Below are 57,671 nucleotides of genomic sequence, written 5' to 3' on the forward strand. Positions count from 1 at the left end.
TGCGGAGTGATATATATATCCCGGAAGATTTGAAGGGAAATGTAGCTATTAGAGTGCACAGAGGGGGGAAGTAGCAGACATTGTTTCCCCCCTCGGAGGGTGAGGGGGAAATAAGCTATCCCAGCAGCGGGCAATTAGGCGGCAAACGGCAGGCCAGCGCATTCGGATGCACTTCAATCCGGAAATGCCGTCCGCTCAGCGGCTCTCCGTCCAGGTTAAAGGTAATATCGTGCGGGGCGGAAATCTCAAACCACGCCGAGCTACCTTCAATCACGTTCGGATTTTTATCCGGGCTCGTCAGGGTCGTTAGCAGCGCTGGAAGCAGGTCTTCACCAGTAAAAATTCGCAGCTCGAGCAGTCCGTCGTTGATCAACGCCTCCGGGCAAAGCTGTTGCCCACCACCGGCCTGGCGGCCGTTGCCGATGCCTATCACCAGTGCGTCCCCCTGCCAGCTAAAGCCATCCCCGCGAATATCGCAGCGATCCGGCTTTAGCATATCCATGCGCATCAGCCCATGAATAAAGTAAGAGACGCCGCCGAGCGCAGCTTTAAGTTTTTCCGGCGTTTCGGTGGTGATGCGTGTGCCAAATCCACCGGTCGCCATGTTAATGAAGTAGGCATCTTCATTCACCTGCACCAGGTCGACACTGGCGGCTTTGCCGAACAGCGCGAGGCGCAGCGCTTTTTCGAAATCCTCAGGAATACCGGCGCTGGTAGCAAAGTCGTTGGCCGTCCCCAGCGGGAGAATGCCTAATGCCGGGCGGCTGTCCGGAGAAAGCTTCGCGAGGCAGGTAGCAATCTCATTGATTGTGCCGTCTCCACCTCCGGCAACTACGGTGTCCACGCCAAGGCTCAGGGCTTCCTTGATGTAGCGTTCCGCGTCTCCTTTTTCCCAGGTCACGCGGATATGCAGCGTGTAACCTTCCTCGCGGAGGGTATGCACGGCTTCACGCAGCAGCGGATGACCGGCACCCTTGCCGTTAAGTATCAAAAATGAAAGCGGGGATGTCTCCATGACTTACCTCAGAAAAATGAGCATTATCAAAGTGTAGAGCAAAGCGGGGGCGGGGGAGTAAGAACTGGCTGAAACAGCAGAAAAAAGAAAGCCTGCGCAAGGGAGATTGCGCAGGCCAAGGAGGTGGTTCCTGGTACAGCTAGCATTTATGGGTTATGTTTTTCAGCTTGCGGATAATAACGTTATCTTGTGTAACCGTATGTGATCGGTTTCTAAGAATGGTCTTAGCGCGAAAAATAACCCTGATTCACTAGTTTGCGTGCGGTTTACGGGTTGTCTGACCAGAGAGATTGCGCATTAGCAGAGCATAATCGAGCGCTATCTCCTGAGGTACAGGCATCCATACGGTATGACCGTCGCCGGGGGCCACGTCAATCGGCTGAGCCTTGCCGTTTTCCAGCGTTTCCAGGGTAAAGGTGATGTTGCCCTGCGGGGTCATCATTTCCAGGCTGTCGCCCAGCAGGAATTTGTTTTTCACCGCTACCGCCGCGAGATCGCCGCGACGTTCGCCGGTAAACTCACCCACAAACTGCTGGCTCTCGGAGATAGAGTGGCCGTACTCGTAATTCTGGTGGCTGTCGTGGGTATGACGACGCAGGAAACCTTCGGTATAGCCACGGTGTGCCAGGCCTTCCAGCGTTTGCAGCAGCGTAGGGTCAAACGGTTTGCCCGCAGCGGCATCATCAATGGCGCGACGATAGACCTGCGCGGTGCGTGCACAGTAGTAGTAGGACTTGGTGCGGCCTTCGATTTTCAGCGAGTGGACGCCCATTTTGGTCAGGCGCTCTACGTGCTCGATGGCGCGTAGATCTTTCGAGTTCATGATGTAGGTGCCGTGCTCGTCTTCAAAGGCGGTCATGTATTCGCCCGGACGTTTGGCTTCTTCCACCATAAACACTTTGTCCGTTGGGGCACCGACGCCCAGCGTAGGCTCAACGTTTTGCACCGGAATAGGCTCGTGCACGTGAACGATATTGCCAATGTCGTCCTCTTTACCTTCCTGAACTTTATATTCCCAGCGGCAGGCGTTGGTGCAGGTTCCCTGGTTAGGATCGCGTTTGTTGATATAGCCGGAGAGCAGGCAGCGGCCTGAATACGCCATACACAGCGCGCCGTGAACGAAGATTTCTAGTTCCATCTCAGGAACTTGTTCGCGGATTTCGGCAATTTCTTCCAGAGAAAGCTCGCGGGAAAGGATCACGCGCGTCAGCCCCATTTGCTTCCAGAACTTCACGGTCGCCCAGTTAACGGCGTTAGCCTGCACGGAAAGGTGAACGTCCATTGCCGGGAAAGCTTCGCGCACCATCATGATAAGCCCTGGGTCGGACATGATCAGCGCGTCCGGGCCCATGTCGATAACCGGCTTGAGGTCGCGAATAAAGGTTTTCAGCTTGGCGTTATGCGGGGCAATGTTCACTACCACGTAGAATTTTTTACCCAACGCATGGGCTTCGTTGATCCCAAGCTGGAGGTTTTCGTGGTTGAATTCATTATTGCGCACGCGCAGCGAGTAGCGAGGCTGGCCCGCGTAAACGGCATCCGCACCGTAGGCGAAAGCGTAACGCATGTTTTTCAGCGTTCCCGCCGGGGAAAGGAGTTCTGGTTTAAACATGAAGTTCTCGGTCTGATATCAGGTCAGAACCGCTCCACCGGGTGAAGCGGCTAAAGTCGAGTGGATTACCACAATTTAAGGGCGGGAATTGTAGCGCCGCAAGACGGGGGAGTAAACCGTCTTGCGGATTCAGGCGATAAGCGGAATACCGACGAAGAGGAGAGACGCGAAGGCAATGTTCTCGGTGTACTCTTTCAGCGCCTCAGTATTTTCTTTGAAGTGGGCTATGAATTTGTCCAGCGCATCGGCTTCGTCTTTTGCCCGCACCTCGAAACCTATTTTTTGAAACCCGCCAGCGGCAAGCTGCTTTTTCTCTTCTGCCCCAAGAGCGGATTTCGGGTAGACATTAAAGGCAATATCTCTGCTATAGAAAACATACTTTTCCACGACGCTCTCCTTGACGGACAGACGCTGGTCAAAGTTGGCCAGCCAGTGCCTTAGCTTAGAGCTTTTTGGCGTTCCTGAGCAGTCTACTAAAAGTGGTAGCCGAGGCGTGCGTTAAATCACCCGCCCGGCGTCCGCCTCCCAGCGATAACCTACCCCGTAAACGGCGCGAATAAACGACTGATCGGTATCCAGCGCTTCAAGCTTGCGGCGCAGGTTTTTAATGTGGCTGTCGATGGTGCGGTCGGTGACCACGCGGTAGTCGTCATACAGATGGTTCAGCAGCATTTCGCGGGAGAATACCTTCCCCGGCTCGTGGGACAGAGTTTTTAGCAGGCGGAACTCGGCGGGGGTGAGATCCAGCAGTTTACCGCGCCAGATAGCCTGGAAACGGCCTTCATCAATCACCAGCGGGCTTTCCTCTGACCCGGAGGAAATGGCCATCTGGCGCTTGCAGCGGCGCAGGATAGTTTTCACGCGGGCGACGACTTCGCGCGGGCTGTAGGGTTTGCAGATATAGTCGTCGGCGCCAATTTCCAGCCCCAGCAAGCGGTCTATCTCTTCAATCTTCGCCGTCACCATCACAATCGGGACCTCCGAAAAGCGGCGAATTTCTTTGCACAGCGTCAGCCCGTCTGTGCCGGGGAGCATTAAATCCAGCAAAATGAGGTCCGGCGGCGTGTGGCGGACATACGGCAGCACCTGGTCGCCGTGGTTCAGCAGAGTAGGGGCATAGCTTGCCGCGCGGAGGTAGTCGATGAGCAACTGCCCAAGCTTAGGTTCATCTTCCACGATCAGGATGCGCGGCGTGTTTTCGTCAATCGGTAGCTCGGTCATAGTGTCCTCGACGTTTCTGTTTCCAGAGGAAGTTCAACGATAATACTAACGCCGCCTAAGCGGGAATGGGAGGCGGTTAGAGTTCCGCCGTGGGCGGTCACGATATTCTGGCAGATAGACAGGCCTAAGCCGGAGCCGCCGCTGGCGCGGTTGCGGGAACCTTCGGCGCGGTAGAATCTGTCAAACAGCTGGCTTAACTGCTCGTCCGAGACGCCGGGCCCGCTGTCGTCAAAGCTCATCACAAACTGCTGATTCACAATTTTGCCGCTGATCACCAGTTGCCCGCCGCTGTCGGTGTAGCGCAGGCTGTTTTCCAGCAGGTTGTTGAACAGCTGCATCAGGCGGTCCCCGTCACCAAAAATCACGGCAGAGTCCGGCAGAGCGAGGCGTATTGTCAGGCCGCGTGAATCAAAGCGGGATCGGAATGCTCCGGCAACAACCTCCAGCAGCGTAATAATATCCAGCGGTTCTTTCTGGTAGGCCAGCGCGCCTTCATCGGACATGGAAAGCTGGTGCAGGTCATCAACGAGCTTGGTCAGGGTGGCTACTTCCATTTGCAGTGAGGTCACTGAGTCCGGCGTAAACTGCCGAACGCCGTCCTGAATCGCTTCCAGTTCACCGCGCAGAACGGCCAGCGGCGTACGCAGTTCGTGAGAAATATCCGCCATGTAAGCCCGACGCATTTTATGGTTTTTTTCCAGAGTGCTGGCGAGCTGGTTAAAGTCCTGTGCCAGCCGGCCCAGCTCATCCTGACTGCCGACCGCGACCCGGGTGGAAAAATCTCCGGCGGCAAGCTTGTGTGTACCCTCAACCAGACGCTTTACCGGGGCCAGAAGGCCACGGGCGAGCAGGAAGGTGGCCGCTGCCGCCAGCAAACTGGAGAGGGCAACGATTATCCAGCTGGTGCGCCGCTGCTGACGGTCAAAGTTAATGTCGGTATTGCGGGTCAGGCGCTCAATGGGGGAAGCAATCACCCAGCCCACGTCCTGGCCATTGACGTTAATCGCTTTGCGCATCCCGTCGTGGGGAAGCTTCTCTCGTGGGCCAACCAGTACCTGAGAGTTTTGATCGACCACCCAAAACTTGGTGCGCCAACCCTGCGGGGGCATGCCGTGTGCTTCATCCCCGTCGCGCTCAAACGAACGTAAAATCTGAAACACAAACCTGTCGTTGTGCCGCAGGAAGCGCCAGTTTCCGTGCAGCGCATATTGTTCACCCAGGGCATCACTCAGCATCTCAATGCGCTGGGTATTACCGCGCTTGATGTAGTCGATGAAGCCGCGTTCAAAGCTTAACCTCACGCCCCAGTGCATGATGGCCAGCACCAGCAGGCAGGTGGAAAAAATGGCGAGGAATAATTTCCCGGTGATCCCGGAGCGCCAGAGTTTCATGTTTCGCTCCTTTTGCGACGGCTAATTACCGCGTTTTCTGAACGGTCATTTGGGACACGGGCAAACAGCAATGCCGGAAGGGCAATCACCAGCGCCATGCAGAAGTAGGTGTACATGAAGATGCTGTGAGCCTGTTCCCCACCCGCCGGAAGCTGCTGGTGGCCAAACATGCCCAGCAGCAGACCGGCGACGGTGACGCCGATACTCATTGAAAGCTGCATGACCATTGAGAGCATGCTGTTGCCGCCGCTGGCGAGGTCATCCGGCAGATCTTTCAGCGTCAGCGTATTCATGGAAGAGAAGCGCATGGAGTTAACCATGCCCTGAACAAACAGCACGACCGGCAGCAGCCAGAACCAGCCCATCAGGGCCGTACCCATAAACATCAGCGTGATCAGCGCCAGGCCGAGCGTGGCGACGACCAGCACGTTGCGATAGCCGAAGCGGTTGACGACCTGCACAACGATACGCTTCATGCCCATGCTGCCAAGTACCATCGGGACCATCATCAGCCCGGCATGGAACGGCGAGAAGCCCAGCCCAATCTGCAGAAACACCGGCGTCATAAACGGCAGCATGCCGCTGCCGATACGCCCGCACAGGCTGCCCAGCAGACCAAGCGAAAAGGTTTTCGTGTTGAACAGATTGAGATTGAACAGCGCATTTTCGTTGTCGCGCGCATGCCACAGGTAAAGCAGAATAGCGATAACGCCGCCGAGGATCAGCAACCCGAGCGTTTCACTGGAAATGCCCAGGCCCTTTTGTCCGTCCAGCGCAATCGTCAGCGCCGCCATGCCGAACGCCAGCATCAGGAAGCCGGAAATATCAAAGCGGCGGGTTTGCATGGTGTAGTTCGGCATCAGCCACAGGGTGGCAATCGCCCCGACGATGCCGACGGGAATATTGATCAGGAAAATCCAGTGCCAGGAGGCGTACTCCACCAGCACGCCGCCGAGCGCGGGGCCAAGCAGTGGGCCAACCTGGCCCGGAATTGTCACGAAGGTCATCGCCGCCATGTACTGCGCACGAGGCACAATTTTCATCACCGTCAGGCGGCCCACCGGCACCATCATTGCGCCGCCAACTCCCTGAACCACGCGGGCCAGAACAAGCTCGTTGAGCGTGGAGGCGTTAGAGCAAAACAGGGAGCCCAGGGTGAAAAGAATAATCGCGGTGAAGAAAATATTGCGTACGCCCACCCTGTCCGCCAGCCAGCCGCTCGCCGGAAGCATGACTGCGACCGTTAACACGTAGGCCACCACCACCGAGTGCATATGCAGCGGGCTTACGCCCAGGCTATGCGCCATCGAGGGGAGGGCGGTGTTAACAATCGTGGTGTCCAGCGCCTGCATAAAGAAGCCAAAAGCGACGATCCATAACTGCCAGCGAACGGCGGTGGGCAAATCAGTCATACGGACAGAGCCTTACTTTCACGGGTTTTGCGGCTAAAGCGCAATCTCAGTCGATCAAAGAACAGGTAAACCACCGGCGTGGTGTAAAGCGTCAACAGCTGGCTCACCACCAGCCCGCCGACGATGGTGATCCCCAGCGGCTGACGCAACTCTGCGCCGTCGCCGCTGGTCAGCACCAGCGGTAACGCCCCAAACAGCGCGGCCAGCGTGGTCATCATAATCGGGCGGAAGCGCAGCAGGCAGGCCTGGAAAATGGCCTCTTCCGGCGTTAAATCGCCCTTACGCTGCGCCTCTATCGCGAAGTCCACCATCATGATGGCGTTCTTCTTCACGATGCCTATCAGCAGCATGATACCGATTAGCGCAATCAGGCTGAAGGGGGCGCTGAAAAGTTCCAGCGCCAGCAGCGCCCCAACGCCTGCGGAAGGCAGCGTCGAGAGGATGGTCAGCGGATGAACGTAGCTTTCATAAAGCATGCCGAGCACGATATACACCGTGGCAATCGCCGCCAGGATTAGGATCACCTGCGAGTTCATGGTTTGCTGGAACACCTGAGCCGTTCCGGCGTAGCTGCCGCGTACGGTGGACGGCACGCCCAGCGAGGTCATCGTCCTGTCGATGGCGGCACTGGCTTCAGAAAGCGATACCCCATCCGGCAGGTTGAACGAGATGGTTGACGCGGCAGACAACCCCTGATGGTTAACCGACAGCGGGGCGTTCGCCGGCTGCCATTTGGCAAAGTAGGAGAGCGGAATCGACTTCCCTTCGCCGTTAATCACGAACATCTGGTTGAGCGAGCTGATGTCCTGGGTGTAGCGCGGGTCGACCTCCATCACCACTTTGTACTGGTTTAATGGCTGATAGATGGTGGAAATTTGGCGCTGACCAAAGGCATTGTTCAACAGATTGTTCGCGTCCGAGACGCTGATCCCCAGACGAGCCATCGTTTCGCGATCGTAAATCAGGTCCATCTCCGAGCCGTTGTCCTGCTGGTCAGAGTTAACATCTGCCAGTTCCGGCAAGGCCGCCAGCGCTTTACTGATTTTTGGCTCCCACTCGCGCAGGGCGCTTAAGTCATCCGACAGCAGGGTGTACTGATAGCTGGCGTTGGCCTGGCGGCCGCCGACCCGAATATCCTGCACCGCCATCAGGTAGAGGTTGGCCCCCGGCTCTTTCGCGAGCTTGCCCCGCAGCCTGTCAATGACCTGCTGGGCGGTTTCGCTGCGTTCGCTCAGCGGCTTGAGCGAGATAAACATCATACCGCTGTTCACCCGGGAACCGCCGGTAAAGCCGGTGACGTTGTCCACCGCCGGATCTTCACGAATGATTTTCATAAAGTCCTGCAGTTTGCCGCGCATCGCCTGGAAAGAGATGCTCTGGTCGGCCTGAATATTGCCCATCAGTCTGCCGGTGTCCTGCTCCGGGAAGAAGGTTTTCGGGATGGCAATATAAAGCCAGACGCTAAGGGCTATCGTACCCAGAAGTACCACGCCCACCAGTCGGGTATGGTTAAGCACCCATTTCAGCGAGCGCGCGTAGCCGCCCTGCATGGCAATCAACAGGCGACCAAATCCACGGTTTTTGTTTCTCTTTTCCGGTGGCCGGTTCTTCAATAGCCAGCCGCACATCATTGGGGTTAACGTGAGTGACACCACCAGCGAAATCCCGATAGCCACCGAAAGCGTGACCGCAAATTCGCGGAATAAACGCCCCGGCAGTCCGCCCATCAGCAGCAGCGGCAGGAAGACGGCGACCAGCGACAGGCTCATGGACAGTACGGTAAAGCCCACTTCCCGCACGCCCTGAAGCGCCGCCTGCATGGGCTTCACGCCCGCTTCGAGGTGGCGGGAAATGTTTTCCAGTACCACGATGGCGTCGTCGACGACAAAACCAGTGGCGATGGTCAGCGCCATCAGCGACAGGTTATTCAGGCTGAAGCCGCACAAATACATTGCGGCAAAGGTCCCGATCAGCGACACCGGCACGGCCACGGCCGGAATAAAGGTCGCTCGCCCTGAGCGAAGGAACAGAAACACCACCAGAATCACCAGCGACACGGAGATCACCAGCGATTGTTCTACCTCGGCCAGCGAGGCTCGAATTGTTGGAGAGCGGTCCTGGGCTACCTGCAGGTCGATGGAAGCTGGAATGGTTTCGCGTAATTCGGGAATTTTGGCGCGAATGCGGTCGACAGTTTCGATGATGTTCGCTTCCTGCGATTTGCGGATCATCAGCAAAATCGCCGGTTTAGCGTTGGTCATCCCGGCGTTACGCACGTCCTGCACGCTGTCGGTGACGTTGGCGACATCCTGCAGCCGCACGGCCGAACCGTTATTGTAATGCACGATAAGCGGCATATAGTTCGCCGCTTTTTTTAGCTCGTCGTTGGTCTGAATTTGCCAGCGGCTGGTGCTGTCTTCTACCGAACCAAGAGGACGGCGAACGTTGGCATTGCTTATTGCAGTCCGGACGGCATCCAGCGATACGCCCTGGTTGAACAGCGCCTGAGGATTGAGGTCCACGCGCACCGCGGGCAGAGAGCTCCCGCCGACGTCCACGTCGCCAACCCCGTCGATTTGTGACACGGTTTGCGCCAGCTGCGTGGAGGCAAAATCATACAGTTCACCCTGCGACAGCGTGTCGGAAGTGAGCGTCAGGATCATGATCGGCGCATCGGACGGGTTGGCTTTACGGTAGGTAGGACGGCCCGGCATCCCGCTTGGCAGCAAGCTTTGAGCGGCGTTGATCGCCGCCTGTACGTCACGTGCGGCGCCGTTGATGTCGCGGTCGAAATTAAACTCCAGAATAATGCGGGTGCTGCCCAGCGAGCTGGACGAGGTCATTTCGTTGACCCCGGCGATGCGGCTAAGAGAACGCTCCAGCGGCGTTGCTACCGACGACGCCATGGTTTCTGGTGACGCACCCGGCAGCGAGGCGCTGATCATGATCACCGGGAAATCGACCTGCGGCAGCGGCGCAACCGGCAGCAGGCGGAAGCCCAGCACGCCGCAGAGCGTAATGGCGACGGTCAATAAAATCGTCGCCACCGGGCGGTAAATGAAGAGGGCAAAGAACTTCACTTACGCCTCCTCATGCTGTCGGCCGAAGCGGCGACGCGTGTAGTGCGACAGGCGGTCAAACAGCAGATAAATCACCGGCGTGGTAAACAGGGTCAGAACCTGGCTGAGCAGCAGGCCACCTACCATGCCAATACCGAGCGGGCGGCGAAGTTCCGCGCCAACGCCGGTTGAAAGCATCAGCGGCAGCGCACCGAGCAGCGCGGCAAGCGTGGTCATCAGAATCGGACGGAAACGCAGTAAACAGGCCTGGTAAATCGCTTCGTAAGGGGCCATGCCCTGTTCGCGCTCGGCGGCCAGGGCGAAGTCGATCATCATGATCGCGTTTTTCTTCACGATACCAATGAGCAGAATGATGCCGATTATCGCGATAACGTCGAGTTCGGCGCCCGCCAGCATCAGCGCCAGCAGCGCGCCAACGCCCGCCGTGGGTAGCGTCGACAGGATAGTGATGGGGTGAATAAAGCTTTCATACAGCACGCCAAGCACGATATACATCGCCACGACTGAGGCAACAATCAGCCAGATGGTACTGCCTAATGCGGCCTGGAAGGCGAGGGTGCTGCCCTGGAACTGCGTCGTGATATCAGACGGCATTGCCAGCGCTTTTTCCGCCGAGGTAATGGCGTTCACCGCGTCGCCCAGCGATTGCCCTTCCGGCACGTTAAAGGAGAAAGTGGTGGACGGGAACTGATCGAGATGGTTGATCGACAGCGGGGCAAACCGCTGCTCTACCTTCGCAATCGCACTTAACGGAATGCTGCCGCCGGTGCTGCTGGTAAGGCGAATGTTGTCGAGCGCGCTTAGCCCAGGCGTGGTGCTGGTGTCATGTTCGAGTACCACGCGATACTGGTTGGCCTGGGTATAAATGGTTGAAATCAGACGCTGGCCGAAGGCGTTATACAGGGCGCTGGTCACCGACGACATGGTGATACCGAGACGGCTGGCGCTGTCGCGGTCAACGTTGACATAGGCCATCAGCCCCCGATCCTGCCAGTCGCTGCTGATATCCGCGAGCTGAGGCAGCGTTTTAAGTTTGTCTTCCAGCTGTGGCACCCAGGTGCTCAGTTCGTCCAGCGAGGTGGCCTGCAGGGTGAACTGGTACTGAGTGCGGCTCACCGTGGTGTCGATGGTCAGATCCTGAATCGGCTGCAGATAAAGCTGCACGCCCGGAACGCTGGCGACATTCTGCTGCAATCTGTCGATAACCGTCGGAATGCGGTCGTCGCGGTCGCTCAGCGGCTTAAGGTTTATTTGCAGACGGGCGCTGTTTAACGACGGGTTTGTGCCGTCAACGCCGATAAACGAGGTCAGGCTTTCCACCGCCGGATCTTTCAGAATCACGTCCGCCACCTGCTGCTGGCGCTGTGCCATGCTGGCGAAGGAGACCGACTGCGGAGCCTGCAGCGTGCCCTGGATAATGCCGTTATCCTGAATCGGGAAGAAACCTTTGGGGATAAAGATCCACAGCACAATGGTCAGCGCTAATGTGCCAAAAGCGACGCCAAGCGTCAGCCACGGATGGTTCAGCACTTTGCTCAGCAGGCGGCCATAGGCGGCAATAATGCTATCAAACATCTTCTCGCTGGCACGGGAGAAACGGTTTTGCTTACGCAATGATTCGTGGCTTAGCATTCTGGCGCACATCATTGGGGTAAGCGTTAGCGAAACCACAGCGGAGATTAAAATAGAAATTGCCAGCGTGACGGCAAACTCGCGGAACAGACGGCCCACGATATCGCCCATAAACAGCAGCGGGATCAACACGGCGATAAGTGAGAAGGTGAGGGAGATAATGGTAAAGCCTATTTCACCTGCACCTTTTAGCGCGGCGGCCAGCGGCTTTTCGCCTTTTTCGATGTAGCGCGAGATATTCTCGATAACCACGATGGCATCATCCACCACGAACCCGGTGGCGATGGTCAGCGCCATCAGCGTCAGGTTATTGATCGAGAAATCAAGGAATACCATCACGGCAAAGGTACCGACCAGCGAGAGCGGCACGGCGACAGCAGGAATGATGGTGGCCGGAACGTTACGCAGGAACAGGTAAATGATCATCACCACCAGCGCGATGGCCAGCATCAGTTCGTGTTGGGTATCGGTAACGGAGGCGCGGATATTGGTGGTGCGGTCGCTAAGCAGCTTCACTTCAACCGACTTCGGCAGGCTCTGGGTTAGCGTCGGCAACATTTGGCGAATACTGTCCGCCGTGTCGATGATGTTCGCCCCTGGCTGGCGCTGAACGTTCATCACGATAGCCTGCTGTTTGTTCGCCCACGCGCCAAGCCAGCTGTTCTCTGCCCCTTGTTCGACGGTGGCAATATCGCCCAGGCGGATAGGCGCGCCGTTCTGGTAAGCGATGATTAAATCGCGGTACTCCTGGGCCGACTTCATCTGATCGTTGGCGGAGAGCGTGACCGCGCGTTCCGGGCCATCCAGGCTGCCTTTTGCCGAGTTGACGTTGGCGCTGGTGATGGCGGTGCGAATGGTTTCGCTGGTCAGGCCAAGTGCGGCAATCGCCGGCGCGTTCAGCTTCACGCGAACGGCAGGGCGCTGGCCGCCCGCTAGCGCGACCAGCCCGACGCCCGAAACCTGGGAAATTTTCTGCGCCACGCGCGTTTCCACCATATCTTCAACCTGCGTCATCGGCAGGGCGCTTGAAGTGACGGCGAGCGTCATGATGGGCGGATCTGCCGGGTTGACCTTGCTGTAAACCGGTGGGTTTGGCAGGTCGGTAGGCAGGAGGTTTGTCGCGGCATTAATGGCCGCCTGCACTTCCTGCTCGGCAACGTCGAGCGCCAGCGTGAGCTGGAATTGCAGGGTGATAACAGACGCGCCACCAGCGCTTTGCGATGACATCTGCTTCAGGCCGGACATTTGCCCAAACTGGCGCTCAAGCGGCGCCGTGATGGCCGAGGTAATCACATCCGGGCTGGCGCCAGGGTAGAGAGTGACGACCTGAATAGTCGGATAGTCTACTTCCGGCAGCGCCGAAACAGGCAGAAAGCGATAGCCAATGATCCCCGCCAGCAGAATAGCCACCATCAATAACGTGGTAGCAACCGGCCGGAGAATAAACAGGCGGGAAGGGCCGCCCGTTGAACCTGGAGGTAACACCTGCATCAGGAGCGCGCTCCGTTGTGTTTATGCCCAGATTTCGCCTGCGTGGCAGGCTTCGCGTTATCGTCAGCCGCGCTGTGCGGTTCGACGACTTCAACCTGCGCACCTTCGGTCAGGCGGTCGATGCCGTCGGTCACCACGCGATCGCCTGCGGATACGCCGGCGGTAATCACGACTTTCTGGCTGTCCTGAATCCCCGGTGTGACCAGGTGTTTACTGACTTTGTTATCGCTGTTCAGTACCCAGACGAAATGGCCTTCGTTGCCCATCTGCAAGGCACCCGCAGGGATCACTACGGCATTCTGCTGGGTGTCCACCAGCATACGGGCGTTCACAAACTGGTTCGGGAAAAGAGCGTCATCCTGATTATCAAAGCGAGCTTTAAGTTTGATGGTGCCGGTAGTGGTATCGATTTGGTTATCAAGGCTCAGCAATTTACCGCTGCTCAGCTTTGTGGTGTTGGTGCGATCCCAGGCTTCAACACTCAGCGTTTCACCGGCCTTCTGTGCTTTAATCACCGTGGCGATGTCGTTTTCCGGCAGGGTGAAGACCAGGTCAATCGGATGCGTTTGCGTCAGCACGACAATACCGTTGGTGTCGCCGGTGGAAATCTGGTTGCCAATATCGACCTGCTTCAGGCCAACGCGCCCGTCGATAGGGGCGGTAACGCGGCTCCAGTTAAGCTGCAGCTGGGCGCTGGCAACGCTGGCTTCATCGGCCTTAACCGTGCCGAGTGTGGAGTCTACAAGCGACAGCTGAGTATCGAGATCCTGGCGGGAGACTAAGTTAGTCTTTACCAGCTGTTGGTAGCGGGCGAGATCGCGGCGAGCATTTGCCAGAGTAGCCTGATCCTTAGCCAACTGCCCCTGAGCCTGCGCCAGCGCGACTTTAAACTGGCTAGGGTCGATTTCTGCCAGGAGATCGCCGGCTTTCACCTGCTGACCTTCCTGGAAATGAAGAGCAAGCAGTTGCCCGTCAACGCGGCTGCGTACGGTCACGGTGTTGGCCGCGGTGATAGTGCCAAGGCCGGTTAAATAATGAGGCACGGCTTCACTGGTTGCCGTTGCGGCCTGGACCGGGGCCAGTGCACCGCCGCGCATTCCGCGTCGGCCGCCCTGGGCTTGCGTCTGGCCCGCTTTCGCCTGTGGTTGGTTCTCCGGGGAGGAGTTATGGCTTCTCCAGAACCAGGCGGCGGCAATCACCACCAGAATAAATGCTGCAATCCACAACCAGCGAGAAGTCTGTGTGCCTTTCATAAATGACGTGTTCTCTTCCTGAAACGATTAGGCTTAATGTTACTAGTTTAGTAATCAATAGCCCCGTAATGATGGAGGAAATATGAAGTACTGTCAGATTAGCAACATATCTCGAGCAAGTGCTGTTTTCGTGGCCAAATAAATTGGTTCACTTCGACACTTTTTCCGAGGTGTTGCGCATAGTCTTGCGTAAAAGATAGCCGCCTCACGGAATGAAAAATAAACTGTGGTTTATACAATGAATATAATCTATAGTTTATGAGGTGAGTGATGACATGGACCGTAATTTTTACCGACTATTTCTATTTTTGGTATCAGGCGCAGCCTTTGGATCTTCGCAAACGGCTTGCGGCAGCCTTCGGAAATCTTGAGTTCTGGGGGCCTGAGTTGAGCCGTCCGCAGGCTGATACAGTAAAAGGCTCCCGCTATCCTAATATGAAAGAGCTACGCCTGCTGTGGCGGGGGAAGCCGTATCGAATATTTTTTGCTTTTGATCCAAGGCGCAGGGCCGTTGTGCTGTGCGGTGGAGATAAATCAGGTAACAAACGGTTTTATGAGGCATTGATAAAAGTGGCTGACACGCAGCTGGCGCACCACCTTGCAGACCTGGAGAGTGAATATGAAAACCTTAACTGAAGTGATTGCCGGGTTCTCGCCCGAAGACCAGGCAGAGATCCGAAAAATGACCGAAGTCTTAATTCTGGAAACTGGCCTGCAGCTGGTGCGTGAAGAACAGGGACTATCTCAAAAGCAAGTGGCACAAAAAATGGGTATTTCGCAGCCGGCGATAGCCGCCATCGAACAGCGCGGTAACGATCTTAAGGTCCTTACTCTCAAGCGCTACGTTGAGGCCCTGGGCGGCAAACTTTCGCTGCATCTGGAATTTCCGGAAAGGGACAGGCGTTTTCAGATATAAAAAAACCGCAGAAGGCCTGCGGTTTAGTTGATGAGTCGAGTTTTGAGATGATTATCTGAACACGACGTCTGCCCAGCGGGCAAGCCCCTGGGTTACCGAGCCGAAGTCATCACCTCCGGCAATCGGGATGTTCGGCAACTGTTGAGCCAGAGCATGGCGCAATAGCGGAGAACGTGCGCTGCCGCCGGTCAGGTAGATAACCTCAGGTTTCGCGTTGCTGTTTTCCATAGCCAGCGTGACCTGCTCCATGATGCGATGCAGCGGCTGGCTGATGGCGGTTTCCAGCGCTTCCTGGCTGATGTCGCAGCCCACTTCATGGGCAATAAACGGCAGCATGGTGGCAACCTGTTGGCTGTTAGAGAGCGCAATTTTGCTCTCTTCTGCCGCACGGACGAGGCGATAGCTCAGGCGCTGGCGCCAGACTTTTTGCAGGTAAGCCACTTTTTCCGGCTCACGCGCGTCGCGTACAAGCTCGTTGAGCGAGCGGCCGTTAGCCGTGCTGTAGAAGTCGTTCTGTGCCGGGACATCGTTAATCGCCACCGCGTTCCACCAGGGTAATACCGGCAGCGCGATGCCTTTCTCCGTCTGGCCGCCCATACCGAGCAGCGGAGCCAGCTGTTTGAAGGCCAGCATAATATCCAGGTCGTTACCGCCCACGCGGCAGCCGCTATGGCCCAGTAGACTTTGTTCACGGTCGCGGCGCTGGTGCCATTCAGGCCCCATCAGCAGCACCGAGCAGTCGGTGGTACCGCCGCCAATATCGACTACCAGTACCTGTTTTTCTTCCTGCAGCGTGGCTTCAAAATCCAGCCCTGCGGCAACAGGTTCAAACTGGAACACAACGTCGCGGAAGCCAGCGCGGTGGGCCGCCCGCTCCAGAATACCCTGAGCCTGCTGGTTGGCTTCTTCGCCGCCGAGCCCCTGGAAGTTAATCGGTCGGCCAATCACCGCCTGATCGATAGTCCCGGTAAGCTGGCTTTCTGCCTGCTTGCGAATGTGCAGCATCATGGCGCAGACCAGGTCTTCAAACAGCGCGACCTGCTGCGGCTTCAGGCCGGTAGCGCCCAGGAAGGATTTCGGCGATTTAACGAAGTAAACCTCTTCCGGATCTTCCATGTATTGGCTAAGCGAATTCAGACCGAACTTCACGCTGCCGGGCAGCACGTCAATATCTTCTTCGCGGTTAAAGCTTACCGCCCGGCGCAGCAGCGCCTGGGTTTCACTGCCCGTGGCCGGCACTTCGTGGTGACGGAAGAGCCACTCGCTTACTGCTTCACGCGTCGGCGCACAGAGCATAGAAGGCAGCAGCGATGAGCCGTTTTCCATTTCCAGCAGCTGTGGTTTTCCATCACGCATAATGGCGACAGAACAGTTCGCCGTCCCGTAGTCAAAACCGATTTTCATTTTCTTTAATTATCCCCATGCCAGTGAGAAGGGGGGCGACTTTAGCGGAATGACGAGCTGCGGGCAACTGAATATCAAAGCAAGGCAGAAATCTGTATTTAGCGGTATGCTAAATGAACAATGCTATCTTCCTAACGCTCTCATTCTCTTCAGGATTATTTATGTACACCCTTAGCTATCAACCGCCTTATGACTGGCCCTGGATCCTCAGTTTTTTGCAGGGGCGTGCCGTGGAAGGCGTGGAAATTGTCACCGAAAATCGCTATCAGCGCAGCTTTGCGCTGGGTAAGCATGCCGGGCTGGTGACGCTTGAGCCAGATGAGAAAAAGCTTTGCCTCAACGTGACGCTAAGCGACGGGCTGCTGCCTGTGGCGGAGACGGTTTTGCAGCGCGTTAAGAACTTACTGGATTTGGACAAGGATCCGCAGCAGGTTCTGGACAGCCTCGGGGCACTGGCGTCTGCGCGACCGGGCCTGCGCCTGCCGGGATGTATGGATCCGTTCGAGCAGGCTATTCGGGCCATTCTTGGGCAATTGGTCAGCGTGGCAATGGCGGCAAAATTGACCGGAAAAGTGGCAAAAACCTACGGAAAGAAGCTTGAAGATAACGATGGCTGGTATCTGTTTCCGGCTGCCTCGACGCTGGCAAACTGCGATATTCAACAGCTGAAATCTTTGGGAATGTCGCTTAAGCGTGCAGAAGCTATTGTGCATATTGCCGGAGAAGTGGTGAAAGGGCAGTTTCCGCTGCAGTTGCCTGATGACCTGGAACAGGGCATAAAAACCCTGATAGCATTGCCGGGTATCGGGCGCTGGACCGCCAACTATTTTGCCCTGCGTGGCTGGCAGGCCAACGATGTTTTCCTGCCGGATGATTACCTGATTAAACAGCGCTTTCCTGATATGACAACTGCGCAGATCCGCCGCTATGCCGAGCGCTGGCAGCCGTGGCGCTCCTACGCGCTATTACACATTTGGTATAGCGACGGCTGGACGCCGGTCAGTTAATCCCAAAATAACTGTTAGCCAGCAGCAGCTCCAGCGGCTGCGGCTGGGTAATGGTTTCCCCATAGATTAAATCAATCCCGATGCCGGACAGCGTATCCATCACCAGAGGCATGTCCGCCGGGCCGGCGATAGTTTGCAGCATCATGCGTTGGGCATGACCGTGCACAATCGTCACCATCATTTCGTCCATCAGGTTGCAGTGCACGTTGAGGATCAGGTCAGGATCTAACATCACATAGTCAAACAGGTGATGACTCAGAGTATTAAACAGCTCCAAATCCCGCCCAACGTGGCTCAGCACCATGCGACAACCGGCTTTGCGCAGCCGCTTCAGGTTGGCATAAGCGCGCTGTGGCTCGGTAAGCAAATCACTACTTTGAATGGTCAAATGCAGCAGACGAGCAGGCATTCGGCTTGCGGACAGCTGCTCCAGCAGTTCATTGATAAAGGTATCGCTGACAATGCCCGCTCCGGAAACAGGCAGCGCGACGCCAAAGCCTTTCATGGCGACCTGAGAGGCGTATTTCTCAAAGAACTCGCTAAATACACGGCGATCCAGCGCATGATGAAGCGCCGGGTCGGCAAGGCCTGAACGGAATGCCGGTTCGTTGATAACGTCCCCTTCGTTGCCCCAGAAGCGCAGGGTCAGGAGATAGAAACAGGTGGATTCCGGGATACGCGGCGGCGCAATCGCCATCGCTATCATCAGGATTGGATTGTCTTTGATCACCTGCCACTGCTCGTCGAGCGGCATGGTGTTGCGTCCCTGTTCCATATAATGGCGGTGCGGTTCATACACCGTGACCTGGCCGCGGCCGTTGTTTTTCGAGGCGTAGCAGGCGATATCGGCCTGAGAGAGCACTTCAGACGCGATAGCGTTATCGCCGTCAATGTGCGTGATCCCGGCGCTGGCGCCGATGCGATGCAGGCGACCATCCCACATAAAGTGGTAGTCGTTGATGCTGCGAATGATCCGCTCAGAGATGTAGCGCGCGTTTTCAGTGGAGCAATCCGGCAAGAGTAAACCGAACTCGTCGCCACCGAGGCGGGCAAGAAAATCCCCCGTTCGCAGCATACTCAGCATCATAGACGCCAGCTCGCGCAGTAGAGCATCACCTGCGGCATGGCCCGCCGAGTCGTTCACGGCTTTAAAACGATCGAGATCGATGAACACCAGCGAATGGTGCTGGCGGTGTTCAATCGCACCCTGCAGCAAACGCTTCAGGTGATTTTCAAAGCTGACCCGGTTGGCCAGGTGAGTCAGGCTATCGTGGGAGGCGCTGTAGCTCAGTTGCTTAAGCATCTTCCGCGACTCGGTGACATCCTGGATAACCAGCACGGAACCAATGCTTTGGCCGTCCAGCGTGGTCAGCGGCGTAATGGTGTAATGAATATCGTAGCTGCCGCCGTTGCGGCAATGCAGCACGACGTCCTGCTCGATGGCGCTGCGAGAAAAATCACCGCTGTGTATGTTTTCCATCACCGGGCCATTATCGCCGAAGGTGATGCGCAGAATCGCCAGAATGTGCTGGCCGATGGCCGCTTCCTGCGCCCAGCCGCTGAGCTTTTCGGCCACCGGGTTCATAAAGCTGACATTCATGTCGACATCAGTACAAATCACCGCTTCACCGATAGAGTCCAGCGTGATGTGCAGCCGCTCTTTCTCCTGATACAGCGCTTCGTTGAGCTGCTTAACCTCGGTCATATCCATATTGATACCCAGCAGCCGTTCCACGTCACCGTTCTTATTCAGCACGCGGTTTGCCAGCGAGCGAATATGGCGGATTCCGTCTTTGACATGGATACGAAATTCAAGCTTGAACGGCAGGCGGTTTTTTAACGACTCGCGAATAACCGTTTCCGAATGGGCGAGATCTTCTTTTACCAGCCTGTCCAGCCAGAGCTGATAGGTCGGTTTAATGTGTGGCGGCACGTCGTAAAGCTCAAACATCCGCTTATCCCAACTGATGATATCGTTGGTCAGATCCCACTCCCAGATACCGATCCCACCGGCTTCGTTGGCAAGCGTAATTCGCTCCATCAGCCGCTTGTTGATCCACTCGGTATGCTTCAGGTCGTTGATGTCTTCAATCTGGGCGATGTAGTAGAGCGGCGTACCGTCGATATGACGGACAACGGAGGCCGTGAGCATGGCCCACACCACATTGCCCGCGCTGGTGTAATAGCGTTTCTCCATCGAATAGCTATTAATGTGGCCGGCCTCGAGCTTGCTGAGGTGTTGAAGATCGAGATTCAAGTCTTCAGGCCAGGTTATTTGCTGGAAGGTGAGGTCGCTCAATTCTTCACTGGAATAGCCGAGGAATTTGCACAGTGACTTATTCACCTGTAACCACTTGCCTTCAGTGGAGACCAGCGCCATGCCGATGGCCGAGTATTCCATCGCGTTACGAAAACGCGTTTCGCTTTCGGTGATGTGTTTACGCTCTGTGCGGGAGGAGTACATCACCATTGTGATGACGTTTGCGGGCAGCAGAATCAGCAGAAACGGTAGCCACGGCGCATATTCCAACACGCGCGGGTGCGGGGTCACCATCGGGAATTTACCGATGGCTATCATCGCAGACACCATCATCAGCGTAGCAAGGAAGATAATAAAGGCTTCCAGGCGCGGCAGCCGGATGGCGCTCCACATCAGAATGACGATGATAAAAGTGAACGGCCAGGGCAGATAAATTAATGAAAAATAGCTGAGCGCCAGCGTGACGGAGAAGGTTGCCACGGTTTCAAACAGCAAAGCGGTTTTGCGGTGACGAAGCAGATAATAAGGCTTAAACAATAGCCCTGCCGGCATTAGCGCCAGCGCCCCGATAGACTCGGACAGCACCCAAATAAAGAATGTTTTTAGGGCGGAGGAGTCAATCGGTATCGGCAATAGCGTAACCAGCAGGCCGCCAACCAGCGGTGGGATTGTCGCACTGCACAGGGCAAGCCGTGCCCAGTTATTGAGATTTTGTAAGGGATTTTTTCGCGGCAAAAAACGGCGTAACAACAGGGCGCCTAGCAGCGCCTCAACCAGGTTTATCGCGGTTAACGAGAGATTCAGCCAGCTAAAGGGAAAAATGGCGGCACTGGCCGCGATGCTGCCCAGGGCACAGGCGACGGCAATCAACGGCCACAGACGGATAGGGGAGCGAAAAAACGCCGCCATCATCACCGAAGTGGTAAACCAGATAGGCACCAAATCGGTGCCTTTTACCGTCAGCTCCAGAGAGTAGAGGGTGAAAATAAAGCTGAGTAACCCTAAGCCAGCCAGCAGTATCAAGGAATAGGAGGCGGCTTCTGTTTGTCTGTTTTTTATAATCATTACCGCAAATCCGCTTGGACACTGCCGCCAGGAGCCATGCCTGGGCGCATATAAATAAAGAATCGGTTTATGCTAGTACAAACAATTTACAATTCCTATGCTCGCTTGTCAGAATTTACCTACAGACCGTCAGAAATTGCGTAGCCAAATCACGTAATTAAATAATTCCACTTTAACCCGTTGCCGGACGCTGGTGCGCTGTCATGCCGCCGTCACTTTGTCGCCTTCTTGCCGCGTAATTTCGCGATTGCACGGGGTAAGAGACTGGTATCAAACGGCGGTTGTCCCTATAATTGCCGCGTTTGACGCCTTCGCGTCCTCCTTCCAACACTTTTCGTATTCAGGCCGTAAATAATATGACCGATCAGTCTCATCAATGCGTCATCATCGGGATAGCCGGCGCATCGGCTTCAGGGAAAAGCCTCATTGCCAGCACGTTGTATCGTGAACTGCGCGAGCAAGTCGGCGATGAACACATTGGTGTCATTCCAGAAGACAGTTATTACAAAGATCAAAGCCATCTGTCGATGGAAGAGCGTGTAAAAACCAACTACGATCACCCCAGCGCAATGGACCACAACCTGCTTTTCCAGCATCTGCAGACGCTGAAATCAGGTAACGCTATTGAGCTACCGGTTTACAGCTATGTGGAGCATACCCGCACCGACCAGACGGTTCATCTGGTGCCGAAGAAGGTGATCATTCTGGAAGGCATTCTGCTGCTGACCGATGCGCGTCTGCGCCAGGAAATGAACTTTTCTATCTTCGTTGATACGCCGCTGGACATCTGCCTGATGCGCCGTATGAAGCGCGACGTTAACGAGCGCGGTCGTTCAATGGACTCCGTAATGGCGCAGTATCAAAAAACAGTACGCCCAATGTTCCTGCAATTTATTGAGCCTTCCAAACAATACGCCGACATTATCGTACCGCGCGGGGGCAAGAACCGCATCGCCATCGATATTCTGAAAGCCAAAATCAGTCAGTTCTTTGAATAAAGACCTTTGCGAGCGCGCGTAAGCCGCTCGCTTTTACGTTGAATCCCTCATCCATTGCCCATTGGCTATCGCCGGCGCTCTGTGGCAGTGTGTGTAAAACTGAGATTGATAAGGAGAATCTGCGATGCGCCTTTGCGACCGTGATATCGAAGCCTGGCTGGATGATGGCCGTTTAGCGATTACCCCCCGCCCTCCGGTTGAACGCATTAACGGTGCAACCGTGGATGTTCGCCTCGGCAATAAATTCCGCACTTTTAGCGGTCATACCGCACCTTTTATCGATCTCAGCGGCCCTAAAGATGAAGTCACCGAAGCGTTAGAGCGCGTGATGAGTGACGAGATTGTGCTGGATGAAGGCGAAGCCTTCTTTTTACACCCAGGAGAGCTGGCGCTGGCGGTGACGCTGGAGTCAGTTACGCTGCCCGACGACCTGGTGGGCTGGCTGGATGGACGTTCCTCGTTAGCGCGCCTGGGCCTGATGGTACACGTCACGGCGCACCGTATCGATCCGGGCTGGCATGGCTGTATCGTGCTTGAGTTCTACAATTCTGGGAAGCTGCCGCTGGCGCTGCGTCCAGGCATGATGATTGGCGCGCTAAGCTTTGAACCCCTCTCCGGGCCAGCCGCGCGTCCTTACAACCGCCGCCAGGACGCAAAGTACCGCGATCAGCAGGGTGCGGTAGCAAGCCGTATCGATAAAGACTGAATCGCAGTGAGTTGTTCGCCGTCTGGCGAATGATATGGAGAATGTTATGAGACGACTTTTAACCACGTTGATGATTCTGCTGGTTGTGCTGGTAGCCGGCCTGACCTCACTTGTGTTGTTGGTTAACCCTAACGACTTCCGTGGTTATATGGTTCGTCAGGTTGAGGCCCGCAGCGGTTATCATCTTGAGCTGGACGGGCCGCTGCGCTGGCATGTCTGGCCGCAACTGAGTATTTTGTCTGGCCGTATGTCGTTGACGGCGCCCGGTGCCACTCAGCCGATGGTCAGCGCGCAAAATATGCGTCTTGATGTGGCGCTGATCCCGCTGCTTTCTCATCAGCTCCAGGTTCGCCAGGTGATGCTGAAAGGCGCGGTAATTCAGCTGACGCCGGAGGCTGAAGCGAAGCGCTCGGCTAACGCGCCGGTGGGGCCAAAAGGCACCGTCAGTGAACCGGATACCGGGCGTGGCTGGTCCTTTGATGTCGCGAAGCTTAAGGTGGTTGATAGCGTACTGGTCTTCCAGCATATCAATGACGAACAGGTGACGGTCCGCAATATTAACCTGCAAATGACGCAGGATGATAAGCGGCAGGCGCACATTGAACTCAGTAGCCAAATTAACCGCGACCAGCGGGATTTAGCGCTTTCGGTCACCGCAGATGTCGATCTTAACGACTATCCGCAGCAGATAAACGCCACGTTAAGCCAAATTGACTACCAGCTGAAGGGGGCCGACCTTCCTGCTGGGGGGATCGGCGGTTCGGGGACGCTACGGCTGGGCTGGAAAAACACGAGCAGCCAGCTTTCGCTCACAAACATGCAGCTCACGGCTAACGACAGTGATTTACAGGGCAACGTCAGCTTGGCGTTACTGGATAAACCACAGTGGACGGTAGATCTGCATTCTCGTTTGCTTAATCTCGACAAGCTGGTGGCCAATCCGCCGGGCGCGGATACCGCGATTAACCAACAGGCGCAGCAGGCTCAGCAGCAGCCTCGCCCGGGGCCGGTGATTGCCGAAGAACAGGGTGAAACCAACTACCACAGCCTGCGTAATTTTAATGCCGTAGTGAATATGAATGCTGGTGAAGTCCGCTGGCGTGGCCTGGCGTTCAGTGATGTACAGACCGCGCTGGTGAACCAGGAGGGCAAACTCAGTATTAACCAGCTCAACGGTAAGCTGGGGCAGGGCACGCTGTCGCTGCCGGGCTACCTCGACGCCAGCGACCAGACGCCTGAACTTGCCTTCCAGCCGCAGGTCAAGAATATTGAAATAGGCAAAATTCTGACCGCTTTTGATTACCCGATTGCGCTGACCGGGCAGTTTTCCATGACGGGTGATTTCAGCGGTGAACGCCTGGATGCTGAGGATTTCCGCAGTAACTGGCAGGGAGAAGCCCAGCTTGAGCTGGCCCATTCCCGCCTTGAGGGGATGAACTTCCAGCAGCTTATTCAGCAGGCGGTCAGCCGGAACAACCAGGGCGTGGATGCACAGCAAAATGTTCAGAACGTCACCGAGCTTGACCATTTCTCCACGTCGGCGTCGCTGGATAACGGGCTGTTGACGATGACGAAAATGGTCGGCGAGTCCAGCGTACTGGCCCTGACCGGCGAAGGCACGATGGATCTGGTGAAAGAGGTCTGCGACACCAACTTTGCGATCAAAGTCAGCGGCGGCTGGCAGGGCAGCAACAGCAAACTGATCGAAGCGTTAAAAACTACGGCCGTTCCGCTCCGCGTTTATGGCCCGTGGCAGCAGCTGAATTATACCCTTCAGGTTGATCAGGTGCTGCGCAAGCAGCTGCAGGATGAAGCTAAGCGTCGGCTCAATGACTGGCTGGATAAGCATAAAGAGAGCGACAAATCGAAAGAAGTTAAGCAATTACTGAATAAGCTTTAACGACCATAAAAACCGGCGAAAGCCGGTTTTTTTATACTTCATAATCAAGCAGATTATCCTCTTGCTCGCGCGGGATAATTTGCACTTTGTTCACCCTGTGGTTCACCACCTCCAGCGTCTTAAGCAAATAATTCCCTACTTCAACGCTCTCGCCTTCGGCAGGAATGTGCTGTAAATGCTCCATCAGCAGCCCGGCAATGGTGTGGTATTCCCGCTTCTCATCCAGGGGAAGGGCGACGTACTGCACCAGGTCGTCCAGCGGCATGTGGCCGTTCGCCGTCCAGCTGCCATCCTGATTTTTCTGGATATCATGACGAGCATCTATCTCTTCCACTTCGTTGGGAAGATTGCCGGCGATGGTTTCCATCACGTCGCTAAGCGTCACAATGCCTTCCACCGAGCCAAATTCATCCACAACAAAAGCAAAATGGGTCCGCGCGTTGCGGAACTGTTCCAGTGCCTGCAGCAGCTGCAGGGCCTCAGGGAAGACCAGCGGCTGACGAATCAGCGGCGCAATGTCCAGAGCTTCACCGTGCAGCGACTGCTGCAGCAAATCGATAACGTGCACCACGCCGAGGATCTCTTCCCCGTCATCGGTCACCACGATGCGCGTGTGCTTGTTTTTATCCAGCAGCTCCCGGATCTGCTCTTCCGGCGCGGCGATGTTCAGGTGATCGACGTCGTGACGGGAAGTCATGATGCTGCTGACGCTGCGCTGATTCAGGTGCAGCACGCGCTCGATCATCCGCGTTTCCTGCGGGTTGAAAACATCGGTGTTTATGCCGCTGTCGGCAATCAGCGATGCGGTTTTGGCATCCAGCTCTGCGTCTTCTTTCTTGCCATTCAACAGCCGCAATACGGCTTCGGCTGTGCGCTCACGCAGCGACTGATTCGCCGAAAGAAAGCGACGGCGGTTAAAAATCGCCAGCTGATTGAGTGATTCAATCATCACCGAGAAACCGATAGCGGCGTAGAGGTAACCTTTCGGGATTTGATAACCAAAGCCGTCGGCCACCAGGCTAAAGCCGATCATCAGCAGGAAGCTCAGGCACAGAATCACGATGGTCGGGTGACTGTTCACAAATCGGGTTAAAGACTTGCTGGCCAGCACCATCAGTCCGATGGCGATAATAACCGCGGTCATCATTACCGCAAGATGGTCGACCATGCCGACGGCGGTAACAACGGAGTCGAGGGAAAACACCGCGTCAAGAATAACGATTTGTGCCACAACGGGCCAGAATCTGGCGCCCCGTTTTTGCGTGTGGTGCTCGCTGTCTTTGCCTTCCAGCCGTTCATTTAGCTCCATCGTGGCCTTAAACAGCAGGAACATGCCGCCAAACAGCATGATCAGATCCCGGGCGCTAAAGCGAAGGTCATGGATTGTGAAAAGGGGGCGGGTAAGCGTCACCAGCCATGAAATTGAGGCCAACAGCAGCAAACGCATAACCATCGCCAGCAGCAAGCCCGTGACGCGGGCGCGGTCACGCAGTTTGGGAGGCAGTTTTTCGGCGAGGATGGCAATAAAAACAAGGTTATCAATGCCCAAAACCAATTCGAGAACGACCAGGGTAACTAACCCGGCCCAGATTGAGGGGTCGGCAATCCATTCCATACGGGGTTTATAACCTTTAACTTACGGGCAAATGCCACACGGAAATGATGGATAATTGTCGGACAAAAAGCAATGTTTGCCTGAGATTAATCCGTAATGACTTATAGAATTATCGTCATTAAATGAATATCCGGTAAGTCGTTATGGATAATATTTAAAGCAGTATTTCGATTGTATATTTTATATTGGCATTAAGCTCTATGAGATAGTTCTGCATATTGTCGGGGTAATTATCCTGGTATTGCCCGTGTCAATATAAAGAAAATCCTAAAACGTTATTATTGTGTGGTTCATATTAATCTTAAAAGTCCAGTTACCGCCTTTTGTCTCCTTGCTTGCTGGGTTTTAAGCTGCAACAATCTTTATCGATGATTAGCAATGAATGTGTTTTTTATACATTGGTTAATAGTTCGCCCCAGCATTTTCATAAAACCTGATTCTCTGATTTCAATATCTTATTGGATATTTGAATACCTTGGATTATTGGGATTATTTACCGTTTTCAGTAGGTTGGTGACTGTGAGCCAGGGGCGGTAGCGTGCCCGGATGCGGCCAGATAACAGCAAGTCATGGAGTCATCAGAATGTCGGGAAATAAGCTTATTTTAGGAATAATGCCAGTTATCTCACTCTCTGAATATGTTCAATTCTGTACTTCATCCTCACGGCTAATTGCTTGCTTGTTTTATTCGCTCAGGATAATTACTCTGCCATAGTGATAAATATTCAATGATAAAATACAAACTTAAGTTGATGCCTTTATTGGTGTCAGTCACCCTGATGAGCGGCTGCACGGTATTTCCCGGCAGCAATATGTCTGCTTCAGGAAAAGACGTCATCAAACAACAGGATGCTGATTTCGACCTTGACCGAATGGTCAATGTTTATCCTTTAACGCCGCGACTGGTGGAGCAACTGAGGCCTCGTCCAGTGGTTGCTCAACCGAACGCCGGGCTGGATAAAGATATCGCTAATTACCAGTACCGCGTCGGGCCGGGAGATGTATTAAACGTCACGGTTTGGGATCACCCTGAGCTAACCACGCCAGCGGGTCAGTATCGTAGCTCAAGCGACACCGGTAACTGGGTACAGCCCGATGGCACCATGTTCTACCCGTACGTGGGCAAAATCAGCGTGACCGGCAAAACGCTCGCAGAAATTCGCAGCGATATTACCAGCCGCCTTGCGCAGTACATCGCTCAACCGCAGGTGGACGTTAATATTGCTGCCTTCCGCTCGCAAAAAGCCTATATCTCCGGCCAGGTCAATAAATCCGGTCAACAGCCCATCACTAACGTGCCGCTGACCATCCTTGACGCTATCAATGCCGCAGGCGGTTTAACCGAAGTGGCCGACTGGCGTAACGTCGTTCTGACTCATAACGGGCAGGAAAAACGCATTTCTCTGCAGGCGCTGATGCAAAACGGTGACCTCAGCCAAAACCATTTGTTGTACCCAGGCGACATTCTGTTTGTGCCGCGTAATGACGATCTGAAAGTGTTCGTGATGGGCGAAGTGAAGAAGCAAACCACCCTCAAAATGGACTTCAGCGGCATGACGCTCACCGAAGCGCTTGGCCAGGCCGAAGGCATCGATCTCACCTCTTCAAACGCCAGCGGCATCTTCGTGATTCGTCCGCTCAAAGGCCAGACGCAGCAAAACGGCAAGATTGCCAATATTTATCAGCTCGATATGTCCGATGCGACCTCGCTGGTGATGGGCACCGAGTTCCAGCTCCAGCCGTATGACGTGGTGTACGTGACCACCGCTCCGGTATCCCGCTGGAATCGCCTGATCAACCAGCTACTGCCAACCATCAGCGGCGTTCGTTACATGACCGATACCGCCAAAGATATCCACACCTGGTAACGCGCTATGTTCAACAAAATACTTGTGGTTTGCGTGGGGAACATCTGCCGTTCCCCCACGGCTGAACGGTTGCTCAAACGTTACCATCCAGAACTTAGCGTCAGCTCTGCTGGGCTGGGGGCGCTGGTCGGGAAGGGCGCGGATGCCGGTGCCGTTGAAGTCGCCGGGCGGCATAACCTTTCGCTTGAGGGGCATTTAGCCCGGCAGGTTTCCGGCCGTCTGTGTCGGGAGCATGACCTGATTCTGGCGATGGAAAAACGTCACATCACCACGCTGTGCGAAATGGCACCTGAAATGCGCGGCAAAGTGATGCTGTTTGGCCATTGGGATGCAGAGAGAGAAATCCCCGATCCCTATCGTAAAAGCCGCGACGCCTTTGAAGCGGTCTACAGCATGCTCGACCTTTCTGCCCAAAAGTGGGCTAACGCACTCAACGCTCATCAGGGATAACAATGACAGAGAAAGTACGCCGTTCGAGCGCCCCGACCGAGGGCAATGACGAAATTGATATTGGCCGTTTGTTTGGCACCGTGCTGGAGGCTCGCTGGTGGGTTATCGGCATTACGGGGATGTTTGCCTTGCTGGCTGCGGTTTATGCCCTGTTTGCCACGCCCGTGTACAAGGCCGACGCGCTGGTACAAATCGAACAAAATGCCGGTAACACGCTGGTGAACGACATCAGCTCTGCGCTGAGCAATAAGCCCCCGGCGTCTGCCGCAGAAATTCAGCTGATTCAATCTCGTCTGGTGCTGGGAAAGACCGTGGACGATCTGAACCTGGATATTTCGGTAACCAAGAACACCTTCTGGCTGTTCGGCGCTGGCTGGGATCGCCTGCAGGGGCACCAGAACGACACGGTTAACGTCACCACTTTCACCCTCCCGGCGGGGATGAACAAAGATACCTTTACCGTAGAAGTGCTGAACGACAAACGGTATCAGCTAACCAGTGACAACGGTTTTAGCGCCAAAGGTGAAGTGGGCAAGCTGCTGAGTCAAGGCGGCGTTACGATGCAGGTTGACGGCATTCAGGCCCAGCCGGGTGACAATTTCACCGTGGTGAAGTACTCCACGCTCGGCATGATCAACCAGCTGTTGGGCAACCTGACGGTGACCGAAAACGGCAAAGATACCGGCGTGCTTAGCCTGTCTTATACCGGGGAAGATAAAGATCAGATCCGCACCATTCTCGACAGTATTACCCGCAACTATCTGGCGCAGAACGTGCAGCGTAAATCTGAAGAGGCCGCTAAAAGTCTGAAGTTTCTGGCCGAGCAGTTGCCTGAGGTGCGCCATAACCTGGATACCGCAGAGAACAAACTGAACGCTTATCGCCAGCGCCAGGATTCGGTGGATCTTTCTCTGGAAGCAAAATCGCTGCTGGATTCCGTGGTCAATATTGACGCTCAGCTTAATCAACTGACCTTCAAAGAGGCCGAAATTTCCAAGCTCTACACCAAAGCGCACCCGTCATACCGCACGTTGCTGGAACAGCGCAAAACGCTTGAAGATCAGAAAGCCCGCCTGACCAACAGCATCGGCGCGATGCCTAAAACTCAGCAGGAAATCGTGCGTCTGACCCGCGATGTCGAGTCCGGACAACAGGTTTACATGCAACTGTTGAACAAGCAGCAAGAGCTGAAAATCACCGAAGCCAGTACGGTGGGGGATGTGCGCATCGTCGACCCGGCGATTACGCAGCCGGGCATGGTGAAGCCGCAGCGCGCCCTGGTGATATTGGGCAGCATCATTCTGGGTCTGATCGTCTCCGTGATTGGCGTGCTGCTGCGTTCATTGTTTAACGGCGGAATCGAAAGCCCGACCGTACTGGAAGAGGCGGGACTCAGCGTCTATGCGAGCATTCCACTATCTGAGTGGCAGAAAACCCGTGACCAGGCCAACCTGCGCAACGTCAAAGGGACAAAGCGTTTCAAACAGAGTCAATTGCTGGCGGTGGGGAACCCGACTGACCTGGCCATTGAAGCCATTCGCAGCCTGCGCACCAGCCTGCATTTTGCCATGATGCAGGCCTCCAACAACGTCCTGATGCTCACCGGCGTGAGCCCGTCTATCGGTAAAACCTTTGTGTGTGCCAACCTTGCGGCGGTGATTAGCCAGACCAACAAGCGCGTGCTGCTGATGGACTGCGACATGCGCAAAGGCTATACCCACGAACTGCTGGGGACGACCAACGTGAACGGCCTGTCCGACGTGCTGTCAGGGCAGGGGGATATTACCCGCTGTGCGCAGAAAACGTCCGTGCCGAACTTTGATCTTATCCCTCGCGGGCAGGTTCCGGCTAATCCGTCCGAACTGCTGATGAACGAGCGCTTTTCTCAGTTGGTGAAGTGGGCCAGTGAAAATTATGACCTGGTGCTGATTGATACGCCGCCGATTCTGGCCGTTACGGACGCGGCGATTGTGGGACGCCATGCTGGCACTACGCTGATGGTGGCGCGCTACGCGGTGAACACGCTGAAAGAAGTGGAAACCAGCCTGAGCCGGTTTGAGCAAAACGGCATTGCCGTGCGCGGCGTGATCCTTAACTCGATTTTCCGCAGAGCCACCGGCTACCAGGATTACGGCTACTACGAATACGAATATAAGTCGGATGCTAAATAAGGTGATGGCCATGAACAGCAGCGCAACTCGCCCGCTTATCTCTATTTATATGCCGACGTGGAACCGCCAGCAGCTGGCTATTCGCGCCATCAACTCGGTGCTGCGTCAGGATTATGACCACTGGGAAATGATTATCGTCGATGACTGCTCGGCAAGTTTCCAGCAGCTGCAGCAGTTTGTTGCCGACCTCGGCGATCCCCGGGTGCGTTATATCCACAACGACGTGAACAGCGGCGCCTGCGCGGTACGCAACCAGGCCATTGGGCTGGCGCAGGGGCGGTTCATCACCGGCATTGATGATGATGACGAATGGACGCCGAACCGCCTGTCGGTGTTTTTGTCCCACCAGCATCAGCTGGTGACTCATGCGTTTTTATATGCAAACGACTATCTGTGCGAAGGGCAGGTCTACTCGCAGCCGACCAGCCTGCCGCTTTACCCGAAGTCACCGTATTCCCTGAAGTTATTCTACAAGCGCAATATCATTGGCAATCAGGTCTTTACCTACGCCGAGCGCTTTAAGAGCAGCCTGTTTGATACTGAGCTTAAAGCGGCGCAGGACTACGACATCTTCCTGCGCATGGTGGTGGCGTTCGGCCAGCCGTGGAAGGTGGAAGAGGCGACCCAAATTCTGCACGTTAATCATGGCGAAATGCAGATAACCAAATCCCCGAAAAAGTTTGCCGGCTATTTCCACTTCTACCGCAAACATAAAGCCAAGTTCGACCGGGCCAGCAAGAAATATCAGCTGTATACGCTCTACCAAATCCGCAATAAGCGCATGTCGTGGCGCACGCTGTTAGCCCTGCTGACGGTGCGCAACGGCAAACGCCTTGCCGATAGCCTGAGGGGGAGGTAAGCGTGCTGGAAGATATTCGTGCCAATAGCTGGAGCCTGCGTCCGTGCTGCATGGTACTGGCCTACCGTGTCGCCCATTTCTGCTCGGTGTGGCGCAAGAAAAGCGTCATTAATAATCTCTGGGCCGCGCCGGTACTGCTGGCCTACCGATTTATTACCGAATGCCTGTTTGGCTATGAAATTCAGGCCGGGGCCACCATTGGCCGCCGTTTCACTATTCATCACGGCTACGCGGTGGTTATCAATAAGTTTGTCGTCGCCGGGGATGATTTCACCATCCGCCACGGCGTCACCATTGGTAACCGGGGTAACAGTCTTGCCTGCCCGGTGATTGGCAACGGCGTTGAGCTGGGGGCCAATGCGATCATCGTGGGCGATATTACTCTCGGCAATAACGTGTCTGTGGGCGCGGGCAGCGTGGTGCTGGACAGCGTGCCGGACAACGCGCTGGTGGTAGGGGAAAAAGCACGGGTGAAGGTGATCCAATGAACATCATGCAGTTTAATGTGCGCCTTGCAGAGGGCGGTGCGGCGGGCGTTGCGCTCGATCTTCACCAGCGTGCACGCCTGGCCGGACTCTCTTCACGTTTTATCTACGGCTACGGCAAGGGCGGCAAGAAAAGCGCCAGCCACGACATTTATCCCGACGTTGAAAAACACACGTCTCGTCTGGTGTCCGTCGCCAATATTGCGCTGTTTCGTTTCCTGAATCGCGATCCGTTCGGCAACCTGAACAAACTCTACCGCCGGGTCACCCGCAGCCCGCAGCCGGTTGTGCTGCACTTCCACGTGGTGCACAGCTACTGGTTGAACCTGGACGAAATGGTGTCGTTTTGCCAGCGGGTGAAGGCCCACAAGCCGGATGTCACCTTTGTCTGGACGCTGCATGACCACTGGAGCATCACCGGGCGCTGCGCCTTTCTGGACGGCTGCGAAGGCTGGAAAACAGGCTGCGCTAAATGTCCTACGCTGAATAATTATCCGCCGGTCAAAGTGGATAAAGCCCATCAGCAGGTGGCGGGCAAACGCCAGCTGTTCCGTGAGATGTTGGCGCTGGGCTGCAAGTTTATTTCCCCAAGCCAGCACGTCGCAGAGGCTTTTAATCAGCTCTATGGCGCCGGGTGCTGCAGCATCATCAATAACGGTATCGACGTGGCCACCGAGGCGATTCTGGCGGAGCTGCCTGAAAGCGGCGTCGCGACGGCGAAACCCCGCGTGGCCATTGTGGCCCACGATCTGCGCTATGACGGCAAAACCAACCAGAAACTGGTTCAGGCAATGATGGCGCTGGGCGACAAAATTGAGCTGCATACCTTTGGCAAGTTCTCGCCGTTTGAAGGCGCTAACGTGGTAAATCACGGCTATATGACCGATAAACGCGCGCTGATGAGCGAGCTGAACACGATGGACAGCCTGGTGTTCAGTTCCCGCGTGGATAACTATCCGCTGATCCTGTGTGAGGCGCTGTCTATCGGCGTGCCGGTGCTGGCGACGAGCAGTGAAGCCGCGGATGAAGTTTTACGCAAGGTGGGCGGCAAGACCTTCTCGCCCGAGCAGGTTCTGGCGCTGGTGCAGCTCAAAAAAGCGCAGCTGGCAGAACAGGTATTCGCCACCGATTTAGCGACCTTCCGCGCAGCCAGCCGTCAGGCCTACAGTGGTAAACAGATGCTGGAGGAATATGTCTCGTTCTATCAGGGTCTGTAGCTATCTGCTGCTGCCGTTCATCTATCTGGTGGTGAACATTAAGCTTGCCTCTCTGGGGGAGAGTTTCCCGATAACCATCGTGACCTTCCTGCCGGCGATTTTGTTTCTGTATATCGAGCGCATCAACCTTAAAAAACTGATGATTGCACTGGGCGTGGGGGCGGTGCTGACGGCGTTTAACTACATTTTCGGTCAGTCGCTCGATCCGGCAAAGTACGTCACCTCGATGATGCTGTTTGTCTATATTGTGCTGATATTGGGAATGACATGGAGCTGCCGTTTTAAAACTATTTCGCTGCGCAATCACCGAAAAATATTACGATTTTTCTACGGCGTAGTGGGCATTATTGTGGCGCTGGCGGCGGCGGAAATGGCTCAGATTATTCTGACCGGCGGCAGTAGCCTGATTGAGAAAATTTCGAAGTTTCTCATTTACAGTAACAGTTACGTGCTCAATTTTATTAGCTTCGGCGGGCGGCGTACTACGGCGCTCTATTTTGAACCCGCTTTCTTCGCCCTGGCATTAATCTCAATTTGGCTCAGCATCAAACAGTTTGGTATCAAAACGCCGAAAACTGATGTTATGATTCTTTTAGGGATAATCCTGTCAGGATCTTTCTCCGGGGTAATGACGTTTATTTTGTTCTACCTGCTGGAGTGGGCATTCCAATACCTTAATAAAAGTGCTATTAAAAAGAAGTTGCCATTAGCGATTATTTCACTGGCTGTTTTTTTAATCGGTTTGGTATTTGCCTTCCCTTATATCGCTACTCGTGTTGGTGATTTGGGGACGGAAGGGTCATCATCGTATTACCGTATTATTGGTCCATTAGCGATGGTCGGATATTCACTGGCAAACGTTGATGGTGTAGTACGTTTTGGTTCTCTCTATGAATATGTCGCATCATTCGGAATATTTAACGGTGCGGATGTAGGGAAAACCGTGGACAATGGACTGTATCTGCTGATTATTTATTTCTCATGGTTTGCTGTGTTAATGACCGCTGGCTATATGTGGCGAGTCATGAAAATGATGCGTAATGCATTCGGCAATAATGAGAATTATCGTGTTCAGCTTTGGTTGTTTATGCCTGTATCTTTGTTCTTTACGGGTTCCATTTTTAGCCCGGAATATGCATTTTTAATTGTTTGCCCATTTATTTTGCGTAAAGCAATTAAGGGTTCGCTGCCAGGAGGTGCGCAATAATGTTATTAAGTATTATTACAGTCGCATGGCGTAACTATGACGGGGTAGTGAAGACCTGGCAATCACTGGCGTATTTGGCACAGGCCAAAGACATTGAGTTTGAATGGATTGTTGTTGACGGCAATTCTCCAGACGGCACGGCTGAGTTTCTTGCCGGCCTGCAGGGGCAGTACAACCTGCGCTTTGTCAGCGAGAAAGACAACGGCATTTACGACGCGATGAACAAAGGGATTGCTATGGCACAGGGGCGCTACGCGCTCTTTCTGAACTCCGGTGATGCTTTCCACCCTGAGATTGCCGGGGTGATTTATCAGCTGGCAGCCGTAGGCGAGCGTGATGATGCGATGGTGATTGGCGACGCGCTGCTGGACTTTGGCGACGGCAATAAAATTCGCCGCAGCGCTAAGCGTGGCTGGTATATCTATCACAGCCTGCCGGCAAGCCATCAGGCGATCTTTTTCCCGCTCTCCGGCCTGCGAAAATATCCCTACGATCTGCAATATAAAGTCTCATCCGATTATGCGCTGGCGGCAAAAATGTATAAAAGCGGCTATGCCTTCAAACGTATCAAAGGGCTGGTGTCTGAATTCTCAATGGGTGGCGTTTCTACCTCTAATAACGTTGAGCTGTGCCAGGATGCAAAAAACGTGCAGCGTAAAATTTTACGCGTGCCGGGCTTCATTGCCGAACTCTCTTTTCAACTGCGGTTAAAAACAACCGGCAAAGCCAAAGCGCTTTATAACAAAACCTAAAGCACACGGGAAATATTATGCAGGATTTAAGCGGCTTCAGTGTACCGAGGGGATTTCGCGGCGCGAGCGGCATTAAAGTGCAATTGTGGTGGGCGGTACAGGCCACGTTATTTGCCTGGTCTCCGCAGGTTTTATATCCGTGGCGTGCCTTTTTATTACGCATGTTTGGGGCGAAGGTAGGCAAAAAAGTTGTTATTCGCCCGTCGGTGAAAGTCACCTATCCGTGGAAGTTAACGCTCGGAGATTATGCCTGGGTTGGCGACGACGCGGTGCTTTATACCCTCGGCGAAATTACCATCGGCGCAAATTCCGTGGTGTCGCAAAAATGTTATTTGTGCACCGGCAGTCACGATTATATGAGCCAGCATTTTGATATTACCCAGTCACCAATTGTTATCGGCGAAAAATGCTGGCTGGCAACGGATGTGTTTGTTTCCCCTGGCGTCACGATAGGCAATGGCTGCGTCGTGGGAGCCCGGAGCAGTGTTTATAAATCATTACCGGCGAATGCCGTTTGCCGGGGGAACCCGGCGGTAAAAATACGCGACCGCGCGTAATTCTTTCACCCTTGCTCTGTTTGTTATCGGTTATCTCTCCTGCGGAGAGACAGGGAGTGAGGGGTAAGGGCCAATAAAAATGTTCACAGAGGATAATTTATCATGACTAAAGTAGCTCTCATTACGGGTGTCACCGGACAAGACGGCTCTTACCTGGCGGAGTTCCTGCTGGAAAAAGGCTATGAAGTTCACGGTATCAAGCGTCGCGCTTCTTCTTTTAACACCGAGCGCGTGGACCACATTTATCAGGATCCTCACGCGGGCAACCCGAAATTCCATCTGCACTACGGCGACCTGACCGACACCTCCAACCTGACCCGTATCTTGTCTGAAGTGCAACCGGACGAAGTCTACAACCTGGGCGCGATGAGCCACGTAGCGGTTTCCTTTGAGTCACCGGAATATACCGCGGACGTGGATGCGATGGGCACCCTGCGCCTGCTGGAAGCCATTCGCTTCCTGGGCCTCGAAAAGAAAACCCGCTTCTACCAGGCGTCCACCTCAGAGCTGTACGGCCTGGTGCAGGAAATCCCACAGAAAGAGACCACGCCTTTCTACCCGCGTTCCCCGTATGCGGTTGCCAAGCTTTACGCCTACTGGATCACCGTCAACTACCGTGAATCCTACGGCATGTACGCCTGTAACGGCATTCTGTTCAACCACGAATCTCCACGCCGTGGTGAGACGTTCGTGACCCGTAAAATTACCCGCGCTATTGCCAACATTGCTCAGGGCCTGGAGAAATGCCTGTACCTCGGCAACATGGGCTCCCTGCGCGACTGGGGCCACGCCAAAGACTACGTGAAAATGCAGTGGATGATGCTGCAGCAGGAAAAACCGGAAGACTTCGTTATCGCCACCGGCGTGCAGTACTCCGTGCGTCAGTTCGTGGAAATGGCTGCCGCCCAGCTCGGCATCAAGCTGCGCTTTGAAGGCCAGGGCGTGGAAGAGAAGGGCATTGTGGTTTCCGTCACGGGCCACGACGCACCGGGCGTGAAACCAGGCGACGTTATCGTCTCCGTTGATCCGCGTTACTTCCGTCCTGCGGAAGTTGAAACCCTGCTGGGCGATCCAACCAAAGCGCACGAAACGCTGGGCTGGAAGCCGGAAATCACCCTGCAGGAGATGGTCGGCGAGATGGTGGCCAAAGACCTGGAAGCGGCGAAGAAACACTCCCTGCTGAAGTCCCATGGTTATGAGGTCGCCATCGCGCTGGAGTCCTGAGTATGAATAAGAAACGTATCTTTGTTGCCGGCCACCGTGGGATGGTCGGCTCGGCCATCGTCCGCCAGCTCGGGCAGCGCGATGACGTTGAGCTGGTGCTGCGCGGGCGCGATGAGCTGAACCTGCTGGACACCGGCGAGGTGAATGCCTTTTTCGCCGGTGAGAAAATCGATCAGGTTTACCTGGCGGCGGCAAAAGTGGGCGGCATCGTCGCCAATAACACGTTCCCGGCGGAGTTCATCTACGAGAACATGATGATCGAAAGCAACATTATTCATGCCGCGCACACGCACGGCGTGAACAAACTGTTGTTCCTCGGCTCATCCTGTATTTATCCGAAGATGGCGCAGCAGCCGATGGCCGAAAGCGAGCTGCTGCAGGGCACGCTTGAAGCCACGAACGAGCCGTATGCAATTGCCAAGATTGCCGGTATCAAGCTGTGCGAGTCCTACAATCGCCAATACGGACGGGATTACCGTTCGGTAATGCCGACTAACCTGTACGGGCCGAACGACAACTTCCATCCGAGCAACTCCCACGTCATTCCGGCCCTGCTGCGCCGTTTCCATGAAGCCACGCAGGAGAATGCCCCGGACGTGGTGGTGTGGGGCAGCGGCACGCCGATGCGCGAGTTTTTACACGTGGACGATATGGCCGCGGCCAGCATTCACGTGATGGAGCTGGCTCAGGAAGTGTGGCAGGAGAATACCGACCCGATGCTGTCGCACATTAATGTCGGCACCGGCGTGGATTGCACCATCCGTGAGCTGGCGCAGACGCTAGCGAAAGTCACCGGCTACCGGGGGCGAGTGGTGTTCGACGCCACTAAGCCTGACGGCACGCCGCGTAAGCTGCTGGACGTTTCCCGCCTGCATCGCCTCGGCTGGTATCACGAGATTTCCTTGGAAGCTGGTCTCGCCAGCACCTACCAGTGGTTCCTCGAAAACCAGCAGCGGTTCCGGGGGTAAGCATGTTTCTGAGCGCTGAAGATTTTGCCACCGTAGTGAGCGCCACCCCGCTTATCTCAATCGATCTTATCGTCGAAAACCAGGCGGGTGAGTTCCTGCTGGGTTTGCGGACCAATCGCCCTGCAAAGGGCTATTGGTTTGTGCCGGGCGGCCGCGTGCAGAAGGATGAAACCCTGGCTAATGCGTTTATGCGCCTGACGGAGGCGGAACTGGGTACCGCCTTCACCCTTGCAGACGGTGAGTTTTACGGCGTCTGGCAGCATTTTTACGGCGATAACTTCTCCGGAAAAGATTTTACGACGCATTACGTGGTGCTCGGCTTCCGCCTTCGGGTGGACGATAAGCAGCTGAACCTGCCGGCCGAGCAGCACAAAGCGTACTGCTGGCTGACGCCGGAAGCGCTGCTCAAGCGGGAAGACGTGCACGATAACAGCCGCGCTTATTTCATCAGGCAGGGCAAAGGCAAGGTACCGGGCTTATGAAAATTCTGGTCTACGGCATTAACTATTCACCGGAGCTGACCGGCATCGGCAAGTACACCGGTGAAATGGTGGAGTGGATGACCAGCCGGGGCCATGAGGTGCGGGTGATCACCGCGCCTCCTTATTATCCGGTCTGGCGCGTTCACCCGGACTACTCGGCGTGGAAATATAAAAAAGAGCAGGGGAAAGCGACCGTCTGGCGCTGCCCGCTGTATGTGCCGAAGCGGCCTTCGACGCTGAAGCGCCTGATCCATTTAGGCAGCTTCGCGCTGAGTTCATTTTTCCCGCTTCTGGCCCAACGTAGCTGGAAGCCAGACCGCGTGATTGGCGTAGTGCCGACGCTGTTTTGCGTACCGGGAATGCGCCTGCTGGCAAAACTGAGTGGGGCGCGTACGTTGCTGCACATTCAGGACTATGAGGTGGACGCGATGCTCGGCTTGGGTATGGCTGGGAAGACGCCTGGAAAAATTGCTCGTCTGGCTCAGCGCTTTGAAAAAAGCGGGCTGCACAACGTCGATAACGTCTCAACTATTTCTCGCTCAATGATGAATAAGGCCACCGAGAAAGGCGTCGACCCACAGCGGGTGATTTTCTTCCCTAACTGGTCTGAAGTGGCGCGTTTCCGTGATGTTGATCCTGAGCAAATCCAGGCCGTGCGCCAGGCACTTAACCTGCCGGAAGATAAAAAAATCATTCTCTACTCCGGCAACATCGGTGAAAAACAAGGCCTGGAAACGGTGATTGAAGTGGCGGGCCGGTTCTCTGAAAGCCCGTACCTGTTTGTGATTGTTGGCCAGGGCGGCGGCAAAGAAAGGCTCGAAAAACTGGTGCATGTTCACGGGCTGAACAATGTGGTTTTTCACCCGCTACAGTCCTACGAAGCGCTCCCGGCGCTGCTTGGCCTGGCCGACTGTCATCTGGTCATCCAGCGTCGCGGGGCAGCGGACGCCGTACTGCCTTCAAAACTGACCAATATCCTGGCCGTAGGCGGCAATGCGGTGATTACCGCCGAGCCGGAAACCGAGCTGGGCCAGCTTTGCGAAGCTTATCCGGGGATTGCGGTTTGCGTAATGCCTGAGTCCGCAGATGCGCTCGCGGCGGGCATTGAACGCTGCCTGCAGCTGCCACAAAACAACACGACGGCACGTGAATATGCCGAACGCACGCTCGAAAAAGAGAACGTGTTAAGCCAATTTATTGCTGCTATTTCTTCATAAAAGACGGGGATAAATGATGAGTCAGTCACAACTCTATCCGGTGATCATGGCGGGCGGGAACGGCAGTCGCCTCTGGCCGCTGTCCCGCGTGCTGTACCCCAAGCAGTTCCTCTGCCTGAAAGGGGATCTGACCATGCTGCAAACCACCATCAATCGCCTGAACGGGGTAGAGTGCGAAAGTCCGGTGGTAATTTGCAATGAGGAACACCGCTTTATCGTCGCCGAGCAGCTGCGCCAGCTAAATAAACTGACCGAAAATATCGTGCTGGAACCTGCCGGGCGCAACACGGCCCCCGCCATTGCGCTGGCCGCCCTGGCCGCGCTGCGTAATCAGCCGCAGCAGGATCCGCTGATGCTGATCCTTGCCGCCGATCACGTTATCCAGAATGAAGAGGCTTTCCGGGAGGCGGTGCGCTGCGCGATGCCTTATGCCGAAGCAGGCAAGCTGGTGACCTTCGGTATCGTTCCGGACCTGCCGGAAACGGGCTACGGCTATATTCGCCGTGGCGCCGTGTCTAACCCGGAAAACGGCGTTGATGCGCTGGCCTTTGGCGTGGCGCAGTTCGTCGAAAAACCTGACCTTTCTACCGCGCAGGCCTATGTTGCAAGCGGCGAATACTACTGGAACAGCGGCATGTTCCTGTTCCGTGCCGGACGCTATCTGGAGGAGTTGGCGAAGTTCCGCCCCGACATTCTGGCCGCCTGTGAAAAAGCGATGGCGGGCGTTGATCCGGATCTGGATTTTGTTCGCGTGGACGAGCAGGCATTCCTGGATTGCCCGGATGAGTCCATCGACTACGCGGTAATGGAAAAAACCGCCGATGCGGTGGTGGTGCCGATGGATGCAGGCTGGAGCGACGTTGGTTCGTGGTCTTCGCTGTGGGAAATCAGCGCCAAGAGCCCGGAAGGGAACGTACATCACGGCGACGTCATCAGTCACGAAACCGAAAACAGTTACATCTATGCCGAATCAGGCCTGGTGACTACCGTTGGCGTAAAAGACCTTGTCGTGGTGCAAACCAAAGATGCGGTGCTGATTGCCGACCGTGACCACGTGCAGAACGTGAAGAAAGTGGTGGAGCGTATTAAAGGTGACGGCCGCCACGAGCACCATAACCACCGTGAAGTTTACCGCCCGTGGGGGAAATATGACTCCATCGACGCCGGTGAACGTTACCAGGTGAAGCGCATTACCGTTAAACCGGGCGAGGGGCTTTCGCTGCAAATGCACCATCACCGCGCCGAGCACTGGATTGTGGTGGCGGGCACCGCCAAAGTCACGCTGGGGGATGAGGTCAGGCTGCTGGGCGAAAACGAGTCGGTCTATATTCCGCTCGGAGTGACTCACTGCCTGGAAAACCCCGGCAAAATCCCCCTCGACCTGATTGAGGTTCGCTCCGGTACCTATCTGGAAGAAGACGACATCGTCCGTTTCCAGGACCGCTACGGACGCATTTAATTCCTGACTAAAAAACATACTCCATGGGCCAAGAACCCGTGGGTTGGGTAACTGTTGCCCGAAGGAGCGAAATCATGCAGCAACTGACCTGTTTTAAAGCCTACGACATCCGCGGTCGCCTGGGCGACGAACTGAATGAAGACATCGCCTGGCGCATCGGCCGCGCCTACGGCGAGTACCTGAAGCCGAAAACCATCGTCCTCGGCGGCGACGTTCGTCTGACCAGCGAATCGCTGAAACAGGCGCTGGCGCGTGGCCTGCAGGACGCGGGCGTGGACGTGCTGGATATCGGCCTGTCCGGTACCGAAGAGATTTACTTTGCCACCTGGCACCTGAACGTGGACGGCGGGATCGAAGTGACCGCCAGCCATAATCCGATGGACTACAACGGCATGAAGCTGGTGCGTCAGGGCGCTCGCCCAATCAGCGGCGACACCGGCCTGCGGGACGTGCAGCGGCTGGCGGAAGCCAATGATTTCCCGCCGGTGAATGAGGCGGCGCGCGGCAGCTACCAGAGAGTGTCGGTGGTGGAAGCCTACCTTGACCATCTGTTCTCCTACATCAACGTCGGCCACATCAAACCGCTGAAGCTGGTGGTTAACTCCGGCAACGGCGCGGCGGGCCCGATTGTCGACGCCATCGAAGCCCGTTTTAAAGCACTTGACGTACCGCTGACCTTCGTGAAGGTGCACAACACGCCGGACGGCAATTTCCCGAACGGGATCCCTAACCCCCTGCTGCCGGAATGCCGCGCTGATACAAGCCATGCGGTGATTGAGCACGGGGCAGATATGGGCATCGCCTTTGACGGTGACTTTGACCGCTGCTTCCTGTTCGACGAGAAAGGGCAATTTATCGAGGGTTACTACATCGTGGGCCTGCTGGCGGCGGCGTTCCTCGAAAAACAGCCCGGGGCGAAAATCATTCACGACCCGCGCCTGGCGTGGAACACGGTGGATATCGTCGAGCGTGCGGGGGGCAAACCGGTGATGTCGAAAACCGGGCATGCGTTTATCAAAGAGCGCATGCGCGAAGAGGACGCCATTTACGGCGGCGAGATGAGCGCGCACCACTACTTCCGCGACTTTGCCTACTGCGACAGCGGGATGATCCCATGGCTACTGGTGACCGAACTGCTTTGCCTGAAGGGCAAAACGCTGGGCGAACTGGTGCGGGACCGCATGGCGGCGTGGCCGGCCAGCGGGGAGATCAACAGCAAGCTGGAAACGCCGGCAGAGGCCATTGAGCGGGTACGTGCGCATTTCGGCCCGCACGCGGAAGAGATTGACCACACGGACGGCATCAGCATGGCGTTTGGCGACTGGCGCTTCAACCTGCGCAGCTCTAATACCGAGCCGGTAGTGCGCCTGAACGTGGAGTCTCGCGGGGATGAGGCGCTGATGCAGGCGCGAACGCAGGAAATTATGGCTTTGCTGAACCAGTAATCTGCCGCATCCGTGTGTTTTAACCCTCACCCTGGCCCTCTCCCTGGAAGGGAGAGGGGAAAATCAGGAGCCAGAACTTCCTACTCTCTCCTGAAGGGCGAGGGGATAAGGTTCCAGTAATTACCCGCTCTCCCATGTGGGGAGAGGGAATAGCCAAGCCCAGGTTATTTCCTCCCTCTCCCCCTTGGGGAGAGGGTTGGGGTGAGGGGGAAAACACCGATGCGACAACTTTCAAAGGTAAAACGATGACAAATCTAAAAAAGCGTGAGCTGCCAAAAACCAACGCATCGTTGATCTCTATGGTGCAACGTTTTTCTGACATCAGCATCATGTTTGCCGGGCTATGGATAGTTTGCAAGGCTAATGCTTTGCCCTTTCTCTACATGCATTTGCTGATGGCTTTATTAACCCTCGTTGTATTTCAGATGATCGGTGGGATGACGGATTTTTACCGTTCATGGCGTGGGGTGAAAATCTCCAGTGAGCTCTTCCTGCTGCTGCAGAACTGGACGCTGAGCATAGTTTTCAGCGCTGGGTTGCTGGCTTTTAACAGTGATTTTGATGGTTCTTTCTGGGTGTACCTGGCCTGGTACGGTTTGACCGGCGCGGGGATGGTTATCTGCCGATCGTGGATCCGTTTTGCCGCAGGCTGGCTGCGTAACAAAGGCTTTAATACGCGCCGCGTTGCCATTGCCGGCTCTTTGCCCGTCGGACAGGTGCTGGCGCAAAGCTTCAAGAATGAACCGTGGCTGGGCTTTAACGTACTTGGGGTTTATGACGACGAGCCGCCTGCGGGATCGCTGGTTAGCTACATTGGCAACTTCAATACGCTAGTGACCGATGCCCGTAACGGCCAGATAGATAAAGTCTACATTGCGATGGAGATGAGCCACGAATCCCGAATTAAAAAACTGGTGAGCGAGCTGGCGGATACCACCTGCTCCGTACTGCTGATCCCCGATGTTTTCACCTTCAATATCCTTAATGCCCGTACCGAAGAGGTCAACGGCGTGCCGGTTGTGCCGCTGTTTGAAACGCCTTTGAGCGGCTTTAACAGCGTGCTCAAACGGCTGGAAGATATCGTGCTGTCCACTTTTATTCTGCTGCTGATTTCCCCGGTTCTGCTGTGCATCAGCCTGGCGGTGAAACTGACTTCGCCGGGGCCGGTTATCTTCCGCCAGACCCGCTACGGCATGGACGGCAAGCCAATCAAAGTGTGGAAATTCCGCTCCATGAAGGTCATGGAAAACGACGCAGTTGTTGTGCAGGCCACGAAAGGTGATTCGCGCATTACGCCGGTGGGAAGTTTCCTGCGCCGCACTTCTCTCGACGAACTGCCGCAGTTTATCAACGTGCTGCTTGGCGGCATGTCCATCGTCGGTCCTCGCCCCCATGCCGTGGCCCATAACGAGCAATATCGCGCATTAATCGAAGGCTACATGCTGCGCCACAAGGTTAAACCGGGCATCACCGGCTGGGCGCAAATTAACGGCTGGCGCGGGGAAACGGACACGCTCGACAAGATGGAGAAGCGCGTCGAATTTGACCTGGAATACATTCGCGAATGGAGCCTGTGGTTCGACATCAAGATCGTTTTCCTGACCGTTTTCAAAGGCTTTGTTAACAAAGCGGCATACTGACCGGAACCCAACATGAGCCTGAGAGAAAAAACCATCAGCGGTGCAAAGTGGTCCGCGATTGCAACGGTGATCATTATTGGTTTAGGGCTGGCACAGATGACGATTCTGGCCAGAACCATCGATAACCACCAGTTTGGCCTGCTGACTGTGTCGCTGGTGATCATCGCCCTGGCCGACACGCTGTCTGATTTTGGTATCGCCAACTCGATTATTCAGCGTAAAGAGATAAGCCAGCTGGAGCTGACCACGCTCTACTGGCTGAATGTCGGGCTGGGCGTGCTGGTGTGTATCGCGGTGTTTTTACTGAGTGGGGTGATTGCAGGCGTGCTGCATAACCCGGATCTGTCGCCGCTGATTAAAACGCTGGCCTTTGCTTTTATCGTTATTCCTCACGGGCAGCAGTTTCGCGCCCTGATGCAAAAGGAGCTGGAGTTTTCGAAAATCGGCTCAATTGAGACGGTGTCCGTGCTGGTGGGGTTCAGCGTGACCGTCGCGGCAGCAATGTATTACCCGTTCGCCATCACGGCCATCATCGGTTACCTGGTGAATACCGTTGTTCGTACCTCGCTGTTTGGCTTCTTTGGGCGCAAGATTTACCGCCCTGGTTTCCATTTTTCCCTGAAGTCGGTGAATTCAAACCTGAAGTTTGGTGCCTGGCTGACCGCCGACAGCGTGATCAACTACGTCAACACTAACCTTTCCACACTGGTGCTGGCGCGCATTCTCGGCGCCGGCGTCGCCGGTGGCTATAACCTGGCTTATAACGTGGCCGTCGTGCCGCCGATGAAGCTCAACCCGATCATCACCCGCGTGCTGTTCCCCGCGTTTGCCAAGATCCAGGACGATACCGCGAAGCTACGGGTGAATTTTTATAAGCTGCTGTCGATTGTGGGCATTATTAACTTCCCGGCGCTGCTGGGGCTGATGGTGGTCTCCAATAACTTCGTCCCGCTGGTGTTTGGGGAAAAATGGCAGTTCATCACGCCTATCCTGCAGCTGTTATGTGTTGTTGGCCTGCTGCGTTCCATCGGGAACCCGATCGGTTCGCTGCTGATGGCAAAGGCCCGCGTGGACATCAGCTTTAAGTTCAACGTGTTCAAAACCTGCCTGTTTATTCCGGCGATTATTGTCGGCGGCCAGGTAGGCGGGGCGCTCGGCGTCACGCTAGGTTTTCTGTTTGTTCAGGTGGTTAACACCGTCCTCAGCTATTTCATCATGATCAAGCCGGTGCTGGGCTCCAGCTACCGGGAATACATCCTCAGCATCTGGCTGCCTTTTTATCTGTCGCTCCCCACGCTGATTGTCAGCGCAGGGCTTGGCATGGCGCTGAACGGTCATCTGCCGCTGGCGGCCATGCTTGGCGTGCAGGTAGCGGCCGGGGCTGCGGCTTTTATTGTGATGATTATTTTGTCCCGCAATGCGCTGGTTGTTGAACTGAAGCGGCAGTTTTGCCGAAGCGAACGTTTGAAAGCGTTGCTTCGCGCTGGCTAAGAACAACGAAGCGGTAAAAACCTGCTTTTCCCGTTTCGTCATAAATTTAGAGGTCAATATGAAGTTACTTATTCTTGGCAACCATACTTGCGGCAACCGCGGCGATAGCGCCATTTTGCGCGGATTGATTGATGCCATTACCACGCTTGATGACAGCGTTCATGTCGATGTGATGAGTCGCTATCCGGTGAGTTCTGCCTGGCTGCTTGGGCGTCCGGTTCTGGGCGATGGGCTGTACAAGCAAATGAAACAGCACAACAACGCTGCCGGTCTGGTCGGGCGGGTGAAAAAAGTCCTGCGGCGGAGATATCAGCATCATGTGCTGGTGGCGAAAGCGACCAACACCGGTCGGCTGCGTAATATCGCTATCCCGCAGGGGTTCATTGATTTTGTGAAATCCCTGCAGGAGTACGACGCGATTATTCAGGTGGGCGGATCTTTCTTTGTCGATCTTTATGGCGTCACGCAGTTTGAACATGCGCTGTGCAGTTTTATGGCGCGTAAACCGGTTTATATGGTCGGGCACAGCGTTGGTCCGTTCCAGGATCCGCAGTTTAACCAACTGGCGAACTACGTCTTTGGGCACGCTAAGTCCCTTATTCTGCGCGAAACCGTGAGCCTCGAGTTGATGAAACAAAGTCAAATCGACACCAGCAAGGTTGAACAAGGCGTCGATACGGCGTGGCTGGTGGCGCAGCATGAAGAGGACTTTGTGCCGGGTTATGCGGTTAAGCACTGGCTTGGCGTGATTGCGGGCAAGAAAACCGTGGCGATTACGCTGCGCGAACTGGCGCCGTTTGATAAGCGGCTGGGCACCACCCAGGAAGCTTACGAAAAGGCCTTTGCCGAAGTGGTGAACCGCACCATTGAACAGGGTTATCAGGTGCTGGCGCTCTCCACCTGCACCGGCATTGACAGCTATAACAAAGATGACCGCATGGTGGCGCTCAATATCCGGCAGTACATTAAACAGCCGGACGATTATCACGTTGTGATGGACGAACTTAACGACCTTGAAATGGGCAAGATTTTTGCCGCCTGCGAACTCACGGTAGGGACTCGTCTTCATTCGGCCATTATTTCAATGAACTTCGGTACGCCGGCTATCGCCATCAACTACGAGCACAAATCTGCCGGCATCATGCAGCAGCTTGGGATGCCAGAAATGGCCATTGATATTCGCCAGTTGCTGGACGGTTCTTTGCAGGGCGTTGTCGCTGATGTGCTTGGGCAATTACCGACGATTAACCCACGGCTTGCGACGGCGGTGAGCGCCGAGCGCGCAAACGGCATGAAAATGGTGGAATCGGTGCTTGAGCGAGTCAAGGAGGGGACATGAAGGTTGGTTTCTTCCTGCTGAAGTTTCCGCTGGCTTCGGAGACTTTCGTGCTGAATCAGATCACCGCTTTTATCGACATGGGCTACGAGGTTGAGATTGTTGCTCTGCAAAAAGGCGATCTGACCAATACCCATGCGGCGTTTAAAAGCTACGGACTTTCGGAAAAAACCGTCTGGTTGCTCGATGAACCAGAAGGTAAAGTCGGCAAGCTGCAAAGCCGTGCGTTGAATACGCTCCGTGGTGGCCTGCGGAGTAGAACCTGGCGAGCCTTGAGTCGTGCCAGGTACGGCGATGAAGCCCGAAATCTGATCCTCTCCTCAATTTGCGGCCAGCAGAAAAGGCCGCTAGAAGCCGATGTTTTTATCGCTCACTTTGGTCCGGCAGGTGTTACGGCCGCAAAGCTTAAGGAGCTTGGCGTGCTCAACGGCAAAATTGCCACGGTGTTCCACGGCATTGATATCTCGCACCGGGATGCGCTGGCTCACTATACGCCGGAGTACAGGCAGCTGTTTGAGCGTGGGGATTTGATGTTGCCCATCAGCAACCTTTGGGCCAGCCGTCTGAAGCAGATGGGCTGTCCTGAGAGCAAAATTGCGGTATCCCGGATGGGCGTGGATATGGATAAGTTTTCTTTAAGGCCCATGAAAACGCCGGGCTCGCCGCTGGAGATTATCTCGGTGGCGCGTCTGACGGAAAAAAAAGGGTTACATTTTGCCATTGAAGCCTGCCGCCTGCTCAAGGCGCGCGGCGTGGCATTTCGCTACAACATCTTGGGTATTGGCCCCTGGGAGCGTCGTCTGAGGACGCTGATTGAGCAACTGCAGCTGGAAGACGTAGTCTTTATGCCGGGTTTTAAGCCGAGCCATGAAGTGAAAACGATGCTGGACCAGGCCGACCTGTTTTTGCTCCCTTCTGTCACCGGCGAGGATGGGGACATGGAAGGCATACCCGTGGCGCTGATGGAGGCCATGGCGGTTGGCATTCCCGTAGTCTCTACCGTGCATAGCGGTATTCCTGAACTTATCGACGCTGACGAATCGGGTTGGTTAGTACCGGAAAAGGACGCGTTTGCCCTTGCCGACACGCTACAGGCCGTCGCTTCCGTATCAGAAAGCGACCTGCAATTGATGCTGGACCGGGCCAGAGAGAAAGTCGCCAGTCAGTTTAATCAGCAGGTTATCTACCAGCAGCTTGCCCGTCAGCTTCAGACGCTATAACTCATTGAATCTTATGCTGAGGACTTATGTTGAAAAGCAAGCCACTGAAGCACACCTCTTTCTCTGCATCTCGCCGCAAACTGATCGCCGCAGGCTCTGTGTTAGCGGCGACATCCCTTATTCCCGGCACGGTAAAAGCTATTGGCCGGGGAACACAGGTCAACGTCAAAGATTTCTACCAAGCCGACTGGATCGCCGCGTTTAAGCAGGCATTTGCCGCAGCGGATGTTGTTGAAGTCCCGGCGGACGTTGTCTGTGACAGCATTAATACCGCGATTTTTATGCCACAGGGCAAAACGCTTCATGTGGCCGGCGGGCTGAAAGGTAACGGGAAAGGACGATTTGTACTGCAGGATAGCTGCCAGATAGTCGGGGAGGGAAAAGGGCGGTTTAACAACATTACGCTGGATGTGCGGGGATCTGACTGTACGATCAAGGGCATTGATATGAGCGGATTTGTCAATGTGGCGCAGATTTACATCGGTGGGAAAGATAACCGCACTATGCGTAATCTGACCATCGACAATATCACGGTACATGATGCCAACTATGCCATCCTGCGTCAGGGGTTTCACAATCGCATGGAGAATGTGCGCATCACTAACGGCCATTTTAGCCATCTTCAGGGAGATGCTATTGAGTGGAACGTGGCGATCAACGATCACGACCTGCTGATTTCTGACCACGTTATTGACAACATTAACTGTACTAATGGAAAGATTAACTGGGGGATAGGCATCGGGCTGGCGGGGAGCACGTACAACAACAATTATCCCGAAGATCAGGCGGTAAAAAACTTCGTCGTGGCCAATATCACCGGCAGTAACTGTCGGCAACTCGTCCATGTTGAGAATGGGAAGCATTTTCTTATTCGTAACGTAAAAGCGCGCAATATTAACCCGACTTTCAGCCGCACCGCCGGGATTGATAACGCGACCGTGGCGATATATGGCTGCGATAACTTTGTGATTGACGATGTGGATATGGTGAACAGTGCAGGGATGTTGATTGGTTATGGGGTGATTAAGGGGAATTATCTGTCTATTCCGCAAAACTTTAAGCTTAGCGATATTAAGCTCGATAATAGCGAACTGAGTAGCCCTTTACGTGGTATTCAGATTTCATCCGGCAATGCGACCTCGTTTGTGGCAATGACCAACGTCACCATGAAGCGTGCGACGCTTGAGTTTCATAACAAACCACAGCATCTTTTCATGCGTAATATCAATGTGATGCAACTTTCCACGACAGGGCCGGCGCTGAAGCTGAACTTCGATCTCCGTAAGGACGTGCGCGGCAAGTTCATGGCTAAAGATGACACGCTGCTGTCGCTGGCGAATATTCACGCGGTGAATGAAAAGGGGCAGAGCTCGGTGGATATCGACCGGATCGATCAACTTCACGTCAATAGTGAAAACCTTAATTTTACGCTCTCAAGAGTAAGTAAATAAAAATGCAACCCCTTTTGTGACAAATCTGAGCCAACAGGGGCCGAAATAGCGGTGCCAGCATATTTCGTTTGTACTTCTGTGGCGGTAGCATGAATCATTCGTTTAATAAATTCATGCTGGCATCAGAGCACGAAAAGACTATAATCTTCCAACCATTTAGAGGTGGGACTAAGAATGACTAATTTAAAAGCAGTTATCCCTGTCGCCGGTTTAGGCATGCATATGCTGCCTGCAACGAAGGCGATTCCTAAAGAGATGCTGCCTATCGTTGATAAGCCGATGATCCAGTACATCGTCGACGAAATTGTTGCCGCTGGTATCAAAGAAATCGTGCTGGTAACCCACTCTTCAAAGAATGCTGTTGAAAACCACTTCGACACGTCATACGAGCTGGAAGCCCTGCTTGAGCAGCGCGTTAAGCGTCAGCTGCTGGCCGAAGTCCAGTCTATTTGCCCTCCTGGCGTCACCATCATGAACGTTCGTCAGGCCCAACCGCTTGGGCTCGGACACTCGATACTCTGCGCACAGCCGATCGTTGGTGACAATCCCTTCGTTGTGGTGCTGCCGGATGTTGTGCTTGATGGTGCCACTGCCGATCCGCTGCGCTATAACCTGGCGGCAATGGTGGCTCGCTTCAATGAAACGGGTCGTACTCAGGTTTTGGCTAAACATATGCCAAATGAAGATCTGGCGGCGTATTCAGTGATTACCACCAAAGAGCCGCTGCAGAATGAAGGGCAGGTTAGCCGGGTGGTTGAGTTTGTTGAGAAACCCGATCAGCCGCAAACGCTGGACTCCGATCTTGCCGCAGTAGGGCGTTATGTATTGTCCGCGGATATCTGGCCACTGCTGGAAAAAACCGAGCCTGGCGCATGGGGGCGCATTCAGTTGACCGACGCTATCGCGGTGCTGAACGAAACTCAGCCAGTGGAAGTGATGCAGATGACCGGCGAGAGCTACGACTGTGGTAAAAAAATGGGCTATATGCAGGCGTTCGTCCAGTATGGGCTGCGCAACCATAAGGAAGGCCAGAAGTTTCGTGAAAGTATTCAGAAGCTTCTAGCTAAGGCATAAGTTCAGTTTTAAGTCGCTGTCAGGGAGGAGAGCGCGGTAAACGGTGGCATAGCGTTCAGTCTCAAGTAGAGGTTGAACGATGGGCCGCCGTTTTGCTTTATAAATAATCGATGAAATTCTATGCTTTCAAAGAGTTAGCATGTTTTAGGTTTGCTGTATAGACCAAAATTTTTCCTTGAGAATTGCTGCATGAAGGATGAAAATTGTAGCAATTTCCAACATAGCGTACCGAAGGTGTGCTATCACTAATTTTTTTACAGTGCACAGGTAGCTGTTGAGCCTGGGGCGGTAGCATGTCTTATTTGCTACTCCTCTGCCACTCTAAGATCCAGAGAGTCACCGTGACTCCCTCAGAAACGAACCGCATAACGTAGAGCTTTCTAATGAATAATATTTTACAGCTTATTGGGCGAAATAAAGAGCTATTCTCTCAGGATATATCAGTAAATGAAAAAGAACTGGCCCGAATCGTTTCAGAATCGCGTTTTCTAGTTTTGGGAGGAGCTGGCTCTATTGGTCAGGCTGTAACAAAAGAAATATTTAAACGCCATCCTAAAAAGTTACATGTTGTTGATATTAGCGAAAACAATGTAGTTGAATTGGTGCGTGATATACGCAGCTCATTTGGATATATCGAAGGTGACTTCCAAACATTTGCGCTGGATATTGGCTCTATAGAATATGATGCTTTTATCAAAAATGACGGTGAATATGACTACGTACTTAATTTATCAGCACTAAAACATGTGCGTAGCGAAAAAGATCCCTACACTTTGATGAGAATGATTGATGTCAATGTGCTTAATACCAATAAAACGATTGAACAATCTATTGCTTCAGGTGTTAAAAAATTTTTCTGTGTATCGACCGATAAAGCCGCTAACCCTGTAAACATGATGGGCGCATCAAAACGAATCATGGAGATGTTTCTGATGCGAAGCAGTGACAAGATCAATATCTCCACTGCACGTTTCGCTAACGTCGCATTTTCTGATGGCTCGTTATTGCATGGATTTGACCAGCGAATTCGCAAGCAACAGCCGCTTGTTGCACCAAGTGATATAAAACGTTATTTCGTAACTCCCCAAGAGTCTGGTGAATTATGTTTAATGTCGTGCATTTTTGGTGAGAATCGCGACATCTTTTTTCCAAAGTTGAGCGAGAGTCTTCACCTGATTACCTTTGCTGATATTGCCATACACTACCTTAAATTGCGTGGTTACGAGCCTTATCTATGTAAAACTGAAGATGAGGCACGAGAGTTAGCTAAGACACTGCCAGCGAAAGGCAAATGGCCTTGTCTATTCACTACCAGCGATACAACAGGTGAAAAAGATTTCGAGGAGTTTTTCACTGAAAAAGAGGTTTTAGACATGGCCCGATTTGAAAATCTCGGGATCATTAAAAATGAACCTTTGTACGATCAGGCGCTACTACAACATTTTGAAGAGCAGATCAAGAAATATAAAGAAACACTTGAATGGTCTAAAGATGACATCGTAGAACTTTTCTTTAAGATGATTCCTGACTTCGGACATAAAGAAACAGGTAAATATCTGGATAGCAAAATGTAATTAAGGTCTTTCAGAATGAAAATTGAATCGATCATTAACTTCGTTCGCGAAAACTACAAAACAAATGACTTCATTCCGTTGCACGCACCCACTTTCCAGGGAAATGAGAAAGCTTATATATTAGATACGCTGGAAAGTACGTTCGTCTCAAGTGTAGGGAAATTTGTCGATGAGTTTGAGCGAAAAATAGAAGCTTACACGGGTACGGCAAGAGCTGTGGCCACAATGAATGGCACTGCAGCACTCAGTGCAGCATTGTATCTGGCAGGAGTGAAACGTGGTGATTTAGTGATTACCCAAGCACTGACTTTTGTTGCTACTTGTAATGCACTTTACCATTTAGGTGCCGACCCTGTATTTGTAGATGTCTCGCGTTCAAGTTTGGGACTGTGTCCGATCGCAATGGATAATTGGCTTACCGAAAATTGTGAATTGGATGAGCAAGGATGCGTCAACAAAAAAACACGTCAGAGAGTTCGCGCTGTCGTGCCAATGCATACATTTGGGCATCCTGTTGAATTAGATGAAATTATCGCCGTATGCGAAAAATGGCATATTGTATTGATTGAGGATGCCGCAGAGAGCTTGGGATCGTTTTACAAAGGTAAGCACACTGGCACTCTAGGAAAATACGCTGCGCTTAGTTTTAACGGCAATAAAATCATCACGACAGGTGGTGGTGGGATGATCATGTGCAAGACAGCAGTGGATGGCGCCAGGGCAAAACATATCACGACTACAGCTAAGGTGCCTCATGCATATGAATTCTATCATGATGAACCAGGTTTCAATTACCGAATGCCAAATCTAAATGCAGCCTTGGGCTGCGGCCAGATGGAAAGTCTTGATATGTTCTTGAGGCAAAAAAGGATTCTTGCCGAACGGTATGAAGAATTCTTTGCTGGGTCAGAATATCATTTCGTTAAAGAGCCCGAATACGCGCATTCAAATTACTGGCTGAATGCCGTCATTTGTGAAAATGAAGCTTCTCGTGAAAATCTTCTAACCCAAATGAACGAAGCAAAAGTAATGGCCAGGCCTATCTGGAAATTAATGCATCGTTTGCCTATGTTTGTTGACGCAATGCGTGACGGATTGGAAAACTCAGAATATATCGAGTCTCGATTAGTGAATATTCCAAGCTCACCAGTTTCCTTACCATGAAGAATTAGAAAATGAAAAAAGTTGCGGTTTTTACGGGTACAAGAGCTGAATATGGCTTAATGTATTGGCTGATAAAGGACATAGAAAATGATCCTGATCTGCAGCTGCAGCTTATTGTCAGTGGAATGCATCTCTCCCCTGAGTTTGGATCAACATGGCAGCAAATAGAAAAGGATGGGTTTTCAATTGACGAAAAAATCGAAATCCTGCTCTCTTCTGACAGTGCTGTAGGAACAGCAAAGAGTATCGGGCTAGGTGTAATTAGCTTCAGTGAAGCTTTTATGCGGCTTAAACCAGATGTCATCATTATTTTGGGTGACCGATTTGAAGCTCTGGCAGCCGCGCAGACTGCAATGATATTACGAATACCGATTATTCATTTGCATGGTGGTGAGATCACTGAGGGGGCGTATGATGATGCGATTCGGCATGCGATTACGAAATTAAGTTACTTGCATGGTACGTCTACAGAAGAATATCGGCATAGAGTTATTCAGCTTGGTGAGGATCCGGCAAGGGTAAAAAATATTGGCGCAATAGGACTTGATCATCTTAAGCGCGGAACATTTATGTCGCTTACTGAATTAAGTGAGTCATTAGGGTTTGCATTAACCGAACCATATTTTCTGGTCACTTACCATCCTGTAACACTGAGCGATGAACCTGCTACAACAAGTTTTTTAGAATTACTTTCAGCGCTTGATAAATTCAAAGACTATAAAATAATACTGACGTACCCAAATGCCGATGATGGAGGGCGTCAGATCATTCCTCTACTTGAAAAATATGCGAGCGAAAATGCTGAAAGAGTTTATGCCATACCTTCGCTAGGGCAGGTACGTTATTTGAGTGCCGTTAAACATGCGGCCGCAGTCATTGGTAACTCATCTAGTGGAATTATAGAGGTTCCGGCATTTAATGTGCCGACCGTGAATATCGGAGTTAGGCAAAAAGGTCGTCTCGCGGCAAAAAGTGTGCTTCATACGTCTGCGGTTGAGAAAGACATAGTCAGAGCTATAGATTGTGCATTACAGCGTGCGTATAAAAAAGAGGATGAAGTCATAATAAATCCTTATGGGCAGGGCGATGCAAGCAGTAAAGTTATCGATATGATAAAAACGCTTAAATTTGTACCTGGTAAAAAATTTTACGACTTAAAGTGAAGACTATGACATTAATAATTGCAGAAGCAGGTGTGAACCATAATGGCAGCGAAGAGTTAGCATTCAAACTTGTAGATGCGGCGTATAAGGCTGGCGCTGATATTGTCAAGTTTCAGACATTTAAAGCGAAAAATTTAGTAACCAAAAGTGCAGCCCAGGCCGAGTATCAAATAGCAAACACAAAAAAGCAAGAATCCCAGTTTGAGATGCTTAGCAGACTCGAATTATCATGGGATGCGCATCATGCCTTAGTTAAATATTGTAATGAGATAGGAATTGAATTTTTATCTACAGCATTTGACTCTGAAAGTTTGGATTTTTTAGTTAACGAGTTAGGTATTAAGCGCCTTAAGATCCCATCCGGAGAATTAACAAATGCACCCTTAGTTCTTGAACATGCCAGAACAGGGTGTGACATTATTGTTTCTACTGGAATGGCAACCTTATCGGAAATAGAAGCAGCATTAGGTGTTATAGCATTTGGCTATATTGGAGAGAAAGAATCGATACCTTCAATTGAATCTTTCAAGGCTGCATATGCATCAGAATCAGGACAAAAAGCATTAAAAGAAAAAGTCACCATATTGCATTGCACAACCGAATATCCTGCACCGTTAGAAGAAATTAATTTACGGGTAATGGATACTTTGAACGCTGCTTTCGACTTGCCTTCCGGTTATTCTGATCATAGCGAGGGAATAACTATCCCTATCGCTGCGGTGGCAAGAGGTGCTGTGATAATTGAAAAACACTTTACTCTGGATAAGGAAATGGAGGGGCCAGATCATAAGGCATCACTCGATCCAGAAGAACTGAGATTGATGATTAAATCAATACGGGAAATTGAAAAAGCATTAGGTCATAAAATTAAAACCCCAACAGTTTCTGAGCTTAAAAATAAACAAGTAGCGCGTAAAAGTCTGGTTGCAGCGACCAATATTATCGCAGGGGAATATTTCTCAGCAGATAATATTGCTATAAAACGTCCTGGCACAGGAATGTCACCTTATAGTTATTGGGAAATGTTAGGAAGGGAATCGTCGCGGGATTATAAGCAAGGGGATATCATTTTTGAGTAAATTACCAGTTGTAATCATAGGAAGTGGAGGGCATGCGAGTGTTCTTGTTGACATCCTAAAAAAACAACAGCGGGAAATAAAAGCTATAATAAGCCATAGTATACCGACTGAAAGAAAAATATTCGAAGGTATCGAGCACTTTAGCCACGATAGTGATATTTTGAAATTTAATGTTGATGAAATTGAACTCATTAATGCTATTGGTGCAAGCCCTCACTCCACGTTGAGAAAAACTATAACAAATAATTACCTTGCACTTGGGTACAATTTTGCATCAGTAATAGCTGATAGCGCCATTGTCAGTACAGATGTTGATATTGAAAAAGGTGTTCAAATTTTGACTCGGGCTGTTATTCATCCTGGTGCTAAAATTGGCAGCTTTAGCGTGATAAACACTGCGGCCATAATTGAACATGACTGTGTTCTCGGCGAGAATAATTTTATTGCACCCGGTGCTGTATTGTGTGGACAGGTGTCTACGGGACAGGATGTTTTTGTTGGCGCAGGGGCAGTGATTATTCCAAATATTACGCTTGGGATTAACGCTATTGTAGGTGCTGGTGCTGTTTTGACAAATGATCTGAACGCCGATCAGATGTGTTATCCAGCAAGAATGAATATTAAATGATTTTGTAAAGAAGGTGACAAATGGCTCAGCAGTGGAAAAATGTGCTAATTAAAGCGGATAACACAATCCGCGAAGCATTAGAGATTATCAATAAAGAAGCACTCAAAGTTGTGCTTGTTGTTGATGATGCTGAAAACCTTCTTGGCGTCATTACCGATGGAGATATACGTAGGAGTATATTAAATAATATAGAGCTTTCAGCTCCTGTCAGTTTAGTAATGAATAAAAATCCTATCACAGCAAGTAGACACGATTCGTTTGCAAAGCTCAATCAGTTGATGATTTCCAAAAGCATATTTTCAATTCCTATCCTCGATGGTGAAAAAGTTGTTGGTCTTGAGACGATGCAAACGGTGAATGGGAGAAGGAGTTATGAGAATCCTGTATTCATTATGGCCGGAGGATTTGGCACAAGGCTGAAGCCTTTGACTGATAATTGTCCAAAACCGATGCTGAAAATTGGAGATAGACCAATTTTAGAAACAGTTGTACGTAGTTTCGTCAAAGCTGGGTTTAAAAATTTATATATTTCGACGCATTATATGCCTGAAATTATTGAAGCGCATTTTGGTAATGGCAATGATTTCAATGCAAATATTAAATATGTATACGAGGACGTTCCTCTGGGTACGGGAGGGGCACTGGGATTATTACCTGATACATTATCGGATCAATTGTCATTGATCATGATTAATGCTGATGTCCTCACAAATATAGATTTTGAAAAATTATTGAATTTTCATGATTCTAGCTCTGCGGATGCTACAATTTGTGTTCGGGAATATGACTATCAAATACCGTATGGCGTAATAAAAGGTGATGGAAACAAAATTATTTCTATGGAAGAAAAACCAGTCCATCATTTTTTTGTAAATGCCGGGATTTATGTTCTCTCGCCTAGTGTATTCAAAAGTGTACCTAAAAATACTAAAATAGATATGCCATCGTTGTTGGAACGACACATGCAGAGTGGGGAAGATGTGCTCATGTTTCCAATTCATGAATATTGGTTAGATATTGGAAGAATGGATGATTTTAAACGAGCTCAGATAGATATCCATTCGCTAGGGTTAGATTAATGAAACGGATAGCAGTTATTGGGTTAGGTAATATAGCAACAAGACACCGAAGGAATTTACGTGCACTATTTCCCGAAGCTGAAATTTACGCAGTATCTGCATCAGGCCGTAAGATTGAAGGTATAGTCAGCGACAGTAATTATATATCGGATGATCTGCAAAAACTCAGTCAAATTGTTGATATGGCTATAATTGCCTCCCCTGCAACATCTCACCTCGAACATGCTATTCCTTTTATCAAGGTTGGGGTGCCAACATTAATTGAAAAACCTGTTTTTGCTTCTTTAGATGATGCGGAAGTTATTTCTAAGCTTATTGAGGGAAATAAAACACCAATCTGTATTGGCTATTGCTTACGGTATTTGCCGTCAACAATAAAATTACATGAGCTTCTGGAAAAGAACACAGTTGGTAAAGTACTCAATGCGCGTAT

46 protein-coding genes (1 of these 46 running past the window's edge) are annotated in these 57,671 nt (G+C 53.1%); 34 read left to right on the forward strand and 12 right to left on the reverse strand.

The genetic code is table 11. The features are described from left to right. Nucleotides 1-115: 115 nt before the first annotated feature. From yegS to CNE01S_RS12910, 9 genes are all read right to left on the reverse strand, one after another. Nucleotides 116-1,015 (reverse strand): lipid kinase YegS, encoded by a 900-nt coding sequence (yegS, locus tag CNE01S_RS12870; RefSeq protein WP_061276541.1) that lies wholly within the window; start codon nucleotides 1,013-1,015, stop codon nucleotides 116-118. Nucleotides 1,016-1,265: 250 nt separating this feature from the next. Then, nucleotides 1,266-2,627: a prephenate-dependent tRNA uridine(34) hydroxylase TrhP gene (gene trhP, locus CNE01S_RS12875; RefSeq protein WP_061276543.1), complete on the reverse strand. Its 1,362-nt coding sequence runs from the start codon at nucleotides 2,625-2,627 to the stop codon at nucleotides 1,266-1,268. A 129-nt stretch (nucleotides 2,628-2,756) separates the two neighbouring features. Further along, nucleotides 2,757-3,014, reverse strand: coding sequence for a hypothetical protein (locus CNE01S_RS12880; protein ID WP_061276545.1), 258 nt, complete (start codon nucleotides 3,012-3,014; stop codon nucleotides 2,757-2,759). Nucleotides 3,015-3,125: 111 nt separating this feature from the next. Then, nucleotides 3,126-3,848, reverse strand: a complete 723-nt coding sequence (baeR, locus tag CNE01S_RS12885) for an envelope stress response regulator BaeR (RefSeq protein ID WP_061276547.1) — start codon at nucleotides 3,846-3,848, stop codon at nucleotides 3,126-3,128. Beyond that, on the reverse strand, nucleotides 3,845-5,239 hold the full coding sequence (baeS, locus tag CNE01S_RS12890; protein ID WP_061276549.1) for an envelope stress sensor histidine kinase BaeS: 1,395 nt from the start codon (nucleotides 5,237-5,239) through the stop codon (nucleotides 3,845-3,847). Before baeS ends, baeR begins: the two co-directional genes overlap by 4 nt. Further along, nucleotides 5,236-6,651, reverse strand: coding sequence for an MFS transporter (locus tag CNE01S_RS12895; RefSeq protein ID WP_061276551.1), 1,416 nt, complete (start codon nucleotides 6,649-6,651; stop codon nucleotides 5,236-5,238). The genes baeS and CNE01S_RS12895 overlap by 4 nt, the downstream gene beginning before the upstream one ends. Continuing rightward, nucleotides 6,648-9,731 carry a multidrug efflux RND transporter permease subunit MdtC gene (gene mdtC / locus CNE01S_RS12900; protein ID WP_061276553.1) on the reverse strand — a complete coding sequence of 1,028 codons (3,084 nt, stop codon included), beginning with the start codon at nucleotides 9,729-9,731 and terminating at the stop codon, nucleotides 6,648-6,650. The genes CNE01S_RS12895 and mdtC overlap by 4 nt, the downstream gene beginning before the upstream one ends. Continuing rightward, entirely contained in the window at nucleotides 9,732-12,854 is a 3,123-nt protein-coding gene (locus tag CNE01S_RS12905) for an MdtB/MuxB family multidrug efflux RND transporter permease subunit (RefSeq protein ID WP_061276555.1), read from the reverse strand. It abuts the gene before it with no gap. Continuing rightward, entirely contained in the window at nucleotides 12,854-14,107 is a 1,254-nt protein-coding gene (locus tag CNE01S_RS12910) for an MdtA/MuxA family multidrug efflux RND transporter periplasmic adaptor subunit (protein ID WP_061276557.1), read from the reverse strand. Before CNE01S_RS12910 ends, CNE01S_RS12905 begins: the two co-directional genes overlap by 1 nt. A 270-nt stretch (nucleotides 14,108-14,377) precedes the next feature. Here CNE01S_RS12910 and CNE01S_RS12915 point away from each other — a divergent pair, with 270 nt between their 5' ends. Then, complete coding sequence (locus tag CNE01S_RS12915) at nucleotides 14,378-14,743, forward strand: type II toxin-antitoxin system RelE/ParE family toxin (protein WP_061276559.1); 366 nt, start codon at nucleotides 14,378-14,380, stop codon at nucleotides 14,741-14,743. Next, on the forward strand, nucleotides 14,727-15,023 hold the full coding sequence (locus CNE01S_RS12920) for a helix-turn-helix domain-containing protein (protein WP_061276561.1): 297 nt from the start codon (nucleotides 14,727-14,729) through the stop codon (nucleotides 15,021-15,023). Before CNE01S_RS12915 ends, CNE01S_RS12920 begins: the two co-directional genes overlap by 17 nt. Nucleotides 15,024-15,074: 51 nt before the next feature. Here the strand turns inward: CNE01S_RS12920 and yegD are convergent, their stop codons facing one another. Beyond that, nucleotides 15,075-16,427: a molecular chaperone gene (yegD, locus tag CNE01S_RS12925; protein WP_061276564.1), complete on the reverse strand. Its 1,353-nt coding sequence runs from the start codon at nucleotides 16,425-16,427 to the stop codon at nucleotides 15,075-15,077. 161 nt (nucleotides 16,428-16,588) lie between these two features. On the opposite strand from yegD, the gene alkA reads away from it, so the two are divergent. Beyond that, complete coding sequence (gene alkA, locus CNE01S_RS12930) at nucleotides 16,589-17,434, forward strand: DNA-3-methyladenine glycosylase 2 (RefSeq protein WP_061276567.1); 846 nt, start codon at nucleotides 16,589-16,591, stop codon at nucleotides 17,432-17,434. On the opposite strand, the gene CNE01S_RS12935 is transcribed toward alkA, so the two are convergent. After that, nucleotides 17,427-20,759, reverse strand: coding sequence for a diguanylate cyclase (locus tag CNE01S_RS12935; RefSeq protein ID WP_061276569.1), 3,333 nt, complete (start codon nucleotides 20,757-20,759; stop codon nucleotides 17,427-17,429). The genes alkA and CNE01S_RS12935 overlap by 8 nt on opposite strands. A 356-nt stretch (nucleotides 20,760-21,115) precedes the next feature. Here CNE01S_RS12935 and udk point away from each other — a divergent pair, with 356 nt between their 5' ends. From udk to asmA, 3 genes are all read left to right on the forward strand, one after another. After that, nucleotides 21,116-21,757: a uridine kinase gene (gene udk / locus CNE01S_RS12940; protein ID WP_061276571.1), complete on the forward strand. Its 642-nt coding sequence runs from the start codon at nucleotides 21,116-21,118 to the stop codon at nucleotides 21,755-21,757. A 124-nt stretch (nucleotides 21,758-21,881) separates the two neighbouring features. Then, a complete protein-coding gene (dcd, locus tag CNE01S_RS12945; protein WP_039304717.1) occupies nucleotides 21,882-22,463 on the forward strand; it encodes a dCTP deaminase in 582 nt (193 codons plus the stop codon). Between the two features lie 46 nt (nucleotides 22,464-22,509). Further along, the gene (asmA, locus tag CNE01S_RS12950; protein WP_061276573.1) at nucleotides 22,510-24,363 is read left to right on the forward strand and encodes an outer membrane assembly protein AsmA; all 1,854 of its coding nucleotides are present in this window, start codon (nucleotides 22,510-22,512) and stop codon (nucleotides 24,361-24,363) included. A gap of 31 nt (nucleotides 24,364-24,394) precedes the next feature. Here asmA and CNE01S_RS12955 read toward each other — a convergent pair whose 3' ends face one another. After that, entirely contained in the window at nucleotides 24,395-25,978 is a 1,584-nt protein-coding gene (locus CNE01S_RS12955; RefSeq protein ID WP_061276575.1) for a TerC family protein, read from the reverse strand. Nucleotides 25,979-26,706: 728 nt separating this feature from the next. Between CNE01S_RS12955 and CNE01S_RS12960 the strand changes: the two genes are divergently transcribed. The 28 genes from CNE01S_RS12960 to CNE01S_RS13095 form a co-directional block, all read left to right on the forward strand. Next, nucleotides 26,707-27,846: a polysaccharide export protein gene (locus tag CNE01S_RS12960; RefSeq protein ID WP_039295207.1), complete on the forward strand. Its 1,140-nt coding sequence runs from the start codon at nucleotides 26,707-26,709 to the stop codon at nucleotides 27,844-27,846. Between the two features lie 6 nt (nucleotides 27,847-27,852). Then, entirely contained in the window at nucleotides 27,853-28,296 is a 444-nt protein-coding gene (wzb, locus tag CNE01S_RS12965) for a low molecular weight protein-tyrosine-phosphatase Wzb (protein WP_061276576.1), read from the forward strand. Nucleotides 28,297-28,298: 2 nt separating this feature from the next. Next, entirely contained in the window at nucleotides 28,299-30,467 is a 2,169-nt protein-coding gene (gene wzc, locus CNE01S_RS12970) for a tyrosine-protein kinase Wzc (RefSeq protein WP_061276578.1), read from the forward strand. Between the two features lie 10 nt (nucleotides 30,468-30,477). Then, nucleotides 30,478-31,326 carry a colanic acid biosynthesis glycosyltransferase WcaA gene (wcaA, locus tag CNE01S_RS12975; protein ID WP_096754182.1) on the forward strand — a complete coding sequence of 283 codons (849 nt, stop codon included), beginning with the start codon at nucleotides 30,478-30,480 and terminating at the stop codon, nucleotides 31,324-31,326. 2 nt (nucleotides 31,327-31,328) lie between these two features. After that, entirely contained in the window at nucleotides 31,329-31,814 is a 486-nt protein-coding gene (gene wcaB / locus CNE01S_RS12980) for a colanic acid biosynthesis acetyltransferase WcaB (RefSeq protein WP_061276580.1), read from the forward strand. Further along, entirely contained in the window at nucleotides 31,811-33,028 is a 1,218-nt protein-coding gene (locus CNE01S_RS12985) for a glycosyltransferase (RefSeq protein ID WP_061276582.1), read from the forward strand. The genes wcaB and CNE01S_RS12985 overlap by 4 nt, the downstream gene beginning before the upstream one ends. Then, nucleotides 33,003-34,235 carry a colanic acid polymerase WcaD gene (gene wcaD / locus CNE01S_RS12990; RefSeq protein WP_061276584.1) on the forward strand — a complete coding sequence of 411 codons (1,233 nt, stop codon included), beginning with the start codon at nucleotides 33,003-33,005 and terminating at the stop codon, nucleotides 34,233-34,235. Before CNE01S_RS12985 ends, wcaD begins: the two co-directional genes overlap by 26 nt. Beyond that, complete coding sequence (gene wcaE / locus CNE01S_RS12995) at nucleotides 34,235-34,987, forward strand: colanic acid biosynthesis glycosyltransferase WcaE (RefSeq protein WP_061276586.1); 753 nt, start codon at nucleotides 34,235-34,237, stop codon at nucleotides 34,985-34,987. The genes wcaD and wcaE overlap by 1 nt, the downstream gene beginning before the upstream one ends. A gap of 17 nt (nucleotides 34,988-35,004) precedes the next feature. Further along, on the forward strand, nucleotides 35,005-35,544 hold the full coding sequence (gene wcaF / locus CNE01S_RS13000) for a colanic acid biosynthesis acetyltransferase WcaF (RefSeq protein WP_061276588.1): 540 nt from the start codon (nucleotides 35,005-35,007) through the stop codon (nucleotides 35,542-35,544). Between the two features lie 102 nt (nucleotides 35,545-35,646). After that, the gene (gene gmd, locus CNE01S_RS13005; RefSeq protein ID WP_061276590.1) at nucleotides 35,647-36,768 is read left to right on the forward strand and encodes a GDP-mannose 4,6-dehydratase; all 1,122 of its coding nucleotides are present in this window, start codon (nucleotides 35,647-35,649) and stop codon (nucleotides 36,766-36,768) included. A 2-nt stretch (nucleotides 36,769-36,770) separates the two neighbouring features. Continuing rightward, the gene (gene fcl, locus CNE01S_RS13010; RefSeq protein ID WP_061276592.1) at nucleotides 36,771-37,736 is read left to right on the forward strand and encodes a GDP-L-fucose synthase; all 966 of its coding nucleotides are present in this window, start codon (nucleotides 36,771-36,773) and stop codon (nucleotides 37,734-37,736) included. Between the two features lie 2 nt (nucleotides 37,737-37,738). Further along, the gene (locus CNE01S_RS13015) at nucleotides 37,739-38,218 is read left to right on the forward strand and encodes a GDP-mannose mannosyl hydrolase (protein ID WP_061276594.1); all 480 of its coding nucleotides are present in this window, start codon (nucleotides 37,739-37,741) and stop codon (nucleotides 38,216-38,218) included. Beyond that, nucleotides 38,215-39,435: a colanic acid biosynthesis fucosyltransferase WcaI gene (gene wcaI, locus CNE01S_RS13020; protein ID WP_061276596.1), complete on the forward strand. Its 1,221-nt coding sequence runs from the start codon at nucleotides 38,215-38,217 to the stop codon at nucleotides 39,433-39,435. The genes CNE01S_RS13015 and wcaI overlap by 4 nt, the downstream gene beginning before the upstream one ends. A 16-nt stretch (nucleotides 39,436-39,451) precedes the next feature. Next, the gene (gene cpsB, locus CNE01S_RS13025) at nucleotides 39,452-40,894 is read left to right on the forward strand and encodes a mannose-1-phosphate guanyltransferase (protein WP_061276598.1); all 1,443 of its coding nucleotides are present in this window, start codon (nucleotides 39,452-39,454) and stop codon (nucleotides 40,892-40,894) included. 74 nt (nucleotides 40,895-40,968) lie between these two features. Beyond that, complete coding sequence (gene cpsG / locus CNE01S_RS13030; RefSeq protein ID WP_061276600.1) at nucleotides 40,969-42,339, forward strand: phosphomannomutase CpsG; 1,371 nt, start codon at nucleotides 40,969-40,971, stop codon at nucleotides 42,337-42,339. A 245-nt stretch (nucleotides 42,340-42,584) separates the two neighbouring features. Next, a complete protein-coding gene (gene wcaJ, locus CNE01S_RS13035) occupies nucleotides 42,585-43,979 on the forward strand; it encodes an undecaprenyl-phosphate glucose phosphotransferase (RefSeq protein WP_061276602.1) in 1,395 nt (464 codons plus the stop codon). A 12-nt stretch (nucleotides 43,980-43,991) separates the two neighbouring features. Further along, entirely contained in the window at nucleotides 43,992-45,470 is a 1,479-nt protein-coding gene (locus tag CNE01S_RS13040; RefSeq protein ID WP_061276604.1) for an MOP flippase family protein, read from the forward strand. Between the two features lie 58 nt (nucleotides 45,471-45,528). Further along, on the forward strand, nucleotides 45,529-46,809 hold the full coding sequence (gene wcaK / locus CNE01S_RS13045; protein WP_061276606.1) for a colanic acid biosynthesis pyruvyl transferase WcaK: 1,281 nt from the start codon (nucleotides 45,529-45,531) through the stop codon (nucleotides 46,807-46,809). Continuing rightward, nucleotides 46,806-48,026, forward strand: a complete 1,221-nt coding sequence (gene wcaL / locus CNE01S_RS13050) for a colanic acid biosynthesis glycosyltransferase WcaL (RefSeq protein ID WP_061276608.1) — start codon at nucleotides 46,806-46,808, stop codon at nucleotides 48,024-48,026. The genes wcaK and wcaL overlap by 4 nt, the downstream gene beginning before the upstream one ends. Before the next feature lie 26 nt (nucleotides 48,027-48,052). Next, nucleotides 48,053-49,477, forward strand: a complete 1,425-nt coding sequence (gene wcaM, locus CNE01S_RS13055; RefSeq protein WP_061276610.1) for a colanic acid biosynthesis protein WcaM — start codon at nucleotides 48,053-48,055, stop codon at nucleotides 49,475-49,477. A gap of 174 nt (nucleotides 49,478-49,651) precedes the next feature. Next, nucleotides 49,652-50,551: a UTP--glucose-1-phosphate uridylyltransferase GalF gene (gene galF / locus CNE01S_RS13060; protein WP_061276612.1), complete on the forward strand. Its 900-nt coding sequence runs from the start codon at nucleotides 49,652-49,654 to the stop codon at nucleotides 50,549-50,551. Between the two features lie 383 nt (nucleotides 50,552-50,934). After that, nucleotides 50,935-52,125, forward strand: a complete 1,191-nt coding sequence (locus tag CNE01S_RS13065; RefSeq protein ID WP_061276613.1) for a UDP-N-acetylglucosamine 4,6-dehydratase — start codon at nucleotides 50,935-50,937, stop codon at nucleotides 52,123-52,125. 15 nt (nucleotides 52,126-52,140) lie between these two features. Further along, entirely contained in the window at nucleotides 52,141-53,289 is a 1,149-nt protein-coding gene (locus CNE01S_RS13070; RefSeq protein ID WP_061276615.1) for a LegC family aminotransferase, read from the forward strand. An 11-nt stretch (nucleotides 53,290-53,300) separates the two neighbouring features. Further along, entirely contained in the window at nucleotides 53,301-54,452 is a 1,152-nt protein-coding gene (gene neuC, locus CNE01S_RS13075) for a UDP-N-acetylglucosamine 2-epimerase (protein ID WP_061276617.1), read from the forward strand. Nucleotides 54,453-54,457: 5 nt separating this feature from the next. Beyond that, on the forward strand, nucleotides 54,458-55,531 hold the full coding sequence (neuB, locus tag CNE01S_RS13080; protein ID WP_061276619.1) for an N-acetylneuraminate synthase: 1,074 nt from the start codon (nucleotides 54,458-54,460) through the stop codon (nucleotides 55,529-55,531). Then, nucleotides 55,524-56,159 (forward strand): acetyltransferase, encoded by a 636-nt coding sequence (locus tag CNE01S_RS13085; RefSeq protein WP_082763215.1) that lies wholly within the window; start codon nucleotides 55,524-55,526, stop codon nucleotides 56,157-56,159. Before neuB ends, CNE01S_RS13085 begins: the two co-directional genes overlap by 8 nt. Nucleotides 56,160-56,179: 20 nt before the next feature. Beyond that, on the forward strand, nucleotides 56,180-57,238 hold the full coding sequence (locus CNE01S_RS13090; protein ID WP_061276622.1) for a nucleotidyltransferase family protein: 1,059 nt from the start codon (nucleotides 56,180-56,182) through the stop codon (nucleotides 57,236-57,238). Next, on the forward strand, nucleotides 57,238-57,671 hold the start of the coding sequence (locus tag CNE01S_RS13095) for a Gfo/Idh/MocA family protein (RefSeq protein WP_061276624.1). 529 nt of this gene lie beyond the right edge of the window; the window shows 434 of its 963 coding nt (coding positions 1-434); the start codon lies at nucleotides 57,238-57,240; the stop codon falls past the right edge of the window. Before CNE01S_RS13090 ends, CNE01S_RS13095 begins: the two co-directional genes overlap by 1 nt.

Origin of the sequence: Cedecea neteri NBRC 105707 = ATCC 33855, from assembly GCF_001571265.1 — a bacterium.
GTDB classification, from domain to species: Bacteria; Pseudomonadota; Gammaproteobacteria; order Enterobacterales; family Enterobacteriaceae; genus Cedecea; species Cedecea neteri.

Bases quoted from the DNA above. Each gene is read 5' to 3' on its own strand.
- CNE01S_RS13040 (WP_061276604.1), top strand. From the start codon at position 43,992: ATGAGCCTGAGAGAAAAAACCATCAGCGGTGCAAAGTGGTCCGCGATT.
- CNE01S_RS12985 (WP_061276582.1), top strand. From the start codon at position 31,811: ATGAACATCATGCAGTTTAATGTGCGCCTTGCAGAGGGCGGTGCGGCG.
- wzb (WP_061276576.1), top strand. From the start codon at position 27,853: ATGTTCAACAAAATACTTGTGGTTTGCGTGGGGAACATCTGCCGTTCC.
- udk (WP_061276571.1), top strand. From the start codon at position 21,116: ATGACCGATCAGTCTCATCAATGCGTCATCATCGGGATAGCCGGCGCA.
- CNE01S_RS13070 (WP_061276615.1), top strand. From the start codon at position 52,141: ATGAAAATTGAATCGATCATTAACTTCGTTCGCGAAAACTACAAAACA.
- CNE01S_RS12895 (WP_061276551.1), bottom strand. From the start codon at position 6,651: ATGACTGATTTGCCCACCGCCGTTCGCTGGCAGTTATGGATCGTCGCT.
- CNE01S_RS13090 (WP_061276622.1), top strand. From the start codon at position 56,180: ATGGCTCAGCAGTGGAAAAATGTGCTAATTAAAGCGGATAACACAATC.
- alkA (WP_061276567.1), top strand. From the start codon at position 16,589: ATGTACACCCTTAGCTATCAACCGCCTTATGACTGGCCCTGGATCCTC.
- asmA (WP_061276573.1), top strand. From the start codon at position 22,510: ATGAGACGACTTTTAACCACGTTGATGATTCTGCTGGTTGTGCTGGTA.
- cpsB (WP_061276598.1), top strand. From the start codon at position 39,452: ATGAGTCAGTCACAACTCTATCCGGTGATCATGGCGGGCGGGAACGGC.
- gmd (WP_061276590.1), top strand. From the start codon at position 35,647: ATGACTAAAGTAGCTCTCATTACGGGTGTCACCGGACAAGACGGCTCT.
- cpsG (WP_061276600.1), top strand. From the start codon at position 40,969: ATGCAGCAACTGACCTGTTTTAAAGCCTACGACATCCGCGGTCGCCTG.
- neuB (WP_061276619.1), top strand. From the start codon at position 54,458: ATGACATTAATAATTGCAGAAGCAGGTGTGAACCATAATGGCAGCGAA.
- CNE01S_RS12905 (WP_061276555.1), bottom strand. From the start codon at position 12,854: ATGCAGGTGTTACCTCCAGGTTCAACGGGCGGCCCTTCCCGCCTGTTT.
- CNE01S_RS12960 (WP_039295207.1), top strand. From the start codon at position 26,707: ATGATAAAATACAAACTTAAGTTGATGCCTTTATTGGTGTCAGTCACC.
- wcaJ (WP_061276602.1), top strand. From the start codon at position 42,585: ATGACAAATCTAAAAAAGCGTGAGCTGCCAAAAACCAACGCATCGTTG.
- wcaK (WP_061276606.1), top strand. From the start codon at position 45,529: ATGAAGTTACTTATTCTTGGCAACCATACTTGCGGCAACCGCGGCGAT.
- CNE01S_RS13015 (WP_061276594.1), top strand. From the start codon at position 37,739: ATGTTTCTGAGCGCTGAAGATTTTGCCACCGTAGTGAGCGCCACCCCG.
- fcl (WP_061276592.1), top strand. From the start codon at position 36,771: ATGAATAAGAAACGTATCTTTGTTGCCGGCCACCGTGGGATGGTCGGC.
- wzc (WP_061276578.1), top strand. From the start codon at position 28,299: ATGACAGAGAAAGTACGCCGTTCGAGCGCCCCGACCGAGGGCAATGAC.
- wcaM (WP_061276610.1), top strand. From the start codon at position 48,053: ATGTTGAAAAGCAAGCCACTGAAGCACACCTCTTTCTCTGCATCTCGC.
- galF (WP_061276612.1), top strand. From the start codon at position 49,652: ATGACTAATTTAAAAGCAGTTATCCCTGTCGCCGGTTTAGGCATGCAT.
- wcaE (WP_061276586.1), top strand. From the start codon at position 34,235: ATGTTATTAAGTATTATTACAGTCGCATGGCGTAACTATGACGGGGTA.
- yegS (WP_061276541.1), bottom strand. From the start codon at position 1,015: ATGGAGACATCCCCGCTTTCATTTTTGATACTTAACGGCAAGGGTGCC.
- CNE01S_RS12920 (WP_061276561.1), top strand. From the start codon at position 14,727: ATGAAAACCTTAACTGAAGTGATTGCCGGGTTCTCGCCCGAAGACCAG.
- wcaF (WP_061276588.1), top strand. From the start codon at position 35,005: ATGCAGGATTTAAGCGGCTTCAGTGTACCGAGGGGATTTCGCGGCGCG.
- baeS (WP_061276549.1), bottom strand. From the start codon at position 5,239: ATGAAACTCTGGCGCTCCGGGATCACCGGGAAATTATTCCTCGCCATT.
- CNE01S_RS12910 (WP_061276557.1), bottom strand. From the start codon at position 14,107: ATGAAAGGCACACAGACTTCTCGCTGGTTGTGGATTGCAGCATTTATT.
- yegD (WP_061276564.1), bottom strand. From the start codon at position 16,427: ATGAAAATCGGTTTTGACTACGGGACGGCGAACTGTTCTGTCGCCATT.
- wcaA (WP_096754182.1), top strand. From the start codon at position 30,478: ATGAACAGCAGCGCAACTCGCCCGCTTATCTCTATTTATATGCCGACG.
- baeR (WP_061276547.1), bottom strand. From the start codon at position 3,848: ATGACCGAGCTACCGATTGACGAAAACACGCCGCGCATCCTGATCGTG.
- neuC (WP_061276617.1), top strand. From the start codon at position 53,301: ATGAAAAAAGTTGCGGTTTTTACGGGTACAAGAGCTGAATATGGCTTA.
- wcaI (WP_061276596.1), top strand. From the start codon at position 38,215: ATGAAAATTCTGGTCTACGGCATTAACTATTCACCGGAGCTGACCGGC.
- dcd (WP_039304717.1), top strand. From the start codon at position 21,882: ATGCGCCTTTGCGACCGTGATATCGAAGCCTGGCTGGATGATGGCCGT.
- wcaD (WP_061276584.1), top strand. From the start codon at position 33,003: ATGTCTCGTTCTATCAGGGTCTGTAGCTATCTGCTGCTGCCGTTCATC.
- trhP (WP_061276543.1), bottom strand. From the start codon at position 2,627: ATGTTTAAACCAGAACTCCTTTCCCCGGCGGGAACGCTGAAAAACATG.
- wcaL (WP_061276608.1), top strand. From the start codon at position 46,806: ATGAAGGTTGGTTTCTTCCTGCTGAAGTTTCCGCTGGCTTCGGAGACT.
- CNE01S_RS13065 (WP_061276613.1), top strand. From the start codon at position 50,935: ATGAATAATATTTTACAGCTTATTGGGCGAAATAAAGAGCTATTCTCT.
- CNE01S_RS12955 (WP_061276575.1), bottom strand. From the start codon at position 25,978: ATGGAATGGATTGCCGACCCCTCAATCTGGGCCGGGTTAGTTACCCTG.
- CNE01S_RS12915 (WP_061276559.1), top strand. From the start codon at position 14,378: ATGACATGGACCGTAATTTTTACCGACTATTTCTATTTTTGGTATCAG.
- CNE01S_RS12935 (WP_061276569.1), bottom strand. From the start codon at position 20,759: ATGATTATAAAAAACAGACAAACAGAAGCCGCCTCCTATTCCTTGATA.